The 40,519-nt window shown below is 65.7% G+C and carries 29 protein-coding genes; 21 read left to right on the forward strand and 8 right to left on the reverse strand.

The features are described 5' to 3' along the window. Positions 1-124: 124 nt before the first annotated feature. The 3 genes from J4D28_RS26510 (at position 125) to mnmH (ending at position 13,011) form a co-directional block, all read left to right on the forward strand. Entirely contained in the window at positions 125-10,666 is a 10,542-nt protein-coding gene (locus J4D28_RS26510; protein ID WP_103331664.1) for an autotransporter-associated beta strand repeat-containing protein, read from the forward strand. A gap of 207 nt (positions 10,667-10,873) precedes the next feature. Beyond that, positions 10,874-11,908: a selenide, water dikinase SelD gene (selD, locus tag J4D28_RS26515; protein ID WP_038631406.1), complete on the forward strand. Its 1,035-nt coding sequence runs from the start codon at positions 10,874-10,876 to the stop codon at positions 11,906-11,908. Then, on the forward strand, positions 11,908-13,011 hold the full coding sequence (gene mnmH, locus J4D28_RS26520) for a tRNA 2-selenouridine(34) synthase MnmH (RefSeq protein WP_009048216.1): 1,104 nt from the start codon (positions 11,908-11,910) through the stop codon (positions 13,009-13,011). Before selD ends, mnmH begins: the two co-directional genes overlap by 1 nt. A 126-nt stretch (positions 13,012-13,137) precedes the next feature. Here mnmH and J4D28_RS26525 read toward each other — a convergent pair whose 3' ends face one another. After that, positions 13,138-14,193, reverse strand: coding sequence for a permease (locus J4D28_RS26525; RefSeq protein WP_103331663.1), 1,056 nt, complete (start codon positions 14,191-14,193; stop codon positions 13,138-13,140). A 207-nt stretch (positions 14,194-14,400) separates the two neighbouring features. Continuing rightward, positions 14,401-15,177, reverse strand: coding sequence for an IclR family transcriptional regulator (locus J4D28_RS26530; RefSeq protein ID WP_009043140.1), 777 nt, complete (start codon positions 15,175-15,177; stop codon positions 14,401-14,403). Positions 15,178-15,345: 168 nt separating this feature from the next. On the opposite strand from J4D28_RS26530, the gene J4D28_RS26535 reads away from it, so the two are divergent. Genes J4D28_RS26535 through J4D28_RS26550 form a run of 4 tightly spaced genes read left to right on the forward strand, consistent with a single transcriptional unit; the run spans position 15,346 to position 18,853 of the window. Further along, the gene (locus tag J4D28_RS26535; RefSeq protein ID WP_009048218.1) at positions 15,346-16,107 is read left to right on the forward strand and encodes an ABC transporter substrate-binding protein; all 762 of its coding nucleotides are present in this window, start codon (positions 15,346-15,348) and stop codon (positions 16,105-16,107) included. A 60-nt stretch (positions 16,108-16,167) separates the two neighbouring features. Beyond that, positions 16,168-16,824 (forward strand): amino acid ABC transporter permease, encoded by a 657-nt coding sequence (locus J4D28_RS26540; RefSeq protein ID WP_009043142.1) that lies wholly within the window; start codon positions 16,168-16,170, stop codon positions 16,822-16,824. After that, the gene (locus tag J4D28_RS26545) at positions 16,821-17,567 is read left to right on the forward strand and encodes an amino acid ABC transporter ATP-binding protein (RefSeq protein WP_103331662.1); all 747 of its coding nucleotides are present in this window, start codon (positions 16,821-16,823) and stop codon (positions 17,565-17,567) included. Before J4D28_RS26540 ends, J4D28_RS26545 begins: the two co-directional genes overlap by 4 nt. Beyond that, complete coding sequence (locus J4D28_RS26550) at positions 17,564-18,853, forward strand: FAD-binding oxidoreductase (protein WP_016703301.1); 1,290 nt, start codon at positions 17,564-17,566, stop codon at positions 18,851-18,853. The genes J4D28_RS26545 and J4D28_RS26550 overlap by 4 nt, the downstream gene beginning before the upstream one ends. Positions 18,854-18,863: 10 nt before the next feature. Here J4D28_RS26550 and J4D28_RS26555 read toward each other — a convergent pair whose 3' ends face one another. Beyond that, on the reverse strand, positions 18,864-19,538 hold the full coding sequence (locus tag J4D28_RS26555; protein WP_009048222.1) for a hypothetical protein: 675 nt from the start codon (positions 19,536-19,538) through the stop codon (positions 18,864-18,866). A gap of 332 nt (positions 19,539-19,870) precedes the next feature. On the opposite strand from J4D28_RS26555, the gene J4D28_RS26560 reads away from it, so the two are divergent. Together J4D28_RS26560 and J4D28_RS26565 are read left to right on the forward strand one after the other, a co-directional pair. Further along, positions 19,871-20,575 carry a glutathione S-transferase family protein gene (locus J4D28_RS26560; RefSeq protein ID WP_009048223.1) on the forward strand — a complete coding sequence of 235 codons (705 nt, stop codon included), beginning with the start codon at positions 19,871-19,873 and terminating at the stop codon, positions 20,573-20,575. Positions 20,576-20,786: 211 nt separating this feature from the next. Beyond that, the gene (locus J4D28_RS26565; protein WP_103331661.1) at positions 20,787-21,629 is read left to right on the forward strand and encodes a PhzF family phenazine biosynthesis protein; all 843 of its coding nucleotides are present in this window, start codon (positions 20,787-20,789) and stop codon (positions 21,627-21,629) included. Between the two features lie 55 nt (positions 21,630-21,684). On the opposite strand, the gene J4D28_RS26570 is transcribed toward J4D28_RS26565, so the two are convergent. Next, complete coding sequence (locus J4D28_RS26570; protein ID WP_009048225.1) at positions 21,685-22,608, reverse strand: LysR substrate-binding domain-containing protein; 924 nt, start codon at positions 22,606-22,608, stop codon at positions 21,685-21,687. Between the two features lie 227 nt (positions 22,609-22,835). Between J4D28_RS26570 and J4D28_RS26575 the strand changes: the two genes are divergently transcribed. The 10 genes from J4D28_RS26575 to J4D28_RS26620 all read left to right on the forward strand — a co-directional run bounded on the left by J4D28_RS26575 (position 22,836) and on the right by J4D28_RS26620 (position 34,084). Continuing rightward, the gene (locus J4D28_RS26575; protein ID WP_009048226.1) at positions 22,836-24,140 is read left to right on the forward strand and encodes a dicarboxylate/amino acid:cation symporter; all 1,305 of its coding nucleotides are present in this window, start codon (positions 22,836-22,838) and stop codon (positions 24,138-24,140) included. Positions 24,141-24,149: 9 nt separating this feature from the next. Beyond that, positions 24,150-25,619: an aspartate/glutamate racemase family protein gene (locus J4D28_RS26580; protein WP_009048227.1), complete on the forward strand. Its 1,470-nt coding sequence runs from the start codon at positions 24,150-24,152 to the stop codon at positions 25,617-25,619. A gap of 249 nt (positions 25,620-25,868) precedes the next feature. Further along, a complete protein-coding gene (locus tag J4D28_RS26585) occupies positions 25,869-26,804 on the forward strand; it encodes a Ppx/GppA family phosphatase (protein ID WP_103331660.1) in 936 nt (311 codons plus the stop codon). A 223-nt stretch (positions 26,805-27,027) separates the two neighbouring features. Then, entirely contained in the window at positions 27,028-27,441 is a 414-nt protein-coding gene (locus tag J4D28_RS26590) for an arsenate reductase ArsC (protein WP_016703304.1), read from the forward strand. A gap of 286 nt (positions 27,442-27,727) precedes the next feature. Continuing rightward, entirely contained in the window at positions 27,728-28,699 is a 972-nt protein-coding gene (locus J4D28_RS26595) for a tripartite tricarboxylate transporter substrate binding protein (RefSeq protein ID WP_103331659.1), read from the forward strand. Between the two features lies 1 nt (position 28,700). After that, entirely contained in the window at positions 28,701-29,198 is a 498-nt protein-coding gene (locus tag J4D28_RS26600; RefSeq protein ID WP_038631417.1) for a tripartite tricarboxylate transporter TctB family protein, read from the forward strand. A 23-nt stretch (positions 29,199-29,221) separates the two neighbouring features. Beyond that, positions 29,222-30,730 carry a tripartite tricarboxylate transporter permease gene (locus J4D28_RS26605; RefSeq protein WP_103331658.1) on the forward strand — a complete coding sequence of 503 codons (1,509 nt, stop codon included), beginning with the start codon at positions 29,222-29,224 and terminating at the stop codon, positions 30,728-30,730. Between the two features lie 236 nt (positions 30,731-30,966). Then, complete coding sequence (gene nspC / locus J4D28_RS26610; protein WP_009048233.1) at positions 30,967-32,064, forward strand: carboxynorspermidine decarboxylase; 1,098 nt, start codon at positions 30,967-30,969, stop codon at positions 32,062-32,064. A gap of 26 nt (positions 32,065-32,090) precedes the next feature. Further along, complete coding sequence (locus J4D28_RS26615) at positions 32,091-33,326, forward strand: saccharopine dehydrogenase family protein (RefSeq protein ID WP_016703308.1); 1,236 nt, start codon at positions 32,091-32,093, stop codon at positions 33,324-33,326. Between the two features lie 353 nt (positions 33,327-33,679). Next, positions 33,680-34,084 carry a DUF1801 domain-containing protein gene (locus J4D28_RS26620; protein ID WP_103331657.1) on the forward strand — a complete coding sequence of 135 codons (405 nt, stop codon included), beginning with the start codon at positions 33,680-33,682 and terminating at the stop codon, positions 34,082-34,084. A 119-nt stretch (positions 34,085-34,203) separates the two neighbouring features. Here the strand turns inward: J4D28_RS26620 and J4D28_RS26625 are convergent, their stop codons facing one another. After that, the gene (locus tag J4D28_RS26625) at positions 34,204-34,746 is read right to left on the reverse strand and encodes an Hsp20/alpha crystallin family protein (RefSeq protein ID WP_009048236.1); all 543 of its coding nucleotides are present in this window, start codon (positions 34,744-34,746) and stop codon (positions 34,204-34,206) included. A 501-nt stretch (positions 34,747-35,247) separates the two neighbouring features. Here J4D28_RS26625 and hemB point away from each other — a divergent pair. Continuing rightward, positions 35,248-36,222, forward strand: a complete 975-nt coding sequence (hemB, locus tag J4D28_RS26630) for a porphobilinogen synthase (protein WP_009048237.1) — start codon at positions 35,248-35,250, stop codon at positions 36,220-36,222. A gap of 167 nt (positions 36,223-36,389) precedes the next feature. Here hemB and J4D28_RS26635 read toward each other — a convergent pair whose 3' ends face one another. The 3 genes from J4D28_RS26635 to J4D28_RS26645 are packed head-to-tail and all read right to left on the reverse strand — an operon-like array spanning position 36,390 to position 38,994. Next, positions 36,390-37,910: an FAD-dependent oxidoreductase gene (locus J4D28_RS26635; protein ID WP_103331656.1), complete on the reverse strand. Its 1,521-nt coding sequence runs from the start codon at positions 37,908-37,910 to the stop codon at positions 36,390-36,392. Positions 37,911-37,962: 52 nt separating this feature from the next. Further along, a complete protein-coding gene (locus J4D28_RS26640) occupies positions 37,963-38,592 on the reverse strand; it encodes a LysE family translocator (RefSeq protein ID WP_009048239.1) in 630 nt (209 codons plus the stop codon). Between the two features lie 33 nt (positions 38,593-38,625). Next, positions 38,626-38,994 carry a VOC family protein gene (locus tag J4D28_RS26645; protein ID WP_009048240.1) on the reverse strand — a complete coding sequence of 123 codons (369 nt, stop codon included), beginning with the start codon at positions 38,992-38,994 and terminating at the stop codon, positions 38,626-38,628. 186 nt (positions 38,995-39,180) lie between these two features. Between J4D28_RS26645 and J4D28_RS26650 the strand changes: the two genes are divergently transcribed. Continuing rightward, complete coding sequence (locus J4D28_RS26650) at positions 39,181-40,278, forward strand: DUF1615 domain-containing protein (protein WP_041989164.1); 1,098 nt, start codon at positions 39,181-39,183, stop codon at positions 40,276-40,278. The last annotated feature ends 241 nt before the right edge of the window (positions 40,279-40,519 follow it).

A 40,519-nucleotide genomic window follows, 5' to 3' on the forward strand; every position in this document is an offset into this window, starting at 1 on the left:
GCACGGAGCAATTTTCGCCACGGTCAGGTATTCGAAGTCAGTGCGTATCGATTCAGGACGTTGCTGAGCGAGCAGTACACGCATTCATGGATGAACGGCTTGGCCCCTTAGCAAGGAGTTGAGCGTGGACAAAGTTCAGGTCAGGGACGCCGTCAATCATCTTTCCCCCCTCTCTTTGGCAGTTCGCCTGGGTCTTACCGGGTTGTTGCTCAGCCTGGTCAGCCCCTCGGCCATGGCCACCTGTTCCACCGTCGGCAGCGTGGTGACCTGTACCGGGGTGCCGGGCCTGCCGCTGTTTCTCAACGACTTTTCCAGCGCCACCGACGGCCTGACGGTCAACGTCAACAGCGGCGCGCAGATGAACGCGACCCTGGGCGGCAAGGTGCTGAACCTGACCGGCAGCACCATCACCCTGAACAACGCCGGGACCATCGACCCGGCGTTGCTGGGGCTGGTCTCGGTGTTGAGCGGCGGGGCCTTTATTGGCAACGGCGCGGCGGGTGTGGTCAACGTCACCAACACCGTCACCGGGATCATGCGCGGTACCGGGCAATTGCTCGGCCTGAACCTGAGCAGCCTGGACGGCGCCGCGCTGAACATCAACAACGGTGCCGGCGGCACCACCACCATCGTCAACGACGGCACCATCACCTCGACCGGCCTGTCGCTGCTCAGCGTGACCCTGGCGGACACGCCGGTGGTGGCGGTGTATGGCGGTTCCCAGGTGAACATGACCAACAACGGCACGCTGCAAGGCCGGGTCGCCTTCGAGAGTTCCAGCGGCGGCAACACCTTCCTCAACACCGGCACCATCCAGGGCGGGGTGTCGATGGGGGTGAACAGCACCAACACCTTCACCGCGGTCACCGGTTCCAGCGTCAGCGTCGGCGATGGGATCAACATCAGCCTCGGCCTCGGTGGCCTGCCGGGGATCGACCTGACATTCGCCCCCACCGGCAAGGTCGACGGCGGCGCGGGCGGCACCAACACCCTGATCCTGCAGAACACCCTCGGCCCGGGCGGCGGCACCAGCGGCAGCGGCACGCTGTCGAGCGACAACTACATCAACTTCAACAACCTCACGCTCAACAGCGGTACCTGGACCCTGCAGGGAGCACTGGTCAGCGGCAGTACCACCCTCAACGGCGGCATCGCCCAGTTCGATAACAGCGGCACCTTCGGCAGCGGGGTGCTGACCAGCAATGGCGGGATCCTGCAGGCCAGTACCGGCGGCCTGACCCTGAGCAACCTGGTGACCCTGGGCGCCGGCGGCCTGACCGTGCAGGGCGGCAACGACCTGAGCCTGGCCGGGGTGATTTCCGGCACTGGCGGCCTGACCAAGAGCGGAGCCGGCCAGTTGAGCCTCGACGGGGCCAACACCTACAGCGGCAACACCAGCATCAGTGCCGGCTCCGTGCAACTGGGCAACAACCTGGCCTTCGGCAGCGGCACGCTGAGCATCGATGGCGCGGCCACGCTGTCGACGCCCGGCACCATCACCCTGAACAACCTGGTCAGCCTCAACAACAGCATGATCGCCACCGGCGCCGGCAGCCTGACCCTGGCGGGGCTGATCAGCGGCAGCGGCGGGCTCACCAAGAGCGGCACTGGCAGCCTGGCCCTCAACGGCATCAACAGCGGTTATTCCGGTACCACCACCCTGAGCGCCGGTACCCTCAGCGTGAGCAACGACAATGCCCTGGGCAGCGGCGGGCTGACCGTGAGTGGCAGCGCCAGCCTGGACAGCAGCGCCGCGGTGAACCTGGCCAACGCCGTAACCCTGAACGCCAACCTGACCACCCTCGGCAGCAATGCCCTGACCCTGGGCGGGGGGCTGTCCGGCACCGGCGGGTTGATCAAGAACGGTAGCGCGGACCTGACCCTGAGCAGCGCCAACACCTACTCGGGCGGCACCTCGCTCAATGGCGGCAAGCTGCTGGTGGGCTCCGGCACCGCCCTGGGCAGCGGCGCCCTCAACGCCGGCGCGGGCACCACCCTGGATGCCACCACGGCGCTGAGCCTGGGCAACGCCATCAACCTCATCGGCAACCTGACCCTGGGCGGCACCCAGGCCCTGACCCTGGGCGGGGTGATCAACGGCGCCGGCGGGTTGATCAAGGACGGGGCCGCGGCCCTGACCCTGAACGGTGTCAACGGCTACCTGGGCGATACCGCCCTCAACAGCGGCTCGCTGATTCTCGGCTCGAACACCGCGCTGGGCCTCGGCGCCCTGAACGCCGCCGCCGGCACCACCCTGGATGCCAATACCGCGGTGACCCTGGGCAACACCCTGAACCTGGCCGGCAACCTGAACCTCGGCGGCAGCGCTGACCTGACCCTGAACGGCGTGGTCGGCGGCAGCGGCGGCCTGACCAAGAACGGCACGGCCAACCTGATCCTCAACGGCGCCAACACCTTCCTCGCCGGCACCACCCTCAATGGCGGCACCCTGACCCTGGGCAACGCTGGCGCGCTGGGCAGCGGCGCCCTGACCGTGGGCGGCGCGGCGACCCTGGACAATACGGCCGGCATCAGCCTGAGCAACGACGTCACGCTCAATGCCGACCTGACCCTGGCCGGCAGCAATGCCCTGACCCTGGACGGTCTGGTCAGCGGTACCAGTGGGCTGATCAAGAACGGTACGGCCGACCTCACGCTCAACGGCGCCAACACCTTCCAGGGTGGTACCACCCTCAATGCCGGGGGGCTGATCCTGGGCAGCGGCACGGCGCTGGGCAGCGGTGCCCTGACCGTAGGCGGCGCCAGTACCTTGAGCGGCAGCGGCGCGCTGACCCTGAACAATGCTGTGCACCTCAACGCCAACCTGACGCTGGACGCCAGCAACCCCCTGGTACTGGGCGGGGTCATCGACGGTACCAGCGGCCTGATCAAGAACGGCACCTCGAGTCTGACCCTGAGCGGCAACAACAGCTACCAAGGCACTACCGCGCTGAATGCCGGCTCGCTGATCGTCGGTTCCAATACCGCCCTGGGCAGCGGAGCGCTGAATGCCGCCGCCGGCACCACCCTCGATGCCAGTGCCGCGGTCAGCCTCGGCAATAACCTGAACCTGGGCGGTAACCTGACCCTCGGCGGCACTCAGGACCTGACCCTGGGCGGGGTGATCAACGGCGTCGGCGGGCTGATCAAGAACGGTACGGCCGACCTGACCCTCAATGGCGCCAACGGTTATCTGGGCAACACCGCGCTCAATGCCGGCACGCTGATCGTCGGGGCCAACGGCGCCCTTGGTGCTGGCGCGCTGAACGCGGCCGCGGGCACCACGCTGGATGCCAATACCGCCGTCACCCTGGGCAACCAGTTGAACCTGGCTGGTGCCCTGAACATCGCTGGCAGCGCCGACCTGACGCTGTCCGGCGCAGTCAACGGCGCCGGCAGCCTGGTCAAGGACGGCAGCGCCAACCTGGTGCTCAATGGCAGCAATGGCTTCCTTGGCGGCACCACGTTGAATGCCGGCACCCTGACGGTCGGCGCCGACGCGGCGCTGGGCCTCGGCGGCTTGACCGTCGGCGGCGCGGCGACCCTGGACAGCAATGCCTCGGTGACCTTGAACAACAGCGTGGCGCTGAATGCCAACCTGACCCTCGGCGGCAGCAACGGCCTGACCCTGGACGGCGTGGTCAGCGGCACCGGTGCGCTGATCAAGAACGGCGCGGGCGAGCTTGCGCTCAACGGCGTCAACCTCTTCGCCGGTGGCACCAGCCTGAATGCCGGCACCCTGACCCTGGGCAATGCCGCGGCATTGGGCAGCGGCGCCCTGACCGTGGGCGGCGCGGCCACCCTGGACAACAGCGCGGCCTTGACCCTGGGCAACGACATTGCGCTCAACGCCGACCTGAGCATCGCCGGCAACAACAACCTGACCCTGGGCGGGGTGGTCAGCGGCGGCGGTGCCCTGATCAAGAACGGCCTGGGCGACCTCGCCCTGTCGGGCAACAACAGCTTTACCGGCGCCCTGGACATCAACGCCGGTAGCGTCAGCACCCTGAGCAGCGGCGCCCTGGGCAACACCTCGGGGGCCAACGTCAGCGCCGGGGCCAGCCTGAACCTGGGGGCCGACAGCAGCCTGGCGAGCCTGACCGGCAGCGGCGGGGTGCAGATCGGCGCGGGCGTCACCCTGAGCGTCGGCGGCGTCAGTTCCAGCAGTACCTTCGACGGCAGCCTGAGCGGCAGCGGCGGCCTGACCAAGGTCGGCAGCGGCACCCTCGACCTCACCGGGATCAACGGCATCACCGGCAATACCCAGGTCAACGGCGGCACCCTGAGTGTCAGCGGCTCCCTGGGCAGCGCCAACGTCGGCGTCGCCAGCGGCGCGACCCTGACCGGCAGCGGCTCGTTGCTGGGCACGCTGAACGTCGCCGATGGCGGTCACCTGGCCTTGAGCTCGGGCAGCACCCTTGCGACGGGCGGGCTGGTCCTCGGTGGCAACGCCAACCTCGACGCCAGCCTCGGCGCACCGTCCACCACCTCGCTGCTCGATGTCGGCGGCAACCTGACCCTCGACGGCAAGCTGAATGTCACCGACGCCGGTGGCTTCGGCGTGGGCGTGTACCGCTTGATCAACTACACCGGCAGCCTGGTCGACCTCGGGCTGGACATCAACAGCGTGCCCCTGGGGTTCAGCCTCGGCGACCTGCAGGTGCAGACCTCGGTGGGCAACCAGATCAACGTGCTGGTGGCCGCGCCGAACGTCAATATTCGCTTCTGGGACGGCAGCCAGACCGTCGCCAATGGCAGCGTCGACGGCGGCAGCGGTACCTGGAGCAGCGCCGGCAGCAACTGGACGTCGGCCGACGGCTTGCTCAACCAGGCCTGGGCTGGCGATTTCGGGATCTTCCAGGGCACCGCGGGCACCGTCACCGTCGATGGCGCCCAGACCTTCACCGGCCTGCAATTCACCACCAGTGGCTACAACCTGGTGGCGGGCACCGCCGGCGCACTGACCGCGGTCAACGGCACCGGTGGCAACACCGCGCTGCGGGTCGACCCGGGCGTCACCGCGACTATCGGCGTAGGCATCAACGGCAGTGGCACCCTGGCCAAGCTCGACGCCGGCACCCTGGTGCTCAATGGCGCCAACACCTACAGCGGTGGCACCTCGCTGAATGGTGGGACCCTGGTGGTCGGCAACAACTCGGCACTGGGTAGCGGCCAGTTGACCGCTGCCGCCGGCACGACCCTGGACAGCAACGCCGCGGTCAGCCTGGCCAACGCGGTCACCCTCAACGGCAACCTGACGGTGGCCGGCAGCAATGACCTGGCCCTGAACGGCGCCATCGGTGGCACCGGTGGCCTGATCAAGAGCGGTAGCGCCGACCTGACCCTGGGCGGCAACAACAGCTACCTGGGCCCGACCGCATTGAACGCCGGCGGCCTGATCCTGGCGTCCAACACGGCGCTGGGCAGTGGCGCGCTGAACGCCGCTGCCGGCACCACCCTGGATGCCAGCAGCCCAGTCAGCGTGAGTAACGCGGTGAACCTGGCCGGCAACCTGGGCATCGGCGGCAGCGCCGACCTGACCCTCGCCGGGTCGATCAACGGCACCGGCAGCCTGAGCAAGGACGGCAGCGCCAACCTGACCCTCAACGGCGCCAACGGTTTCCTCGGCGGCACCACCCTCAATGCCGGGACCCTGACCCTGGGCAATGCCGCGGCCTTGGGCCTGGGCAACCTGACGGTGGCCGGCGCCTCCACCCTGGACAGCAATACCGGCCTGACCCTGGGCAACAACCTGGCATTGAACGCCGACCTGACCCTCGGCGGCAGCCAGGCCCTGACCCTGGGCGGGCTGGTCAGTGGCAGCGGGGAACTGGTCAAGGACGGCACGGCCAACCTGACCCTCAACGGCGTCAACACCTACCAGGGCGGCACCACCCTGAACGCTGGCGGTCTGACCCTGGGCAATGCGGCGGCCCTGGGCAGCGGGGCCTTGACGGTGGCGGGCAGCGCGACCCTGGACAACAGCGCGCCACTGATCCTGGGCAACGACCTCAACCTGAATGCCGGGCTGACGCTGGCGGGCAGCGCCGACCTGACCCTGGCCGGCACCCTGGCCGGCAGCGGCACCCTGACCAAGAACGGCGCGGCCGACCTGACCCTCAGCGGCAGCAACACCTTTGGCGGCCAGTTCAATGTGGCAGCCGGCAGCCTGAGCACCCTGGGCGGTTCGGCGCTGGGCAACAATGCCGGGGTCAACCTGGCCAGCGGCACCCAGCTCAACCTCGGTGGTTCGGCCAGCCTCGCCAGCCTGACCGGCAGCGGTACGGCGCAGGTGGGTGCGGGCAGCACCCTGAGCATCGGCGGCACTAACCTGAGCAGCACCTTCGACGGTAGCCTGAGTGGCAGCGGCCTGTTGAGCAAACTTGGCAGCGGCACCCTGACCCTGGGCGGCAGCAACGCCCTGACCGGCGACACCAGCGTCAATGCCGGCACCCTGAACGTCAGCGGCTCCCTGGCCAGCGCCAATGTGGTGGTCAACAACAGCGGCACCCTGACCGGCACCGGCAGCCTGAGCGGCGCGGTGACGGTGGCCGACGGCGGCCATCTGAGCCTAGGCAGCGGCAACAGCCTGACGCTGGGCTCGCTGGTGCTGGCGCCGAATGCCAACCTGGATGTCGGCCTGGGCACGCCGGTGGCGGGGGGCGGGACTTCGTTGCTCAACGTCGGCGGCAACCTGACCCTCGACGGCACGCTCAACGTCAGCGATATCGGTGGCTTCGGCAGCGGCGTGTATCGCCTGATCAACTACACCGGCAGCCTGACCGACAACGGCCTGGTGGTCGGCAGCGTGCCGGGCAGCGTGGTGCCGGGCGACCTGCAGTTGCAGACCGCGGTGGGCAGCCAGGTCAACCTGCTGGTGACCGCGCCCAACACCCTCGTGCAGTTCTGGGACGGTGGCCAGCTGACCGGCAACGGCGCCATCGACGGCGGCAGCGGCACCTGGGCCAGCGGCACCAGTAACTGGACCAATGTCGATGGCACCCTCAATCAGGCCTGGGGTAACAGCTTCGCGGTGTTCCAGGGCGCGGCCGGCAACGTCACGCTCAACGGCACGCAAAGCATCACCGGCATGCAGTTCGTCACCGACGGCTACAGCCTGATCGATGGCACATCCGGCACGCTGAACGCGGTCAATGGCGCCACCGGCAATACGGCGATCCGCGTCGACCCGAACGTCACCGCCACTATCGGCGTGGACATCAACGGCGCCGGCACCCTGGCCAAGCTCGACAGCGGCACCCTGGTGCTCAATGGCAGCAATGGTTACACCGGCGGCACCGCGCTCAATGGCGGCACCCTGGTGGTGGGCAGCAACAGCGCCCTGGGCAGCGGCGTGCTGACCGCGGCCAACGGCACCACCCTGGACAGCAACGGCGCGGTCAGCCTGGGCAACGCAGTAGTGCTGAGCGGCGGGTTGAAGGTGGCCGGCTCCAACGACCTGACCCTGGCGGGCGTGGTCAGCGGCACTGGCAGCCTGATCAAGAACGGCGCGGCGAACCTGACCCTCAATGGCAGCAACAGCTATCAGGGCGGCACCCAGCTCAACGGCGGCGAGCTGACCCTGGGCAACAGCACAGCCATCGGCAGCGGCGCCTTGAGCGTCGGCGGCAGTGCCCAGCTCGACAGCAGCACAGCCTTGCAACTGGCCAACGCCATCAACCTGGGCGCCCAGCTGACCCTGGCCGGCACCCAGGACACCACCCTCGGCGGCGCCATCGGCGGCAGCGGCAGCCTGGTCAAGAATGGCAGCGGTGCCTTGCTGCTGACTGGTGCCAATACCTACACCGGCGGCACCACCCTCAATGGCGGCAGCACCACCGGCGATACCTCCAGCCTCAAAGGCGCGATCCTCAACAACGCGGCGCTGACCTTCTCCCAGAACAGCGACGGCACCTACAGCGGCAACCTCAGCGGTAGCGGTACCCTGACCAAAAGCGGCACAGGCGAATTGTTGCTGACCGGCAGCAACGGCTTCACCGGCACCACCAGCGTGCAAGCCGGCTCGCTGCGGGTCGACGGCACCTTGAGCAGCGCCACGGTGAATGTCGCCTCCGGCGCGGCCATTGGCGGCAGCGGGGAGATTGGCGGGACGCTGCAACTGGCCAGTGGCGCCACCCTGAGCGCCGGCGGCGCCGCCACGCCATTGTCGGTGGGCGCCTTGAGCCTGGCCTCCGGGACGACGCTGGACTTCACCCTGGGGCAAGTCGGCAGTTCGACCACGGTGGTCGATGTGGCGGGCAACCTGACCCTCGACGGCACCCTCAATGTCACCAATGGCGGCGGCTTCGGCGTTGGTATCTACCAGTTGTTCCGCTACGGCGGCAGCCTGACCGACAACGGCCTGGTCTACGGCGCGCTGCCAACGGGCGTGCTGCCTGAGAGCCTGACGTTACAGACCGCGCTGGCCAACCAGGTCAACCTGCTGGTGCAGGGCACACCGGGTGAAGTGCAGTTCTGGAACGGTGGCAAGACCACCGCCGACGGTAGCATCACCGGCGGCAGCGGTACCTGGGGCCCGGGCACCAACTGGACCGACCCGAACGGCACCCAGAGCCTGGATTCCAACAATCAGTTCGCGGTCTTCGGCGGGCAGGGCGGCACGGTCACCGTGGTCGGCAACCAGGGCTTCACCGGCCTGCAATTCCTCGACGCCGGCTACAGCCTGGTCGCCGGGGAGGGCGGCAGCCTGAGCCCGACCAATGCCGCCGATGGCACCCTGGCCGCGGTGCGGGTCAACGCCGATGTGACGGCGCAGATCGATGCGCCGCTGGTGGGCAGTGGCGGGATCAACAAGCTCGACGCCGGCACCTTGCTGCTGACCGGTGCCAATACCTACACCGGCGGTACCACCGTCAGTGGCGGCACCCTGGCCGGTACTACCACCAGCCTGCAAGGACGCATCCTCAACAACGCGCGCCTGCTGTTCGTGCAGAACAGAAACGGTCGTTTCAATGGCGTGCTCAGTGGCACCGGCAGCCTGGTCAAGCAGGGCAGCGGCCTGTTGCTGCTCACCGGCGCCCAGCCGTTCAGCGGCACCGTCGCGGTGGAGCAGGGCGAGTTGCAGGTCGGTGATCGCAGTACGCCGAGCGTGTTCGCCGGGCAGGTCACGGTGGCCAATGGCGCCGCCCTGAGTGGCAACGGCAGCGTCGGTTCGCTGGACAACCACGGCCTGACCCAGTCCGGTGGCGCCGCCGGGACCCTGAGCGTGGCGGGCAACCTCAGCAACGCCGCGGACGGTGTGCTGGACCTGACCGTGACGTCGCCTACCGGCACCGTGCTTGCCGTGGGCGGGACCGCTACCCTCGGCGGCGGTCTGCAAGTGCGCTCGCTGGCGCCTTACACCGGCAACACCACCTACTCGCTGATCACCGCCGGCGGCGGGGTCAACGGTACTTTCAGCAGCACCCGCCTGCCGTCCCTGGCCTTCCTCGACACCGCGCTGGTGTATGGCCCCAACCAGGTCGGCCTGGCGGTCAGCCGCAACCAGACCACCTTCGTCGAAGTGGCGGCCACCCCCAACCAGCGGGGTGTCGCCAGGGCCCTGGAGAGCTACACCGGCGCCGAAGGCTCGGGCGCTGACGTGCTCAATGACCAGGTCATCAACCTGGATCGTGCCTCGGCCCGCGCGGCGTTCGACAGCCTGTCGGGCGAGATCCACGCCAGTACCGCCAGCTCGCTGCTCGAGGACTCGCGCCATGTGCGCGATGCCCTCAACGACCGCATGCGCCAGCCCGGCTGCGGTACCGAGGAGGATGAGCTGCGGCGCACTCTGGCGCCTGGGGAGAACCGTTTGAGCCGCGAAGGCTGCCAGGGCCAGGACGAGATGGTCGGCTGGCTGCGGGTGCTCGGTTCCTGGGGCGACATGGAAGGCGACAGCAACACCGCCGGCCTGGACCGCAACCTGTCCGGCTTCATGCTCGGTACCGACCGCCAGCTCGGCGATCAGTGGCGCGGCGGCGTGGCAGCCGGCTATACCCACAGCGATATCGATGCGCAGCGGCGCCAGTCCGATGCCACGATCAACAGCACCCACCTGGCGGCCTACCTCAACTCCCAGCATGACGCCCTGGCGGTCCGCCTCGGCGCGGCCTACAGCTGGCACCGGGTCAGCACCAAGCGCAACGTCAGCGTCGGCAGCTACAACGATCGCCTGAAAGCCAACTACGACGCGCGCAGTGCCCAGGTGTTCGGTGAGGTTGGCTACGCCCTGGAAGCGGCGGGCGTGGCGCTGGAGCCCTTCGTCGGCCTGGCCTATGTCAACTACGACAGCGATACCGGCCACGAAAAAGGCGGCGCCGGACGCCTGAGCGCCAAGTCGAGCCAGGACATCACCTTCTCCACGGTGGGCCTGCGGGCCGGCAAGCGCATCACCCTGGGCAACGGTTCGCAGATCACACCGCGCGCCGCCCTGGGCTGGCGCCATGCCTACGGCGATACCAAGCCCGATGCCGACCTGACCTTTATCGAGGGGGGCGGCTCGTTCACCACCCAGGGTGTACCGATCGCCAAGGACAGCGCCCTGGTCGAGGCCGGCCTGGACTACCAGATCAGCCCCACGGGCAAACTGGGCATCGGTTACTCGGGCCAGCTGTCCCACGACAACCGCGACCATGCGATGACCCTCAGCTTCACCCTCGGTTTCTGATCACCACCGAGGTTTCTTGCAACCGCCCGAAAGGGCGGTTTTTTTTGCCGCTATGCTTGCGGGCCGGATCGATTGGAGGGCAGGCAGGCGGCGCCGGTGGTCGATGGCTCAGGACACGCTCAGCGCGCAGGGCTCTCTATTAGCGCCGAGGGCTCAGCGCTGAAGGCTCTGCTAGAATCGCCGCTCCATGACTTTCAGAGGTGCCCCATGAGCGAGCCGATTCGCCTGACCCAGTACAGCCACGGCGCGGGTTGCGGTTGCAAGATTTCTCCCCAGGTCCTGGAGGTGATTCTGGCCGGCAGCGGCGCGCAGAACCTCGACCCGAAACTCTGGGTCGGCAATGCTTCGCGCGACGACGCTGCGGTGTACGCCATCGACGAAGAGCGCGGCGTGGTCTCGACCACCGACTTTTTCATGCCGATCGTCGACGACCCGTTCGACTTCGGCCGCATCGCCGCGACCAATGCCATCAGCGACATCTACGCCATGGGTGGCGATCCGTTGATGGCCATCGCCATTCTTGGCTGGCCGGTGAATGTGCTGGCCCCGGAAGTCGCCCGCGAGGTGATTCGTGGCGGGCGCGCGGTGTGCGACGCGGCCGGCATTCCCCTGGCCGGCGGCCATTCGATCGACGCGCCGGAACCGATCTTCGGCCTGGCCGTCACCGGCCTGGTGGAAAAGCGCCACATGAAGCGCAACGACACCGCCACCGCCGGTTGCCTGCTGTACCTGACCAAACCCCTGGGCATCGGCGTGCTGACCACGGCCGAGAAGAAGGGCAAGCTGCGCAGCGCCGACGTCGGCCTGGCCCGTGACTGGATGTGCACCCTGAACAAGCCCGGCAGCCGTTTCGGCAAGCTCGACGGCGTGACCGCGATGACCGACGTCACCGGTTTCGGCCTGCTCGGGCACCTGGTGGAAATGGCCGACGGCAGCAACCTGACCGCGCGCATTCACTACGACCGCGTGCCGCGCCTGCCTGGGGTCGAGTACTACCTGGACCAGGGCTGCGTGCCAGGCGGCACCCAACGCAATTTCGACAGCTACGCCAACAAGCTCGGGCGTATCCAGGCCCTGCACAAGCTGGTGCTGTGCGACCCGCAGACCAGCGGCGGGCTGTTGATCGCTGTCACTCCCGAGGGCAATGCGGCCTTCCTCGCGCTGGCCGCCGAACTGGGCCTGGAGCTGGCGCCGATCGGTGAGCTGGTGGAACGACAGAGCAACGCGGTCGAGGTGATCTGATGCCCATCGATATCACCGACTACCGCGAAATCTTCCTCAACGACCGGCCGATGATGGATACCCGCGCGCCGATCGAGTTCGCCAAGGGCGCCTTTCCCGGCGTGGTCAACCTGCCGCTGATGACCGACCACGAACGGCAGCGGGTCGGTACCTGCTACAAGCAGCAGGGCCAGCAGGCGGCGATCGTCCTCGGCCATCAACTGGTGTCCGGGGCGATCAAGGCCGAACGCATCCAGGCCTGGGCCGACTTCGCCCGGGCCCATCCAGACGGCTACCTGTACTGCTTCCGCGGCGGCCTGCGTTCGCAGATCGTCCAGCAGTGGCTCAAGGACGAGGCCGGCATCGACTATCCGCGGGTCGGCGGCGGCTACAAGGCCATGCGTACCTTCCTGCTCGACACCCTCGAGGGCGCGGTGGCCGAGTGTGATTTTGTCCTGCTCGGCGGCATGACCGGCATCGGCAAGACCGAGGTGCTCCATCAGTTGGCCAACGGCCTGGACCTGGAAGGCCACGCCAACCATCGCGGCTCCAGTTTCGGCAAGCGCGCCAGCGGCCAGCCGTCGAACATCGACTTCGAGAACCGCCTGGCGGTGGACATCCTGAAAAAGCGCGAGCGCGGCATCGCCGGGTTCGTGCTGGAAGACGAGAACCGCATGATCGGCAGCTGCGCCTTGCCGTTGCCGCTGTACCAGGGCATGCAAAGTTTTCCCATGGTCTGGCTGGAGGATGGCCTGGAGGGGCGGATCGAGCGGATCCTGCGCGACTACGTGATCGACCTGTGCGCGGAGTTCGTCGCGGTGCATGGCGAGGACGGCTTCGCACGGTTTTCCGAGCGCCTGCTGGAAAGCCTGAACAACATCCGCAAACGCCTGGGTGGCGAGCGCCACCAGCGCCTGTACCAGCTGCTGGAGGCCGCCCTGGCCGAGCAGGCCCGCAGCGGCAGCGTGGACCTGCACCGGGCCTGGATCGAAGGGTTGCTCAAGGAATATTACGACCCGATGTATGCCTTCCAGCGCGAAAGCAAGGGCGCGCGCATCGAGTTCGTCGGCGAGCAGGCGGCGGTGCTGGAGTATTTGCGCGAACGGGCTCGCCAGCAGGGTTGAGTCGATAGAAGGGCGGGGCCTTTGGCCCCATCGCGAGCAAGCTCGCTCCTACAGGGTTCCGCGCCGTCCATGTAGGAGCGAGGCTTGCCCGCGATGACGTCCATGCAGACGCCATCGAACTTCTGGTTACAACAACGCCGCGCCAATCAACCCGCACACCACGCCAATCAGCATGGTCAGGCCGGCCACGGTCACCAGCACCCGCGCGTCGAAATCCTTGCGCAGCATCAGCAGCGACGGCAGGCTGATGCTCGGCAGGGTCATCAGCAAGGCCACCGCCGGGCCGGTGCCCATGCCCAGGGTCATCATGGTCTGCACGATAGGGATTTCCGCGGCGGTGGGAATCACGAACAGCGTGCCGACAATCGCCAGCGGCACCAGCCACAGCAGGCTGTCGCCAATCGCGCCCTCGACGTGGGGGAACAGCCAGACCCGCGCCGCGCCCAGCACCAGCACCGCCAGCACATAGATCGGAATGGTGCTCCAGAACAGCTGCCACAGGCTGCGCGCCCAGCGGCTGAAGAAGGCGCCGTCGTTAGCCGCGCTGGCCTCGACCACGGCTTCCACCGCCGCCTCCGGCAATTGCTCGGGACGGGCGATGCGCTGGGCCACCAGCGACACCCCCAGCACCAGCACGATGCCCGCCACCAGCCGCAACGCGGTAAAGCCCCAGCCAAGGACAAAACCCATGAACACCAGGGTCGCCGGGTTGAGCACCGGGTTGGCGATCCAGAAGGCCAGCGCCGCACCGACCGAGACATTCTGCCGACGCATGCTCGCCGCCACGGGCGCGGCGCAGCAGGAGCACATCATGCCCGGCAGGGCGAACAGCCCGCCGCGCAGGGTCGAGCCGAAGCCGGCGCGGCCGAACAGGCGCAGCAGCCAGTCCCGCGGGATCAGCACTTGCAGCAGCGAGCCGAGGATCACCGCCAGCACCGCGGCTTTCCAGATCGCCAGGAAATACACCTGGGCATAGGCCAGGGCGGCGTTCAGCGGCGAGGAGGGCTGATCGTTGATGATCGAGGCGCCGATGCTGTGGCTGTCGGCGGCGATAAAGGCCTTGGCGTAGTAGGGCGACCACTTGACGAAGTAGAGGCCGACGCACGCCACCAGGACGAACAGGGCGGGTTTCCACCAGAACGACCAGCCCCGGACGGGGCTGGCAGGAGCAAGGCTGGACATGAACAATGATTCCGGGCAGTGACGTTAGGCCGCGAATCTTAGCCTACTCGCGCACCTGCGCGCCTCTGTAGCCGCTGCCGCAGGCTGCGATCGATCGCGCAGCGGTCGTAAAGCCTCGCAATACGGAGTGCCGGGCCAAATCCCGGAATCCATGCCTGCGACCGCTGCGCTGTCGATCGCCGGCGACTACAAAAGGCTCATGGCCACTCAGAGGGTACGAATCGAGGTGCGAATCGCCCGCGCGCACTCGATCACCGAGGGCGCCAGCTTGCGTTCGGCTTCTTCCAGGGTCCAGCGGCTGCTGGGGATCACCACGTGCACGGCGGCCACCGGCAGGCCCTGGCTGCCGATAATCGGCGCGGCGATGCTCATGTCGCCGAGAAACAGTTCTTCCTGGTTGAGGGCGTAACCGCGCTGGCGGGTGGCGACGATTTCCCCGTGGATCGCGTCGATCCCGGTCAGGGTGTGGCGGGTATGGGCCTGGCGGTCGCTGGCCTGGAGCATCGCCAGGGCTTCCTGGTCGGGCAGGGCGCTGAGGTAGGCGCGGCCGGAGCCGGTGCAGTACATCGGAATGCGGCTGCCGATGGGCATGTGGATCGGGATGAACTTGGGCGCCACGAAGCGCGCGACGTAGACCATGTCCAGGCCGTCGGGCTCGGTGAGGTTGGTGGTTTCGCCGGTGACCTGGGCCAGCTCGGCGAGGAACGGGTTGGCCACGTCCACCAGGGTGTCGGCGGCCAGGTAGTTGTAGCCGATCTCCATCACCCGCGGGGTCAGCTGGAAGCGTTTGGTCTGCGGGTGCTTACGCACGTAACCGAGCTGCTCCAGGGTGTGGATCATGCGTTGCGCCGAGCTTTTGTTGATCTCGGCGGCCTCGGCGATTTCCGCCAGGTTCATGGTCCGTTGGGCGGCGTTGAAGGCGCGCAGGACCGCCAGGCCTTTTTCCAGCGACTGATTGAACAGGCTATTGGGGGTGTCGCTCATGGCGGTTCCTTTGGATTTTTTGTGTTTTAAATATCGATATTCGATATTTATAAATCTCTTTACGATTTTTGTAAATTGTTTATAGTCAGTTGCATGCCTCCTGCCCCACTTTCAGAGGCCAACCATCACGGACTTCAAACAATAAAATCGTCCAATGGGAGATTCGCCATGCAAAAGCGTTTTCGTGTCCTTGCATTGTGCTGCGCACTCAGCGCCGGCCTCGTCGGTTCCGCCAGTGCCGGCGCCGCGCCGGTGTACAAGGTCGGCGCCACCGCCACCGGCATTCCCTTCACCTTTCTCGACGTCAAGAGCCAGAGCATCGAAGGCATGATGATCGACGCCGCCCGGGCGGTGGGCCAGGCCGGCGGCTTCGAGGTGGACATCCAGCAGACCACCTTCGCCGCGCTGATCCCCTCGCTGACCTCGAACAAGATCGACATCATCTCCGCCGCCATGCTGCGCACCCCGGCGCGGGAGAAGGTGGTGCAGTACTCCAACCCGGTGTTCAGCTACGGCGAGGGGCTGATCGTGCGCGCCGACGACAACACCGCCTACACCCGCATGGAAGACTTCAAGGACCAGGTGGTCGGCGCCCAGGTCGGCACGGTGTTCATCGATGAGTTGAACAAGCGCGGGATCTTCAAGGAAGTGCGCGGCTACGACTCGATCCCCGACCTGCTGCGCGACCTGGCACTGGGACGGATCAAGGCCGGTTTCGCCGACCGGCCGATCGTCGCCTACCAACTGGCCCAGGGCACCCAGAACAAGGTGCAACTGGTGAAAAGCTACCAGCCGGTGGTGATGGGCGATGTCTGCCTGATCGTGCGCAAGGGCGATGCGCAGACCCTGGACGAGGTCAACCGCGGCATCGCGGCGATCAAGGCCGACGGTTCCCTGGAGCGGATCATCGAGAAGTGGAAGCTCAACTGACCACCCCGCGGCCCGGCCGCCCGGCGGGGTCGCTTCACTCCTGATTGCGCAGGTCCTCCTATGTTTCTCCAGAACGCTCTGGACTTCCTCCCCATTCTGCTGAAAGGGGCGGTGGTCACCTTGCAGGTCACGGCCGGCTCCTTTGTGCTCAGCTCGCTGATCGGCCTGGTATTCGCCTTGATGATGGTGTCCAAGGTGCGCTCGATCTCGCTGTTTGCGATTGGCGTGGTCAATGTCATTCGCGGCCTGCCGATCATCGTGCAGCTGTTCTACATCTACTTCGTGCTGCCGGATTTCGGCATCCAGCTCACGGCCATGCAGGCCGGGGTGATCGGCCTGGGCATCGCCTACTCGGCGTACCAGGCGGAGAACTTCCGCGCCGGCATCCAGGCCATTCACCAGGGGCAGATCGAGGCGGCCGAATCCATCGGCATGCGCGGCGGCATGATCATGCGCCGGGTGGTCCTGCCCCAGGCCTTTCGCATCGCCTTGCCGCCCTACGGCAACACCCTGGTGATGATGCTCAAGGACTCCTCGCTGGTGTCCACTATCACCGTGGCCGAGATGACCCGCGCCGGTCAGCTCATCGCTTCCTCGACCTTCGAGAACATGACCGTCTACACCCTGGTGGCCTTGCTCTACCTGGCCCTGAGCCTGCCGTTGTCCTTTGCCCTGCGTCGCCTGGAGGCGCGCTTCAGCACCCGGAGAAAGTCATGATCGAGATCAAGGGCGTACACAAGAGTTTCGGCAACGTGGCGGTGCTCGAAGGCATCGACCTGAGCGTGCAGAGCGGGGAAGTGGTGTGCCTGATCGGGCCCTCGGGGTCCGGCAAGTCGACCCTGCTGCGTTGCATCAACGGCCTGGAAAGCTACGAGCAGGGCGACATCCTGGTCAGCAGCGAACGGGTCGACCGCCACGGCAAGACCATTCACCAGCTGCGCACCCAGGTGGCCATGGTGTTCCAGCGCTTCAACCTGTTCCCCCATCGCACCGCGTTGCAGAACGTCACCGAAGGGCCGATCTACGTGAAGAAGCAGAACCCGCAGCAGGCCCGGGAGCGGGCCGAGGCGCTGCTGGAAAAGGTCGGTCTGGCCCATCGCATGCACGCCTATCCGGACGAGCTGTCCGGCGGCCAGCAGCAGCGGGTGGCGATCGCCCGGGCCCTGGCCATGGACCCGCAGGTGATCCTGTTCGACGAGCCGACCTCGGCGCTAGACCCGGAGCTGGTGGGCGAGGTCCTGGCGGTGATGCGCAAACTCGCCGACGAAGGCATGACCATGATCGTCGTCACCCACGAAATGGGTTTTGCCCAGGACGTGGCGGACAAGGTGTGTTTCCTTCACAGCGGCAAGATCGTCGAGGCCGGGCCGGCGAAGCAGGTGCTGAGCGCGCCGCGCCATCCGCGCACCCAGGACTTCCTCAAGCGCCTGCTCAACCAGGGCGCGGAGGTGCAGGCATGAAGGCCGCCGAAACCTTGCGCCTGCCGCCTTCCTTGTGGGCCGCCACGGCGACGGCGGCGGTCGAGACCCCGGCGCTGGCCGAAGACCTGCGGGCCGACGTGGCCATAGTCGGCGCCGGTTACACCGGGCTGGTGACCGCGCTGCGCCTGGCCGAGGCCGGGGTCAGCGTCTGTGTACTGGATGCCGGGGAACCGGGCTGGGGCGCCTCCGGACGCAACGGCGGGCAGGTGATTCCCGGGCTCAAGTACGACCCGGATCAACTGCTGGCCAGGTTCGGCCCGGCCCGCGCCGAGGCCATGCTGGAGGCGGCCGGCTCGGCGGCCGATGAAGTGTTCGCCCTGATCGAGCAGCATCGCATCGCCTGCGACGCGACGCGCAAGGGCTGGATTCAGCCGGCGTTTTCCGCCAGCTCCCTGCAGGCCATCGAGCAGCGCGCCGAGCAGTGGCGCCGGCGCGGAGTGGCGGTGGAGTTGCTCGACCGCGCCGCCGTCGGTCGGCGCATCGGTAGCCAGAACTACCTCGGCGGCTGGGTCGATCCGCGCGCCGGCAGCCTGCACCCGCTGAACTATGCGCGCGGCCTGGCGAGGGTAGCGCAGCAGCAGGGCGTGCGGATTCACGGGCAGACTCGGGTCGAGGCTTTGCAACGCGAAGGCGGGCAGTGGCAGCTGCGCACCGCCCAGGGCCATCGGGTCCGGGCCCAGCGCGTGGTGCTGGCGACCAATGGCTACACCGACGACCTGTGGCCACGGCTGCGACAGACGGTGATCGCCGCCAACAGTTTCATCATCGCCACCCGCCCGCTGTCGGCCGAGCTGCGCCAGAGCATCCTGCCGAACGGCGAGGTGTGTTCCGACGCCCGGCGCCTGCTGCTGTATTTCAAGCAGGATGCCCAGGGGCGTCTGTTGCTGGGAGGGCGCGGGCCGTTTTCCGAACCGACTCACAGCGGCGACTGGCGTCATCTGGAGCGTTCGCTGCTGGGCTTGTTTCCGCAGTTGGCGGGCACGCCCATCGAGTATCGCTGGAGCGGGCGGGTGGCGTTGAACCAGAGTTTCCTGCCGCAGCTGCATGAGCCGCAGCCGGGGTTGTCGATCCTGCTCGGCTACAACGGTCGCGGCATCGCCTTGTCCACGGCCCTGGGCAAGCACCTGGCGGCGCGGGTGTCGGGGGCGAGCAGTGAATTTCCGTTTCCGGTGACGCCGATCCGGCCGATTCCGCTGCATGGCTTGCAGCGCCTGTACCTGGGGGCGGGGATCGCCTGGTACCGCCTGCTGGACGCCCTGCGCTGAGGGCGGTGCATCAGGTCGGGCAGTTTTCCTCGCCGTTATCCAGGCCTTGCTTGTAGCTGCGGCTGTCGAGGGTGGCCTTGCCGTTTTGCCAGGTCAGGGTCAGCACGTAGAGCGAGTCGAAATCGTTGGAGGCCCAGTCGTCGGTGATGGTGCGTTTTTCGCCGACGGCTTCCCGCGCCACCTTGTTGATCAGTTCCGGCAGGTAGCCGTGGGACCAGGCGGTGTAGATGATCGAGTTGTGGTAGCGGTCATGCAGCAGCTCGTCGGCCAGGGCGCTGGTGTCGTTGGCCGAGAATTCGATGTTCACCGGCAGGCCGAGCTTGATGGCGCTGGGGCTGATGGTCATCAGCGGGCGGATGTAGCTGTAGGAGTTGTCAAGTTCGCCTTCCTCGACATTGCGCGTCGGGTTGGCGGCGAACACGTAGTTGGCCTTGCCGAATTTTTCCGGCAGCAGGGACGCCAGGTCGATGGCGCGGTTCAGGCCCTGGCAGTTGAGCTGGCCGAGGCCGCCGGCGGGTTTTTCCGCATGGCGCAGGAAGATCAGGGTCTGGGTGCCGTCCACCGGCTGGGCGCGACTTTCACTGGATTCCAGCGACAGCAGCAGCGCACTGGTCAGCATCAGCGCCGGAAAAAACACGTAGGACCGGCGTTGCAGGCGTTGGGTGAAACTCAGCAGATTCTTCATCGAGTGTGGGTACTTCAGCGCAATCGGTTAAGGCTGACAAACCTTTCCACGGCGAGCTCCCGGCTTCGCGTGGTTTTCCCTGTCGTTGAACGAGTGTTTCTGCCCGCGGGCAGTGCTCTGAGTCCCAGGACGCCTTTTGGTTCGATCCGGGCGGGGGACTGCGAGCGTGGGCCCGTTACTTTATCCGCACCGCTGTCTGGCTGCCGGGAAGCTTAACCACCGGATGTTTCGAATTTAAGAATGCGCGCCGCGAACCGATGCCTGTAATCTAGCGCCGTCGCCGCCCGGCCCGGGGCCACGGCCTTTCATCTGACTGTCATTGGAAGCCTGTCATGACCGATCTCTCCGCATTCCCCATCACCCAGAAATGGCCTGCGCAGTACGCCGACTGGATTCAGCTGTATTCCTTGCCGACCCCCAACGGCGTCAAGGTCTCGATCATGCTCGAAGAGATCGGGCTGCCCTACGAGCCGCACCGCGTCAGTTTCGAAACCAATGACCAGTTGTCCCCCGAGTTCCTCTCCCTGAACCCGAACAACAAGATCCCGGCGATCCTCGACCCCCATGGCCCGGATGACCGGCCGCTGGCGCTGTTCGAGTCGGGGGCGATCCTGATCTACCTCGCGGACAAGAGCGGGCAACTGCTGGCCCAGGAATCCGCCGCGCGCTACGAGACCATCCAGTGGCTGATGTTCCAGATGGGCGGCATCGGCCCGATGTTCGGCCAGCTGGGCTTCTTCAATAAATTCGCCGGCAAGGACTACGAGGACAAGCGGCCACGGGACCGTTATGTCGCCGAATCCCGCCGCCTGCTGAGCGTGCTCGAAGGCCGCCTGCAAGGTCGCGACTGGATCATGGGCGAGCGCTACACCATCGCCGATATCGCCACCTTTCCCTGGGTGCGCAACCTGATCGGCTTCTATGAAGCCGGCGACCTGGTGGGCTTCAAGGACTTCCCCAACGTGCAGCGCGTGCTGGAGCGTTTCCTCGCGCGCCCGGCGGTGATCCGCGGCCTGGAAATTCCCAAGCCGGTCTGACACCCCGTAACCCTGTAGCCGCTGGCGAAGCCTGCGATCGACGACGCAGTCGGCGCAAAAAGGCCTGATGCGTTGTGCCAGACAGGGCGCGTCGCCAGGTTCTACGACGACTGCGTCGTCGATCGCAGCCTGCGGCAGCGGCTACAGGTTTCCATGCTTGAGGTCAGGCCGCTTTCAGGCCTGACCGCGTTCATTCAGACAAGGACCCGTAATGCGCCGATTCGATTTCAAGCAGGTGGATGTCTTCAGCGACGAGCCGCTCAAGGGCAACCCGCTGGCGGTGGTGTTCGGCGCCGACCCGTTGAGCGACGCGCGCATGGCGGCGTTCGCCAACTGGACCAACCTCAGCGAAACCACCTTTATCCTCGAACCCCGGGACCCGCGGGCCGACTATCGCCTGCGGATTTTCACCACCCTGCAGGAGCTGCCGTTCGCCGGCCATCCGACCCTTGGCAGCTGCCATGCCTGGCTGGAGGCCGGCGGCGTGCCCAAGGGCGAGGAGATCGTCCAGGAGTGCGCGGTGGGCCTGGTGCGCATTCGCCGCAACGGCGCCGAACTGGCGTTTCTCGCACCGCCCTTGCTCAAGTCCGGCCCGGTGGAGGCCGGGTTGCTGGAGCAGGTGCGCCAGGGCCTGAGGCTGGCGCCCGGCGCCATCGTCGACGCGCAATGGGTGGACAACGGCGCCGGCTGGCTGGCGGTGCTGCTGGCCGAACGCGGCCAGGTGCTCGACCTGCAACCTGACTATTCCCAGCTCAAGGACCTCGCGGTGGGGGTGATCGCACCCTGGAACCCCGAGCGCGACGGCGACGCGGCGCAGTTCGAAGTGCGCGCCTTTATCGCCGGCGACGGCATGCCGGAAGACCCGGCCACCGGCAGCCTCAACGCGGGCATTGCCCAATGGCTGCTGGGCGCGGGGTTGGCGCCGGCGTCCTACGTGGTCAGCCAGGGCCTGAGCATGGGCCGGGCCGGGCGCATCCAGGTCGAGCGGATCGGCGATGAAATCTGGATCGGCGGTTCGGCGGTGACCTGTATCGAGGGCAGCCTGACGTTGTAGGCGAGGGCGGCGGGGCTGGCCTTCCACCCCCTGAGTGTCGGGGAATGGCAGGCCATCAACCCTGGGCGGCAAGGTTTTGCGAGGCTTTTTCCAGGGTTTTCCAAAGCTCCAGCATGGTCGGGTTCTGGTTGGCCCTGGAGCAGTACGAACGTATTTCCAGCTGGGTGCTCCACTCGCTGCCGCCGGCCCGGACCAGGCGCCCGCGCTGCAGCTCCTCGGCCACCGCGCTCTCCGGCAGCCAGGCCACGCCGTAGCCCTCCATGGCCATACGCATCAGCAGCATCGCCATGTCCGCTTCATAACAGCGCGTCAGCACGCACGGCACATGGCTGTCCTTGATCACGATATCGGCCACCCGGCCGAGAAAAGTGGTGGCGGTGTAAGCCAGGTGCGGCACCGGTTTGCCGGCCTTGCCCGGCAGGCGGTGCAGAGGCTCGCCGCGGCGGTTCGGCGCGCACAGCGGGATGAATGAATCCTGGCCCAGGGTCAGGCTGACGAACTTTTCGTGGTCCAGCAGGATCGGCGCCTTGGGATGGTGGTAGACGATCATCAGGTCGCAATTGCCCTCCGCCAGGGCGATCACCGCGTCATGGATATTGGCTGCCACCACCCGGGCATTGAAGGGCTCGTTGTGCTGCTGGAACCGCGCCAGCCATTTGGGCAGGAAGGTCATCGACAGGCTGTGCCCGGCGGTGACCTGGATCGAGCGCCCGGGCATGCGTTCTTCCTGGCGCAGCGACGAACGCAGCTCCAGCAACGAGGACAAGGCTTCGCGCCCCTGTTCGCAAAAGGTCTGGCCGGCCAGGGTCAGTTGAATGGGGTAGGTGCCGCGGTCCACCAACTCCACGCCGACCCAGTCCTCCAGCGAACGGATCCGTCTCGACAGGGCCGATTGGGTCACGCAGCGGATCTCGGCTGCCCTGGAAAAATTCTTGCACTCGGCGATCGCCAACAGATCGTCCACCCACTTGATTTGCATGCCGCATCCTCAACCATGGCTGGAAAAAGTCTACGCCGCCGATCACGGATATTCGCGGCCTTTCGGAAACTATTCCAATAACGCATCAAGCTATGGCGATTACTCATCATCTGCGCCTCACGGGCTCCCTAGAATCGGCCTGACCACGCGCCACCGCCGAGTGGCCGTGCCTTCGATTCCTTCTCCTGCCAAGTAGAAATCCAATAACACCACTTGAGGAACGCACCGTGAAAAAGAACCGACTTCCCCGGCAGATCGCCTACGGCATCGCCTTGGGCGTGCTTGTAGGCTGGCTTTGTCATCGTTTTGCAGCGGATGCCAATGAGGCCAGGGACATCGCCTCGTACTTTTCGATGGTCACCGACATCTTCTTGCGCATGATCAAGATGATCATCGCGCCGCTGGTATTCGCCACGCTGGTGGGCGGCATCGCCAGCATGGGCAGTTCGAGCTCGGTGGGGCGTATCGGCACCCGGGCGATGGCCTGGTTCGTCAGCGCCTCGATGGTGTCGCTGCTGATCGGCATGCTCCTGGTGAACCTGTTCCAGCCCGGGGTCGGGCTCGATCTGCACGCCAGCCAGGCGGGTGCCGCCCCGGTGGCGATCAACACCGGCGATTTCAGCCTCAAGGTGTTTATCGGGCACGTCTTCCCGCGCAGCATCGCCGAGGCGATGGCCAATAACGAGATCCTGCAGATCGTGGTGTTCTCGCTGTTCTTCGGTTTTGCGCTGGCGGCGGTGAAGAGGGCGGGGTTCACCCAGATCCCCGCGCTGGTGGACGACCTGGCCAGGGTGATGTTCAAGATCACCGACTACGTCATGGCCTTCGCCCCCATCGGTGTGTTTGCCGCCATCGCCGCGGCGATCACCACTGGCGGGCTGGGCCTGCTGCTGGACTACAGCAAGCTGATCGCCGAGTTCTACCTGGGCATCGCGATCCTCTGGGCGGTGCTGTTCGGTGCCGGTTATCTGTTCCTCGGGCGCTCGGTGCTGACCCTCGGGAAGTTGATCAAGGAACCCATCCTGCTGGCGTTCTCGACGGCCAGCAGCGAGTCGGCCTACCCGAAAACCATGGAGGCGCTGGAGAAGTTCGGCGCGCCCAAGCGAGTCTCGAGTTTTGTTCTGCCCCTGGGGTACTCGTTCAACCTCGACGGTTCGATGATGTACCAGGCGTTTGCCATCATGTTTATCGCCCAGGCCTACAACGTCGACCTGAGTTTCACCCAGCAGCTGTTGATCCTGCTGACCCTGATGGTGACCAGCAAAGGCATGGCCGGGGTCGCGCGGGCGTCGATCGTGGTGGTGGCGGCCACGCTGCCGATGTTCAACCTGCCCGAAGCCGGCATCTTGCTGATCCTCGGCATCGACCAGTTTCTCGACATGGCGCGTACCGCCACCAATGTGGTGGGCAACAGCATTGCCACGGCGGTGATTGCCAAGGCCGAAGGCAACGAGGAGCCCAGTGCCGGGGCCGTCGAGCCACCGCTTGGCGTGGCGCCGGCCACGCAGAACCCTTCTTCCGTTTCCGCCTGAGAACCCGCGATGAAAAGCCTATCCAAACCGACACGCAAGCCAGCGCCGGCCAGCAGGCTGGGCATCGTAGGGGGGCTGGGCTCTCTGGCCGGCGGCGATCTGTTCTTCAAGCTGGTGAAGTCCCGGGCGGTGCTGGCCGATCAGGGGCGCTATCACTTCCTGTTCGAACAGCACCCGTTCAAGGACCTGCTGTTGCCGCTGGAGCGCGACGCGAACATGACGTCCAGAAAGTTCTATGTCTTCCAGGTCTGCCAGTCGTTTGAGGACAGCGGGGTGGACGCGATCATGCTGCCGTGTTTTGCCAGCCACACCTTCCGCGAAGAGATCCAGCAGGAGTTGGGCATCCCGATCCTGGACATGATGGCGGCCCTGAGCGCGCATATCCGCCATGTGCTGGAACCGGGTACGGTCCTGGGCGTACTCGCCTCGGACTACGTGCGGCACGCCGGGCTCTTCGAGCGATACCTGGGGGCCGACTTCCAGCTGGTCTATCCCGAGCCGCAGGATCAGCAGGCCATGATGGCGGCGATCTACGGGGTGGACGGAATCAAGGACGGGCACCTGGACGGGGTGCCACTGGAAGGGGTGTACCAGGCTTGCCTGTCGTTGCAGGCACAGGGCGCGAACCTGATAGTGCCCGGGATGACCGAGCTGTCGCTGGTGTGCGCCGACCTGCAGCGTCGCGGGGTGACGCTGCTCGACGTCAACGAGATCTACGCCGCGGCGGCGACCCAGGCCGATGGCCAGCCCGCCCGGCCGCCGTTCAAGCTCGGCATAGTCGGCGGCGTGGGGCCGGCGGCCACCGTGGACTTCATGGCCAAGGTGGTCCGACATACGCCGGCCGATCGGGACCAGGACCATATCCGCATGGTGGTCGAGCAGAACCCGCAGATTCCGGACCGGACCGCGAACCTGCTGTTCGACCAGGCCGACCCGACCATGGCCATGTACGCCACTTGCAAGCGGCTCGAAAGTGCCGGGGCCAACGCGATCGCCATACCCTGCAATACCGCCCACGCCTTTGTCGAACGCATCCAGCCTTATCTACAGGTGCCCATCGTCAACATGCTCAACGAAACTATCGAGGCGATCGTCGAGCAATACGGCCCGGGCAAGCCCATCGGCCTGCTGGCCACCTCGGGTACGGTGCAGAGTCGGGTCTACCACGAGGCTGCGCGGCTCGCCGGCCTGTCGTTGCTCACGCCGGGTTTCGATTATCAGGAACTGGTGATGAGCGCGATCTACGGCGAGCGCGGGATCAAGGCGGGTTTCGTCGACGGCATCTGCAAGGCGCAATTGCTGCTCGCCGCCGAGCACCTGTGTGAGCTGGGGGCCGAGGTGCTGATCCTGGGGTGCACCGAGCTGCCGCTGGTCCTCAGCCATTGCGCCGATTTCCAGGTCGGCGCTTACCGGGTGGCGCTGGTGGACCCGACCAGCATCCTGGCGATCCGTTGCGTGCAGCTGGCGACGCGCCCTTGAGCGCGATTCGCGGGCAAAAAAAAGCCGCCGGGTGGGGCAGCTTTAAAGGAGAGCACGCGTTGTAGATGACCCGAGTGTCACCACGGGAAATGACAGGATGATGACAGGGCGTTGACGTTGTCGACGGCCTGGAAAAGGCGGGTGGCTGTCATCTTGGCGTCATCGATGGAATGGCAAGATCGCCGCAAACCGTCTTTAGTTCTCGACAGGCTGCGGCCTGCCGGTCGATGAATCTGCCAGGAATCCTCCATGAAAGGTGACGCCTCTCTGTTCGCGGCCATTGATCTTGGGTCCAATGCGTTTCGCCTGATGATCGGCCAGCCGGTCAGGCGCAGCCAGGGGTTCATGATCCAGGAAGTGAAGACCCTGCGGGAGCCGGTGCGCCTGGCCGAGGGCTTTCAGGAGGGCGCGCTGGACGCGCTGGCGCTGGACCGGGGCTGGCAGGCGCTGGCGCGCTTCGGCAAGAAACTGCGCGGTTTCGAGGCCGGGCGGGTGCGGGCGGTGGCCACCAGCGCCGTGCGCGAAGCCGACAATGCGCCGCTGTTCCTGGCCAGCGCGGAGCGTCACCTGGGGTTTCGCATCGATGTCATCTCCGGGCATGAAGAGGCGCGGCTGGTGTACGCCGGCGTGGCCCATACCGTGCCGGGCAGCGAAAGCATGCGGCTGGTGGTGGACATCGGCGGCGGTTCCACCGAGTTGATCCTGGGGCAGGGCGCCCAGCCCTTGCTGACCGAGAGCATCGCCATTGGCAGCGCGACCTTTGGCGCGCGCTACTTTCCGGGCGGCGCGGTCTCGGCTCACGCCCTGCAGGAAACCGAGCGCCTGGCCAGCCTGAAGTTCGAGAAAGTCGCCCGGCATTATCGCCAGCTGGGTTGGCAGCAGGCCATAGGCTCCTCGGGCACCACCCGGTTCCTGGCCAAGGTGCTCAAGGCCAATGGCCTGAACGACGATGGCCAGGACGGCATCACCTACGGCGGGCTATTGCGCCTGTCGCTGCGCCTGCTGGAGGCCGGGCATGTCAAACGCCTGCGGCTGGCCGGGTTGCAATCCCATCGCCTGAGCATCCTGCCCGGCGGCCTGGCGGTGATGCTGGCGGCGTTCAAGGTGTTTGGCGTCACCCATATGACGCCTTCCGAGCCGGGGCTGCGTTTTGGCGTGCTGCATGGCCTGATATGTAACAACTGATTACCAAGCGTCATCTGCAAGCCGCTGGCCTTCCTCCGGCCAGCGGTTCCCGCCAGGGTGTTCCGTCGCTCTATTTCAATCCTTTACCGGCCACGCCGGAATCAGCTGACGGCCACGCGTGCACGCCGTCGCCGCGCTATCCCGCCGTCGAAAAACAGGCTGTCATAAAAAGTGCGATTTCCCGCGGCACTATCCCAGCAGTCTGAAAACAGGGGAATGAACCATGAGTGACAAACGCCGCGTGCTGTTCGTTTGCGCCAGAAACGACGCCCGTTCACTGATGGCCGAAGCGCTGCTGCGCCACGCCGACGCCGAAGATTTCGACGCCTTCAGCGCCGGCCTGGAGGCCAGCGAGATCGACCCGCGCACCCTGGAGTCTCTCGAACATATCGGCATCGATACCGCGGGGCTGCGCAGCAAGGCCCTCGACGAGTTCGCAGGGCAGCAGTTCCACTATGTCATCACCCTGTGCGACAAGTCCTCGGAAGAGGCCGCGCGCATGCCGTCCTCCGGCGAGGTGATCGTCTGGAACTTCGAGGACCCGGTCACCAGCGACAGACATGAACCGTTCCGCCACACCCTCCAGGAAATCCACGATCGGCTGCATATGTTCATCACGGTGAAGACCCGTTCGTGATGGGCAAGGATCGCAAATCCTCTCTTGCTGAATCGCTGATCTTCTCTCGCTGATAAGCACGGCCGGGCTTCTATCCCGGCCAACTGCTTTCCACCCCGAATCAAGACTCCCCAGGCACGCCCTTGGCGGGAGCGTCAGGCCCTGGTCGCATTCTTTACCCGGGGTTCTCTCCTCTGGCGGTCGCCAACCGCCGGCCGTCTACACTTAACCGCAGGCCACACAGGGCGAATGGCCCTGGGCGCATTCAACCGGTATCAACAAAAACAATAGTCTCGGGAGAAACCTGATGTTCACAGCACTGCGTCGATTCAGCCGCGGCATGGCCATTGCCGCCAGCCTCGCCACGCTCACCCTCGCCACCCCGGCGTTCGCCCTGGATACGGTCAAGTTCATGGCCCCGGGCTCCGTGGGCGGCGGTTATGACCAGACCGCGCGGGTTTTGGGCAAGGCCTTGCTCGAGGCCGGCACGGCCAAGTCCGTGACCTTCGAGAACAAGGGCGGAGCCGGCGGCACCCTGGGGCTGGCGCAGTTCGCCAACAGCACCAAGGGCGACCCGAATGCGCTGCTGGTGGTGGGGGCGATCATGGTCACGGCGGTGGAGCAGAACAAGCCGCAGATCAGCCTCAAGGACGTGACGCCGATCGCCCGGCTGTTCACCGAATACAACGTGCTTGCCGTGCGTGACGAGTCGCCCTACAAGACCCTCGAGGACCTGCTCAAGGACTTCAAGGCCAATCCGGCCAGCATCAAGTGGGGCGGTGGCTCCAAGGGTTCCATCGACCATATCGGCATCGCCGAGCTGGCGAGCAAGATGGAGGTGCCGGTGAACCAGGTGAACTACGTTGCCTATGCCGGCGGCGGCGAAGTGGTGGCCGCGACCCTGGGCGGGCACATCACGGTGATCACCGGCGGTTATGCCGAACTGGCCAAGTACGTGCAGTCCAAGCAGTTCCGCCTGCTCGCCATCGGCGCTCCGGAGCGCGTTCCCGGCATCGATGCGCCGACCCTCAAAGAGAAAGGCTACGACGTGATCATCGGCAACTGGCGCGGTGTCTATGGTGCGGCCAACCTCACGGCCGAGCAACGCAAGCAAGTCACCGACGCGGTCCTGGCCGCCACCAACAGCCAGGTCTGGCAGGACAATGTGAAAGCCAACGCCTGGTCGCCGAGCATCCTCACCGGCGATGAGTTCGGCAAATTCGTCGACGAGGAACACCAGCGCCTGCGGGCGATGCTGGTCAAGGTCGGGCTGCTTTGAGATGGCCGGGCGCAGCAGGGTCGTGCTGTCGCAGTTGGCGATTGGCCTGGGGCTGATCGCCATCAGCCTGGTGCTGGTCATCGGCGCCTTGCGCTTTCCGCCCGAGATGGGCTTCGTCATCCTCGGTGCCCATGTCTATCCCAGCGCCGTCGGTGCTTTTCTAGGGGCCGTGGGCCTGCTGTTGAGCTACCAGGCCTGCACCGGTGGTTTGCGCGAGCTGGCCGCATCCGGCGACGACAGCGACGACAGCGCCCAGCCCGGCGGCAGGCTCGGGGCGGCCTGGGTCACCGCGGGCCTGGTGGCGATTGCCGTACTGATCAACCTGATCGGTTTCGTCCTGGCCGCCGGCTTGCTGTTTGCCTGCTCGGCGCGGGGTTTCGGCAGCCGGCGTCCGTTGCGCGACCTGGCCATCGGCATCGCCCTGACCCTGCCGATCTACTGGCTGTTCAGTGCCGGGCTGGGCGTGGCCCTGCCACCCCTGGTCAATGCCTGGATCTGAGCCGGGCCGAAGGAGGTCACACGGTGGACATTCTCTTGAACCTGGCGACAGGTTTCTCCGCGGCACTGGCGCCGATCAATCTGCTCTGGGGGTTTATCGGCTGCCTGCTGGGCACGGCGATCGGCGTATTGCCGGGGATCGGCCCGGCGCTGACGGTGGCCCTGCTGCTGCCAATCACCGCCAAGGTCGATCCCACCGGCGCGCTGATCATGTTCGCCGGCATCTATTACGGCGCGCAGTTCGGTGGCTCGACCACCTCGATCCTGCTCAATACCCCGGGCGAGTCGTCGTCCATGGTCACCGCCCTGGAAGGCAATCTCATGGCCCGCAACGGCCGCGCCGGGCCGGCCCTGGCCACCGCGGCGATCGGCTCGTTTTTCGCCGGGACCATCGCCACGGTGCTGCTGACCCTGTTCGCCCCCATCGTCGCCATGCTGGCGCTGAAGTTCGGCCCCGCGGAGTATTTCGCGATCCTGGTGCTGTCCTTCACCACGGTGTCGGCGGTGCTCGGTGCGTCCATGCTGCGCGGTTTCGCCTCGCTGGGGATTGGCCTGGGCATTGGCCTGATCGGCCTCGACTCGACCTCGGGCATTGCCCGCTACACCCTGGGCGTTCCCGAGCTGGTCGATGGCATCGAAGTGGTGCTGGTGGCGGTCGGCCTGTTTGCCGTGGGGGAGGCCTTGTACAGCCTGCTGTATCAGAAGGCGGAAGCGTCCGGCCGGCATCGCCTGACCTCGTTGTGGATGACCCGCGCCGACTGGAAACGCTCGATTCCCGCCTGGCTGCGGGGCACCCTGATCGGCTTTCCGTTCGGCTCGATCCCGGCCGGTGGCGCGGAAATCCCGACCTTCCTGTCCTATTCCACCGAGCGCAAGCTGAGCAAGCACCCGCAAGACTTTGCCGCCAGCAAAGGGCAGGGCGCCATCGAAGGGGTGGCCGGCCCGGAAGCCGCCAACAACGCCAGCGCCACCGGTTCCCTGGTGCCGCTGCTGACCCTCGGCATTCCGACCTCCGCCACCGCGGCGATCCTGCTGGCGGCGTTCCAGAACTACAGCCTGCAGCCGGGGCCGCTGCTGTTCCAGACTTCCGGCGACCTGGTCTGGACCCTGGTGGCCTCGCTGTATATCGGTAACGTTATCCTGCTGATATTGAACCTGCCCCTGGTCGGGCTCTGGGTGAAGCTGCTGCAGATCCCCCGGCCGTACCTCAATGCCGGGATCCTGGTGTTCGCTTCTATCGGCGTGTACGGCATGCGCCATTCGTCCTTCGACCTGTTGCTGATGCTGGCGATCGGCTGGGGCGGGGTGCTGATGCGGCGTTTCGATTTTCCCGTCGCGCCGGTGATCGTCGGCATGCTGCTGGGGCCGATGGCGGAAAAACAGCTGCGCAACGCCTTGTCCATCAGCCAGGGCGACTGGTCGATATTCGTCACCCAACCCATAGCCGCGGCCTTCCTCGGCTTGACCCTGCTGGTGCTGGTGGTGCCCCACCTGCTGCACGCCCGGGGCATCAAATTGCACGAGGATGATTGAGCACACGGCGCTGCGTGCCAGCCAGCGTGGCACGACACTTCAGAACGTCATGGCAGGCCCCTAGGATAGGGGCTGCCAGGCGGTTTGCGTCCTGGAGCATTGCCTGCAATAGAGCCGATCCGGGGGCGGTGCCGAGGCACTGACCCGGCGAGCGGTGCTTTCTGCCCTTTCGATACGCGGCAAGTGAAGGCACAATGCGCATCCTTTTTTTGGCTGGCCTGGCCGGAGGCCTCGAAATGATCAAAACGCCGTACTACCTCATCGACAAACAGAAACTGCTCGGCAACATGGAGAAGATCGCTTACGTGCGCGAGCAGTCCGGCGCCAAGGCCCTGCTGGCGCTCAAGTGCTTCGCCACCTGGTCGGTGTTCGACCTGATGCAGCAGTACATGGACGGCACCACCTCGTCGTCGCTGTACGAGCTCAAGCTCGGCCGGCAGAAGTTCGCCGGCGAGACCCACGCCTACAGCGTGGCCTGGGCCGACGACGAAATCGAAGAGATGCTCGACAACTGCGACAAGATCATCTTCAACTCCATCGGCCAGCTGCAACGCTTCGCCGCGGCGTCCGAGGGCAAGGTCCGCGGTCTGCGGGTCAACCCCCAGGTGAGCAGTTCCGATTACCTGCTGGCCGACCCGGCGCGTCCGTTCAGCCGCCTGGGCGAGTGGGACCCGGTGAAGGTCGAGGCGGTGATCGAGCAGATCACAGGCTTCATGTTCCACAACAACTGCGAGAACAGCGACTTCGGCCTGTTCGACCAGATGCTGGGCACCATCGAGGAGCGCTTCGGCCACCTGCTGCACAAGGTCGAATGGGTCAGCCTCGGCGGCGGCATCCACTTCACCGGCGAAGGCTATGCCCTGGATGAGTTCTGCGCGCGCCTCAAGGCGTTCTCCGAGAAGTACGGCGTGCAGGTCTACCTGGAGCCGGGCGAAGCGGCGATCACCCAGAGCGCCTCGCTGGAAGTCACCGTGCTCGACACCCTCTACAACGGCAAGCACCTGGCGGTGGTCGACAGCTCCATCGAAGCGCACATGCTCGATCTGCTGATCTATCGCCTGAACGCCAAGCTGGCGCCCAGCGCGGGCGAACACACCTACATGGTGTGCGGCAAGTCTTGCCTGGCCGGAGACATCTTCGGCGAGTATCAATTCGATCGTCCGCTGGCCATCGGCGATCGGCTGTCGTTCGTTGACGCGGCGGGTTACACCATGGTCAAGAAAAACTGGTTCAACGGCCTGAAAATGCCGTCCATCGTAGTGAAACAACTCGACGGTAGTGTCGAGGTGGTTCGTGAATTTGGGTTCGAAGACTACCTGTCCAGCCTCTCGTAAGCTGGCGGAAAGGAGAGATAAAGAAATTGAAGAAGAACGTTCTTATCATTGGTGCAGGAGGTGTCGCCAAGGTGGTGGCCCACAAGTGCGCGCAGCACAACGACGAACTCGGTCGTATTGCTATCGCGTCGCGCAACATCTCCAAATGCCAGGCCATCATCGACAGCGTCAAGGCCAAGGGCAGCCTCAAACAGCCCGCGCAAATCAAGGCCTACGCGCTCAATGCGCTGGACATCGAGGCGACCAAGGCGCTGATCCGCGAGACCGAATCGCAGATCGTCATCAACGTCGGCTCCGCCTTCCTCAACATGTCGGTGCTGCGTGCCTGCATCGATACCGGCGTGGCCTACCTGGACACCGCCATTCACGAAGAACCGGGCAAGATCTGCGAGACGCCGCCCTGGTATGGCAACTACGAGTGGAAGCACCTCGAGGAATGCCAGCAGAAGAACGTCACCGCCATTCTCGGCGTGGGCTTCGACCCGGGTGTGGTCAACGCCTATGCGGCCCTGGCCAAACAACAGTATTTCGACCGCATTGATTCGATCGACATTCTCGACGTCAATGCCGGTTCCCATGGCAAATATTTCGCCACCAATTTCGATCCGGAAATCAATTTCCGCGAATTCACCGGACAGGTGTGGAGCTGGCAGGACAGCCAGTGGACCAGCAACACCATGTTCGAAGTCAAGCGCACCGACGACCTGCCAGTGGTCGGTTCGCAGAACCTGTACCTGACCGGCCACGATGAAGTGCACTCGCTGTCGAAGAACCTCGACGTGCCCAACGTGCGCTTCTGGATGAGCTTCGGCGAGCACTACATCAACGTCTTCACCGTGCTCAGGAACCTTGGCCTGCTCTCCGAGCAACCGGTCAAGACCGCCGAAGGCCTGGAAGTGGTGCCGCTGAAAGTGGTCAAGGCCGTGCTGCCCGATCCTGCCTCGCTGGCGCCGGGCTACACCGGCAAGACCTGCATCGGCGACCTGGTCAAGGGCACCAAGGACGGCCAGCCGCGCGAAGTCTTCATCTACAACGTGGCCTGCCACGAAGAAGCCTTTGCCGAAACCGACAGCCAGGGCATTTCCTACACCGCGGGCGTGCCGCCGGTGGCCGCGGCCCTGCTGGTGGCCCGTGGCGAATGGGACGTGCAGCGCATGGTCAACGTCGAGGAACTGCCGGCCGAGCCGTTCCTCAAGGCGCTGGACGTGATGGGCCTGCCGACCCGCGTCAAGGACGAGAACGGCGACCGTCCCTGGAACTGATTCACCTCCCGCTGTAAAGAAACCAGGTGCGCATGGATGGCGTGCCTGGCTCTCGATTCCCGCTACTCCCTCCTGCCAACACAGCGACCTCCTGCCTCTCAGGGGCGCCACCGTATCCGAGCGACGCCAGAAGCAAGCCTGCATCGAGGCTGGGTGGGTGGCCTATCGGCAGTTCCAGATCAAGCACCTGGCCCGGATCAAGGGCGTGCAGCGCCTGAAGACGGAAGTCCCCGTGCAGAAAATCAAACTGAGCACCGAACTGCCGGTGTGACGCTCGTCGGTTACCTGGAGGGAAATGGCCCGTCAGCGATACTCAAGGGTCGGGACGACAACCCCTCCAGAGGATGACCAGGATGAAAAAACACACCAGCGATGCCAAGCCAGCGGAGGAGAGCAGTGCGGCCTCCCGGCTGATAGACGGGCGCATCGAGGAACTGGGCGATTGGCGCGGCGAGATGCTGGCCCGGGTCCGGAGGCTGATCAGGCAGGCCGGCCCGCAGGTGGTCGAGGAGTGGAAGTGGCGCGGGGTGCCGGTGTGGTCCCACGGCGGCATTCTTTGCACCGGCGAGACCTACAAGAGCGTCGTCAAGCTGACCTTCGCCAAGGGCGCCGCGCTGGACGACCCGGCAGGGCTGTTCAACGCCAGCCTCGAGGGCAATACCCGACGGGCGATCGATCTGCATGAGGGTGACAGCCTGGACGAGGCCGCCTTGCAGGCGCTGATCCTGGCGGCCGTGGCGCTCAACCGCTCGCGCTGAGCGGGGCATTCGTGTCTGGTTGTCATGCGCCTTGCCGGCACGATGATTCACGGTCCTTATTGTTGGCCGGCAAAAAAAGCCCCTTGCCGATTTCCCGGCAAGGGGCTGGCTGGCCTGGGTCATTCGCCCTTGATCTGCACGACCTTGTCCGCATTCAGGGCGGCAGGTTTTTTCGGCAGCGAGATGCTCAGCACGCCTTTGCTGAAGCTCGCCTCGATCTTCTCGGCATCGACCCCTTTGGGCAGGTTGAACACCCGCTCGAAGGAACCGTAATGACGTTCGTTCAGGTGATAGCCTTTTCTGTTTTCTTGCGTTTCCTCTCTCTTTTCACCCTTGATGACCAGGCTGCCGTCAGAGAGTTTGATCTCGATATTCTTCTGATCCATGCCGGGCAATTCGGCAGTGATTTCGAAGCTTTCGTCTTTCTCGGTGATATCGACGGCAGGCATGCCACGGCCGATCAGTTCGCGCCGCCAGAACGGATCCACATCGAACAGCCCACGGCTGAAGGGAGACAGGCCGGGGCCGCGATTGAAGTCATCGAACAGGTGATCGACCTGTTGCCGCAGTTTTTCCAGAGGTTGCCACAGGTCGCTCATGCTCGAACGCCGGGTGGCCTTGTCTTCAGTCTGGATCGGCATTTTTTTCACGGAGTTGGCCATTTTCGCTTCTCCTCCCGGGTTGAGGGCGGGCCGCGAGCCCTCCCTGGGGCGACCCGCCACGACAGAACGGCAACCGGGCCCGCAGGCCTGCAAGCCCGGTCTTTCCGCCCACGACAGCCATCCCGCGAAACGCGCTGCCAAGGGCTCGATCTGAGTGCTCGAGGATGCCCGGCAGGCGATTCGCCAGGGGCCGCCTCCATGGGGCGGGCGGTCCTGCACACGCGAGCAATACCTGCCGCAGGCACTGGCCTTCAAGGCTCGCGCGAACGGCTCGGGCGTGTATTAGTTAGATCGAAAATCGGCCCGACAGTTTCGTCTCGGGCTGTTTGTCTGACAGGCGTAACCACCCGTATTCATGGGCATTGTTACCAAAGCGGCAACGCAGTCTTGGCGACGTGGTGTTTGTGCCGGTCGCGGCTTCAGGCATAAGCTTCGCTCTTTTTAGCTGCGGTCGTTATCGCACCCAGCCTTGTCTCACGTGGCCTGCCCTGAGGAAATCCCATGTCCAGCCAGTTCCCCCAAGCCCGTCCCCGTCGCCTGCGCCGCAGCGAACAGATGCGCAGCCTGTTCCAGGAAACCGAGTTCACCCTCAACGACCTGGTGCTGCCGATTTTCGTCGAGGAAGAGATCGACGATTTTGTGCCGATCAAGAGCATGCCGGGGGTGATGCGCATTCCGGAATCGAAGCTGGCCGGGGAGATCGAGCGTTACGCCCGCGCCGGGATCAAGTCGGTGATGACCTTCGGCGTGTCTCACCACCTGGACAGCAACGGTAGCGACACCTGGAACGACAACGGCCTGGTGTCGCGCATGTCGCGGATCGCCAAGGACGCGGTGCCGGAGATGATCGTGATGTCCGACACCTGTTTCTGCGAGTACACCGACCACGGCCACTGCGGCGTGCTGCACGGCCATGAAGTGGACAACGACCAGACCCTGGTCAACCTCGGCAAGCAGGCGGTGGCCGCGGCCCGTGCCGGCGCCGATGTGATCGCGCCGTCGGCGGCCATGGACGGGCAAGTCCAGGCCATCCGCCGCGCCCTGGACGAAGCCGGTTTCACCCAGACTGCGATCATGGCTTATTCCACCAAGTTCGCTTCGGCGCTCTACGGTCCGTTCCGCGAGGCCGGTGGCAGCGCGTTGAAGGGCGATCGCAAGAGCTACCAGATGAACCCGATGAACCGCCGCGAAGCGGTGCGTGAATCGCTGCTGGACGAGCAGGAAGGCGCGGACTCGCTGATGGTCAAGCCGGCCGGCGCTTACCTGGACATCATCCGCGACATCCGCGAAGCCTCGCGCCTGCCGGTGACGGCGTACCAGGTCAGCGGCGAGTACGCGATGATCAAGTTCGGCGCCCTGGCCGGGGCCATCGACGAGGCGCGGGTGGTGCGCGAAAGCCTGGGATCGATCAAGCGTGCCGGGGCGGATCTGATCTTCACCTACTTCGCGATGGACCTGGCGTTGAGCGGGATCTGACACCTCTGTAGCCTTCAAGGGCCTCCTCGCGGGCAAGTCGGATCGCCGCCCGCTCGCTCCTACAGAAGACGGGGTGCTTCTGTAGGAGCGAGGCTTGCCCGCGATAGCGTCAGCTCGAACACCGCAAAAAATCCCTGCTGCCCAGTCGACTGCGGCCGTAACACAAATCACAACGCAATCTTGCGCTCCTCGAAATACCGCTCCAGCACCTTCGGGTCCGCCGATTTTTCCGCCAGGGCCACATAAGTGTCCGGCCGCAGCAGGTAGAAGCCGTTGCGCGCCAGGCCGGCGACCTGGTGCGCCGGTTCCCAGTCGAACACCGTCAGCGGCAGTTGCCGCTCGGCGCACCAGGCGCGCAGGGCGTCGCTGGTGACGCCGTACACATGCACCTGCCACCCCAGGTAGTCGAGGCTGGCGAAATTGTCGGTGACGGCGCCGTGGGCCCAGGGCAGGCGATCGCCGCCGTGGACATGGCCGGCGCTGCCGCAGCTCAGGGGCATGTCGCGGTAGTTGAGGGTGATCTGCGACACCGTGCGAAACAGGAACTCGCGCGCCGCTTCCACCGCGGTCACCTTGGGAATCAGCAGCGGCGCCAGGCGGGTGCGCAGCAGGTTGGCGATCGGCCCGTCGGCGGTGACGAAGCTGAACACCCGGTCGGTGGTGGCCACCAGGCGCCGGGCGAATTCGATGCGTTCGAACTCATAGGTCGCCAGCAGGTGCTCCTCGGCCTTGCCGCTGAGCACCGCGGCGAGTTTCCAGGCCAGGTTGATGGCATCGCCGATCCCGGTGTTCATGCCCTGGCCGCCGGCCGGGCTGTGCACGTGGGCGGCGTCGCCAAGCAGGAAGGCGCGGCCGTTGAAAAAGCGCTCGGCCACCCGGTGATGCACGCGGTAGGTGGAGAACCAGTTGACCCGGTCGACCTGGACCTTGAGGTTGTCCATGGCGCGCCGGCTGACGTCCTCGAATTTCAAGGTCTCCGCCTGTTCGGCGCGTTCGTCGCGCACCGTGCCGATCAGCCGTGCCCGGCCTTCGCCGGCCAGCGGAAAGACCGCGAGGAAATCCGCCTCGTCGAGGTCGACGTGCAGTTCGCCATTGAGCGCCGGCCCCCGGGCGTCGACATCCGCCACATAAAACACCTGCTGATAGGTACCGCCGGGAAAGTCGATGCCCAAGGTTTTGCGCACCGTCGAATGGGCGCCGTCGCAGCCGGCCAGGTAGAAGGCCTGGCAGGTTTCCTCCTGGCCGTCGGCGCCGCGCAGCTGGGCGCTGATCAGGTGGCCGTGGTCGGTGAAGCTCAGCAGTTCGGTCTGGCGCTCGACCGTCACGCCGAAACGCTGCAGGCGCTCGATCAGTAATTGCTCGTGCTGGTCCTGCGGGTAGATTTCCAGGAAGGGGTAGGGCGTCAGGTCCGCACCGATGCTGCTCAGGGGCAGGTGGGCGGCCTGTTCGCCCTTGACCCAGAGGTTGGCGGCCGGCACCCGGTGACCCTGGTCGAGGATGGCCTGGGTCAGGTCCAGCTGGCGGTACAGCTCAAGGGTCCGCGCCTGCACCGCCAGGGCCCGGGAGGTGGTGCCGGGGCCGGCGGTCTGGTCGAGGATGCGCACCTTGACCCCCTGCCGGCTCAGCCACAGCGCGAGAACCAGCCCGGTGGGGCCGGCGCCAATGATCAGTACGTCGCTGCGGTTCATGTCCTTGCCCTCGTCGAGAGATCAATGTCATGCCGGTGTTGCGTACAACGGTTCAGCGCTGGGCGAACGCCAGGTTCAGGCCCAGGGCGGCGAAGCTGGCGGCAAAGCTGCGGCGCAGCCAGTTCTGCACCTGGGGCGACTCGATCACCGCCTTGCGGAACAGGTTGGCCAGCAGGCCGTAGACCACGAACACGGCGAAGGTCATCGCCATGAACACGCCGCTCAGGCCGAGCATCTGCATGGCCGGCGACGGGCCGTCGTGGCTGATGAACTGCGGCAGGAAGGCCAGGAAGAAAATCGTCAGCTTGGGGTTGAGGATGTTCAGCAGGCAGGCCTTGAGCACCAGGCCGCCGGCACTGGCGGCGGGAGCGCTGGTGTCGACGGCGAAGGCCGAACGGTCGCGCCAGGTGGCGTAGGCCAGGTACAGGAGGTAGGCGACTCCGGCGTGCTTCAAACCCTGGAAAGCCAGGCCCTGGAAGGCCAGCGCGCTGGTGTGCAGGATGGCCGACAGGCCCAGCACCGAGGCCAGCAGGTGCGGGACTATCCCGGCGGTGCAGCCGATGGCGGTGAACAGGCTGGCGCGCTTGCCGGCCACCAGCGCCGTGGAAATGGTCAGGATCACGCCGCTGCCGGGGATCAGCACGACAATCAGCGAGGTGATGAGAAAATCCAGTGAGAGCATGGCGCAGGGGACTCCAGGGCAGGTAAAGGAGGCTCAGGTCTGGCTGAACACTTCCAGCAGGTGGCCGTCGGGGTCATCAAAATACACCCGGCGAGCGCCTTCATGGCGGTTGATTTCGTTTGGGCGCTGCTTGCCCGGATCGGCCCAGAACGCCAGGCCGCGCTGGCGAATACGCTGCAGTATCGGCTCGAAGTCGTCGGCGGCGACCAGAAAGGCATAGTGCTGGGACGCGATGGGCGGGTCGTTGTCGTAGTAATCCAGGGACACGCCGTTATCCAGCTGCACCACCAGCATCGGGCCGAAGGGCGTGGGCGGTGGCAGGCCGAGCAGTTGCACGAGAAAGTCCGCCGAACGTCGCTTGTCGCGGCACCAGACGATGGTGTGGTTGAGTTGCACGCTCATGATGGGCCCCGCCTGTTGTTTTTCTGTGGGCGATGAGGTTTCAGATTAGGTGAAATTCGCCGTCGGTCACGGGGAATGCTCAAATGGTTCGTCGCCGGTACGGAACAGCGCGGCGCCTTGAGGGTCGATATCCGCGGCGACGCGCTTCCCTCGGGCGCGGGCCACCTTCGGAATTACTGGGAAGCCATGTCTATAAAACCTCTGCATTCACTTCGCTGGGCCGCTGTCGCGGCCTCGCTGGCCCTGGCCGGTTGTGCCGGCCAGCTCGGTTCAAAGGCGCCGGCGCCAAGCCCGGCGCAGGTCCAGGCCCAGGTCGCGCGCCTGCTGCCGGCCAAGGTCGCCGATCGCCAGGGCTGGGCCCGGGATATCCAGGTGGCCTTTACCGCCCAGGGCATCGAGCCGAGCAAGAGCAACCTCTGCGCAGTGCTGGCGGTGGCCGAGCAGGAGTCCACCTATCAGGTCGACCCGCCGGTGCCGGGGCTGGGCAAGATCGCCCGCAGCGAAATCGACCGCCGCGCGGCCAAGGTGCATGTGCCGTCGATGCTGGTCAGCGCGGCGCTGCAGGTGAGTTCGCCGAACGGCAAGTCCTACAGCGAGCGCCTGGCCGGGGCGCGCACGGAGAAGGAGCTGAGCACGATCTTCGACGACTTCATCGGCAGCGTGCCCATGGGCAAGACCCTGTTCGGCGGCTTCAACCCGGTGCACACCGGCGGGCCGATGCAGGTCAGCATCGACTTCGCCGAGCAGCAGGCGCGCAATTACCCCTACAGCGTGGACGGCTCGATCCGCCGCGAGGTGTTCAGCCGGCGCGGCGGCATGTACTTCGGCATCGCCCACCTGCTCGGTTACCCGGTGAATTACCCGCAGCCGCTGTACCGCTTCGCCGACTTCAACGCCGGCTGGTACGCCAGCCGCAATGCCGCGTTCCAGAACGCCCTGAGCGTGGCCTCGGGGATTTCCCTGGCGCTGGACGGCGACCTGATCCGCTACGACTCGATCATGCCCGGCAGCACCGAGCTGGCGGCGCGCGCCCTGGGCAAATCCCTGGACATGCGCAATCCGACCATTCGCAACCAGCTGGAGAAGGGCAACAGCCTCGAATTCGAGGACACCACGCTGTACAAGCGGGTATTCGCCCTGGCCGATCAGGCCCAGGGCAAGGCGTTGCCGCGGCAGATCCTGCCGGGCATCCAGCTGAAGAGCCCGAAGATCACCCGCAAACTGACCACCGCCTGGTTCGCCAAACGCGTGGATGAGCGTTATCAGCGCTGCATGGCCAGGTGAGCAGGGTGATAGCGATCGATCGGGGAATCCCGATGCCCTGAAATGAAAAAAGCCCGGCTGTTTAGGCCGGGCTTTTTTTCGAGTACTGCGGACCGCGCAATCATACGGCGCGACGCTCGATCAGACGGTCGGAACCACCTTCGGCAACGCGACGTTCGATCAGGCGATCAGCACCACCTTCAGCAACGCGACGTTCGATCAGGCGATCGGAGCCACCTTCGGCTACACGGCGTTCGATCAG

The sequence above is a fragment of the Pseudomonas sp. GW531-T4 genome (assembly GCF_017349615.1).
GTDB classification, from domain to species: Bacteria; Pseudomonadota; Gammaproteobacteria; order Pseudomonadales; family Pseudomonadaceae; genus Aquipseudomonas; species Aquipseudomonas chlororaphis_I.

Excerpts from the sequence above, each read along its gene's own strand:
- J4D28_RS26545 (WP_103331662.1), top strand. The coding sequence starts at position 16,821 with ATGATCGAGATCAAGGGCGTACACAAGAGTTTCGGCAACGTGGCGGTG.
- J4D28_RS26650 (WP_041989164.1), top strand. The coding sequence starts at position 39,181 with ATGTCTATAAAACCTCTGCATTCACTTCGCTGGGCCGCTGTCGCGGCC.
- J4D28_RS26550 (WP_016703301.1), top strand. The coding sequence starts at position 17,564 with ATGAAGGCCGCCGAAACCTTGCGCCTGCCGCCTTCCTTGTGGGCCGCC.
- J4D28_RS26560 (WP_009048223.1), top strand. The coding sequence starts at position 19,871 with ATGACCGATCTCTCCGCATTCCCCATCACCCAGAAATGGCCTGCGCAG.
- J4D28_RS26555 (WP_009048222.1), bottom strand. The coding sequence starts at position 19,538 with ATGAAGAATCTGCTGAGTTTCACCCAACGCCTGCAACGCCGGTCCTAC.
- J4D28_RS26620 (WP_103331657.1), top strand. The coding sequence starts at position 33,680 with ATGAAAAAACACACCAGCGATGCCAAGCCAGCGGAGGAGAGCAGTGCG.
- J4D28_RS26645 (WP_009048240.1), bottom strand. The coding sequence starts at position 38,994 with ATGAGCGTGCAACTCAACCACACCATCGTCTGGTGCCGCGACAAGCGA.
- J4D28_RS26570 (WP_009048225.1), bottom strand. The coding sequence starts at position 22,608 with ATGCAAATCAAGTGGGTGGACGATCTGTTGGCGATCGCCGAGTGCAAG.
- J4D28_RS26595 (WP_103331659.1), top strand. The coding sequence starts at position 27,728 with ATGTTCACAGCACTGCGTCGATTCAGCCGCGGCATGGCCATTGCCGCC.
- selD (WP_038631406.1), top strand. The coding sequence starts at position 10,874 with ATGAGCGAGCCGATTCGCCTGACCCAGTACAGCCACGGCGCGGGTTGC.
- J4D28_RS26530 (WP_009043140.1), bottom strand. The coding sequence starts at position 15,177 with ATGAGCGACACCCCCAATAGCCTGTTCAATCAGTCGCTGGAAAAAGGC.
- J4D28_RS26640 (WP_009048239.1), bottom strand. The coding sequence starts at position 38,592 with ATGCTCTCACTGGATTTTCTCATCACCTCGCTGATTGTCGTGCTGATC.
- J4D28_RS26590 (WP_016703304.1), top strand. The coding sequence starts at position 27,028 with ATGAGTGACAAACGCCGCGTGCTGTTCGTTTGCGCCAGAAACGACGCC.
- J4D28_RS26600 (WP_038631417.1), top strand. The coding sequence starts at position 28,701 with ATGGCCGGGCGCAGCAGGGTCGTGCTGTCGCAGTTGGCGATTGGCCTG.
- J4D28_RS26585 (WP_103331660.1), top strand. The coding sequence starts at position 25,869 with ATGAAAGGTGACGCCTCTCTGTTCGCGGCCATTGATCTTGGGTCCAAT.
- J4D28_RS26565 (WP_103331661.1), top strand. The coding sequence starts at position 20,787 with ATGCGCCGATTCGATTTCAAGCAGGTGGATGTCTTCAGCGACGAGCCG.
- J4D28_RS26535 (WP_009048218.1), top strand. The coding sequence starts at position 15,346 with ATGCAAAAGCGTTTTCGTGTCCTTGCATTGTGCTGCGCACTCAGCGCC.
- J4D28_RS26580 (WP_009048227.1), top strand. The coding sequence starts at position 24,150 with ATGAAAAGCCTATCCAAACCGACACGCAAGCCAGCGCCGGCCAGCAGG.
- nspC (WP_009048233.1), top strand. The coding sequence starts at position 30,967 with ATGATCAAAACGCCGTACTACCTCATCGACAAACAGAAACTGCTCGGC.
- J4D28_RS26625 (WP_009048236.1), bottom strand. The coding sequence starts at position 34,746 with ATGGCCAACTCCGTGAAAAAAATGCCGATCCAGACTGAAGACAAGGCC.
- J4D28_RS26525 (WP_103331663.1), bottom strand. The coding sequence starts at position 14,193 with ATGTCCAGCCTTGCTCCTGCCAGCCCCGTCCGGGGCTGGTCGTTCTGG.
- J4D28_RS26635 (WP_103331656.1), bottom strand. The coding sequence starts at position 37,910 with ATGAACCGCAGCGACGTACTGATCATTGGCGCCGGCCCCACCGGGCTG.
- J4D28_RS26540 (WP_009043142.1), top strand. The coding sequence starts at position 16,168 with ATGTTTCTCCAGAACGCTCTGGACTTCCTCCCCATTCTGCTGAAAGGG.
- hemB (WP_009048237.1), top strand. The coding sequence starts at position 35,248 with ATGTCCAGCCAGTTCCCCCAAGCCCGTCCCCGTCGCCTGCGCCGCAGC.
- mnmH (WP_009048216.1), top strand. The coding sequence starts at position 11,908 with ATGCCCATCGATATCACCGACTACCGCGAAATCTTCCTCAACGACCGG.